Origin of the sequence: Mammaliicoccus sp. FSL K6-3158, from assembly GCF_038005105.1 — a bacterium.
Lineage (GTDB): Bacteria > Bacillota > Bacilli > Staphylococcales > Staphylococcaceae > Mammaliicoccus > Mammaliicoccus sciuri.
Genome location: NZ_JBBOSL010000001.1, coordinates 576,714 through 634,384, shown reverse-complemented (window position 1 = coordinate 634,384; position 57,671 = coordinate 576,714). Strand labels below are relative to the sequence as shown.

At 32.3% G+C, this 57,671-nt stretch carries 60 protein-coding genes (1 of these 60 only partly in view); 14 read left to right on the top strand and 46 right to left on the bottom strand.

Going from position 1 to position 57,671, the window contains the following annotated elements:
• Window positions 1-177 precede the first annotated feature (177 nt).
• Window positions 178-1,323: a beta-aspartyl-peptidase gene (gene iadA, locus MHH94_RS02965; protein ID WP_078354979.1), complete on the top strand. Its 1,146-nt coding sequence runs from the start codon at window positions 178-180 to the stop codon at window positions 1,321-1,323.
• A gap of 171 nt (window positions 1,324-1,494) precedes the next feature.
• On the opposite strand, the gene MHH94_RS02960 is transcribed toward iadA, so the two are convergent.
• Complete coding sequence (locus tag MHH94_RS02960) at window positions 1,495-1,866, bottom strand: winged helix-turn-helix transcriptional regulator (protein WP_058591209.1); 372 nt, start codon at window positions 1,864-1,866, stop codon at window positions 1,495-1,497.
• A gap of 119 nt (window positions 1,867-1,985) precedes the next feature.
• On the opposite strand from MHH94_RS02960, the gene MHH94_RS02955 reads away from it, so the two are divergent.
• The gene (locus tag MHH94_RS02955; RefSeq protein ID WP_078354980.1) at window positions 1,986-3,176 is read left to right on the top strand and encodes an MFS transporter; all 1,191 of its coding nucleotides are present in this window, start codon (window positions 1,986-1,988) and stop codon (window positions 3,174-3,176) included.
• Between the two features lie 71 nt (window positions 3,177-3,247).
• On the opposite strand, the gene MHH94_RS02950 is transcribed toward MHH94_RS02955, so the two are convergent.
• Complete coding sequence (locus tag MHH94_RS02950; RefSeq protein WP_078354981.1) at window positions 3,248-3,964, bottom strand: tyrosine-protein phosphatase; 717 nt, start codon at window positions 3,962-3,964, stop codon at window positions 3,248-3,250.
• Between the two features lie 184 nt (window positions 3,965-4,148).
• Here MHH94_RS02950 and MHH94_RS02945 point away from each other — a divergent pair, with 184 nt between their 5' ends.
• Both MHH94_RS02945 and MHH94_RS02940 read left to right on the top strand, forming a co-directional pair.
• Window positions 4,149-4,751: a nitroreductase family protein gene (locus MHH94_RS02945; RefSeq protein WP_048541221.1), complete on the top strand. Its 603-nt coding sequence runs from the start codon at window positions 4,149-4,151 to the stop codon at window positions 4,749-4,751.
• A gap of 84 nt (window positions 4,752-4,835) precedes the next feature.
• Window positions 4,836-5,018, top strand: coding sequence for a hypothetical protein (locus tag MHH94_RS02940; RefSeq protein ID WP_025906889.1), 183 nt, complete (start codon window positions 4,836-4,838; stop codon window positions 5,016-5,018).
• Window positions 5,019-5,661: 643 nt separating this feature from the next.
• Here MHH94_RS02940 and MHH94_RS02935 read toward each other — a convergent pair.
• The 8 genes from MHH94_RS02935 to MHH94_RS02900 form a co-directional block, all read right to left on the bottom strand.
• Entirely contained in the window at window positions 5,662-6,228 is a 567-nt protein-coding gene (locus MHH94_RS02935) for a GNAT family N-acetyltransferase (RefSeq protein ID WP_048541226.1), read from the bottom strand.
• A gap of 13 nt (window positions 6,229-6,241) precedes the next feature.
• The gene (locus MHH94_RS02930) at window positions 6,242-7,111 is read right to left on the bottom strand and encodes an ROK family protein (protein WP_048541228.1); all 870 of its coding nucleotides are present in this window, start codon (window positions 7,109-7,111) and stop codon (window positions 6,242-6,244) included.
• Window positions 7,112-7,180: 69 nt separating this feature from the next.
• Entirely contained in the window at window positions 7,181-8,125 is a 945-nt protein-coding gene (gene corA / locus MHH94_RS02925; RefSeq protein ID WP_048541229.1) for a magnesium/cobalt transporter CorA, read from the bottom strand.
• An 85-nt stretch (window positions 8,126-8,210) separates the two neighbouring features.
• Window positions 8,211-9,053, bottom strand: a complete 843-nt coding sequence (gene purU / locus MHH94_RS02920; protein ID WP_048541231.1) for a formyltetrahydrofolate deformylase — start codon at window positions 9,051-9,053, stop codon at window positions 8,211-8,213.
• Between the two features lie 118 nt (window positions 9,054-9,171).
• Entirely contained in the window at window positions 9,172-10,032 is an 861-nt protein-coding gene (locus tag MHH94_RS02915) for an SDR family NAD(P)-dependent oxidoreductase (protein WP_048541233.1), read from the bottom strand.
• A gap of 17 nt (window positions 10,033-10,049) precedes the next feature.
• A complete protein-coding gene (locus MHH94_RS02910) occupies window positions 10,050-10,367 on the bottom strand; it encodes a PTS lactose/cellobiose transporter subunit IIA (RefSeq protein ID WP_058591213.1) in 318 nt (105 codons plus the stop codon).
• Window positions 10,368-10,376: 9 nt separating this feature from the next.
• Window positions 10,377-10,679: a PTS sugar transporter subunit IIB gene (locus tag MHH94_RS02905; RefSeq protein ID WP_037589973.1), complete on the bottom strand. Its 303-nt coding sequence runs from the start codon at window positions 10,677-10,679 to the stop codon at window positions 10,377-10,379.
• A 1-nt stretch (window position 10,680) separates the two neighbouring features.
• The gene (locus MHH94_RS02900; protein WP_078354984.1) at window positions 10,681-11,778 is read right to left on the bottom strand and encodes a DUF871 domain-containing protein; all 1,098 of its coding nucleotides are present in this window, start codon (window positions 11,776-11,778) and stop codon (window positions 10,681-10,683) included.
• 112 nt (window positions 11,779-11,890) lie between these two features.
• Between MHH94_RS02900 and MHH94_RS02895 the strand changes: the two genes are divergently transcribed.
• Window positions 11,891-13,189 (top strand): PTS sugar transporter subunit IIC, encoded by a 1,299-nt coding sequence (locus tag MHH94_RS02895; protein WP_106417435.1) that lies wholly within the window; start codon window positions 11,891-11,893, stop codon window positions 13,187-13,189.
• A gap of 483 nt (window positions 13,190-13,672) precedes the next feature.
• Here the strand turns inward: MHH94_RS02895 and MHH94_RS02890 are convergent, their stop codons facing one another.
• Window positions 13,673-14,155: a DUF456 domain-containing protein gene (locus MHH94_RS02890; protein ID WP_049319952.1), complete on the bottom strand. Its 483-nt coding sequence runs from the start codon at window positions 14,153-14,155 to the stop codon at window positions 13,673-13,675.
• 11 nt (window positions 14,156-14,166) lie between these two features.
• Window positions 14,167-15,378 (bottom strand): sugar efflux transporter, encoded by a 1,212-nt coding sequence (locus MHH94_RS02885; protein WP_048541241.1) that lies wholly within the window; start codon window positions 15,376-15,378, stop codon window positions 14,167-14,169.
• 134 nt (window positions 15,379-15,512) lie between these two features.
• Between MHH94_RS02885 and MHH94_RS02880 the strand changes: the two genes are divergently transcribed.
• Window positions 15,513-16,160, top strand: a complete 648-nt coding sequence (locus MHH94_RS02880) for an MOSC domain-containing protein (protein WP_106417434.1) — start codon at window positions 15,513-15,515, stop codon at window positions 16,158-16,160.
• Window positions 16,161-16,214: 54 nt separating this feature from the next.
• Here MHH94_RS02880 and MHH94_RS02875 read toward each other — a convergent pair whose 3' ends face one another.
• Window positions 16,215-17,090, bottom strand: coding sequence for a LysR family transcriptional regulator (locus MHH94_RS02875; RefSeq protein WP_049319949.1), 876 nt, complete (start codon window positions 17,088-17,090; stop codon window positions 16,215-16,217).
• A gap of 162 nt (window positions 17,091-17,252) precedes the next feature.
• On the opposite strand from MHH94_RS02875, the gene MHH94_RS02870 reads away from it, so the two are divergent.
• On the top strand, window positions 17,253-18,074 hold the full coding sequence (locus MHH94_RS02870) for an undecaprenyl-diphosphate phosphatase (protein WP_048541246.1): 822 nt from the start codon (window positions 17,253-17,255) through the stop codon (window positions 18,072-18,074).
• Between the two features lie 76 nt (window positions 18,075-18,150).
• Here MHH94_RS02870 and MHH94_RS02865 read toward each other — a convergent pair whose 3' ends face one another.
• From MHH94_RS02865 to MHH94_RS02855, 3 genes are all read right to left on the bottom strand, one after another.
• Window positions 18,151-18,690 (bottom strand): DUF402 domain-containing protein, encoded by a 540-nt coding sequence (locus MHH94_RS02865; RefSeq protein ID WP_106417433.1) that lies wholly within the window; start codon window positions 18,688-18,690, stop codon window positions 18,151-18,153.
• A 203-nt stretch (window positions 18,691-18,893) separates the two neighbouring features.
• Window positions 18,894-20,786: a DHA2 family efflux MFS transporter permease subunit gene (locus MHH94_RS02860; RefSeq protein ID WP_048541248.1), complete on the bottom strand. Its 1,893-nt coding sequence runs from the start codon at window positions 20,784-20,786 to the stop codon at window positions 18,894-18,896.
• A gap of 12 nt (window positions 20,787-20,798) precedes the next feature.
• Entirely contained in the window at window positions 20,799-21,446 is a 648-nt protein-coding gene (locus tag MHH94_RS02855; protein WP_025907364.1) for an HlyD family secretion protein, read from the bottom strand.
• A gap of 209 nt (window positions 21,447-21,655) precedes the next feature.
• Here MHH94_RS02855 and MHH94_RS02850 point away from each other — a divergent pair, with 209 nt between their 5' ends.
• The gene (locus tag MHH94_RS02850) at window positions 21,656-22,207 is read left to right on the top strand and encodes a TetR/AcrR family transcriptional regulator (RefSeq protein ID WP_048541250.1); all 552 of its coding nucleotides are present in this window, start codon (window positions 21,656-21,658) and stop codon (window positions 22,205-22,207) included.
• A 148-nt stretch (window positions 22,208-22,355) separates the two neighbouring features.
• On the opposite strand, the gene MHH94_RS02845 is transcribed toward MHH94_RS02850, so the two are convergent.
• A complete protein-coding gene (locus MHH94_RS02845; RefSeq protein ID WP_084755737.1) occupies window positions 22,356-23,870 on the bottom strand; it encodes a phospholipase D-like domain-containing protein in 1,515 nt (504 codons plus the stop codon).
• 127 nt (window positions 23,871-23,997) lie between these two features.
• Here MHH94_RS02845 and MHH94_RS02840 point away from each other — a divergent pair, with 127 nt between their 5' ends.
• On the top strand, window positions 23,998-25,107 hold the full coding sequence (locus MHH94_RS02840; RefSeq protein ID WP_078354989.1) for a 5-methyltetrahydropteroyltriglutamate--homocysteine S-methyltransferase: 1,110 nt from the start codon (window positions 23,998-24,000) through the stop codon (window positions 25,105-25,107).
• A 56-nt stretch (window positions 25,108-25,163) separates the two neighbouring features.
• On the opposite strand, the gene MHH94_RS02835 is transcribed toward MHH94_RS02840, so the two are convergent.
• The 3 genes from MHH94_RS02835 to MHH94_RS02825 all read right to left on the bottom strand — a co-directional run bounded on the left by MHH94_RS02835 (window position 25,164) and on the right by MHH94_RS02825 (window position 27,139).
• A complete protein-coding gene (locus MHH94_RS02835; protein ID WP_048541254.1) occupies window positions 25,164-25,643 on the bottom strand; it encodes a cupin domain-containing protein in 480 nt (159 codons plus the stop codon).
• Window positions 25,644-25,655: 12 nt separating this feature from the next.
• Entirely contained in the window at window positions 25,656-26,369 is a 714-nt protein-coding gene (locus tag MHH94_RS02830; RefSeq protein WP_088592190.1) for a YebC/PmpR family DNA-binding transcriptional regulator, read from the bottom strand.
• A 122-nt stretch (window positions 26,370-26,491) separates the two neighbouring features.
• Window positions 26,492-27,139, bottom strand: a complete 648-nt coding sequence (locus tag MHH94_RS02825; RefSeq protein WP_106417733.1) for a Bax inhibitor-1/YccA family protein — start codon at window positions 27,137-27,139, stop codon at window positions 26,492-26,494.
• A 316-nt stretch (window positions 27,140-27,455) separates the two neighbouring features.
• Between MHH94_RS02825 and MHH94_RS02820 the strand changes: the two genes are divergently transcribed.
• Window positions 27,456-28,268 (top strand): LysM peptidoglycan-binding domain-containing protein, encoded by an 813-nt coding sequence (locus MHH94_RS02820; RefSeq protein ID WP_106417734.1) that lies wholly within the window; start codon window positions 27,456-27,458, stop codon window positions 28,266-28,268.
• A 341-nt stretch (window positions 28,269-28,609) separates the two neighbouring features.
• Here MHH94_RS02820 and MHH94_RS02815 read toward each other — a convergent pair whose 3' ends face one another.
• The 7 genes from MHH94_RS02815 to MHH94_RS02785 all read right to left on the bottom strand — a co-directional run bounded on the left by MHH94_RS02815 (window position 28,610) and on the right by MHH94_RS02785 (window position 35,866).
• Window positions 28,610-29,608, bottom strand: a complete 999-nt coding sequence (locus MHH94_RS02815) for an inorganic phosphate transporter (protein WP_048541261.1) — start codon at window positions 29,606-29,608, stop codon at window positions 28,610-28,612.
• Between the two features lie 13 nt (window positions 29,609-29,621).
• Window positions 29,622-30,239: a DUF47 domain-containing protein gene (locus tag MHH94_RS02810; protein WP_037590003.1), complete on the bottom strand. Its 618-nt coding sequence runs from the start codon at window positions 30,237-30,239 to the stop codon at window positions 29,622-29,624.
• A gap of 209 nt (window positions 30,240-30,448) precedes the next feature.
• Complete coding sequence (locus tag MHH94_RS02805; RefSeq protein WP_058592374.1) at window positions 30,449-32,383, bottom strand: FtsX-like permease family protein; 1,935 nt, start codon at window positions 32,381-32,383, stop codon at window positions 30,449-30,451.
• Window positions 32,373-33,134 (bottom strand): ABC transporter ATP-binding protein, encoded by a 762-nt coding sequence (locus MHH94_RS02800; protein ID WP_048541263.1) that lies wholly within the window; start codon window positions 33,132-33,134, stop codon window positions 32,373-32,375. Before MHH94_RS02800 ends, MHH94_RS02805 begins: the two co-directional genes overlap by 11 nt.
• Before the next feature lie 49 nt (window positions 33,135-33,183).
• Window positions 33,184-34,245 (bottom strand): sensor histidine kinase, encoded by a 1,062-nt coding sequence (locus MHH94_RS02795; RefSeq protein ID WP_106417735.1) that lies wholly within the window; start codon window positions 34,243-34,245, stop codon window positions 33,184-33,186.
• 1 nt (window position 34,246) lies between these two features.
• Complete coding sequence (locus MHH94_RS02790; RefSeq protein WP_048541267.1) at window positions 34,247-34,930, bottom strand: response regulator transcription factor; 684 nt, start codon at window positions 34,928-34,930, stop codon at window positions 34,247-34,249.
• A 9-nt stretch (window positions 34,931-34,939) separates the two neighbouring features.
• Window positions 34,940-35,866 (bottom strand): NAD-dependent epimerase/dehydratase family protein, encoded by a 927-nt coding sequence (locus tag MHH94_RS02785; protein ID WP_058592375.1) that lies wholly within the window; start codon window positions 35,864-35,866, stop codon window positions 34,940-34,942.
• Window positions 35,867-35,984: 118 nt separating this feature from the next.
• Between MHH94_RS02785 and MHH94_RS02780 the strand changes: the two genes are divergently transcribed.
• The gene (locus tag MHH94_RS02780; protein ID WP_048541269.1) at window positions 35,985-36,488 is read left to right on the top strand and encodes a GNAT family N-acetyltransferase; all 504 of its coding nucleotides are present in this window, start codon (window positions 35,985-35,987) and stop codon (window positions 36,486-36,488) included.
• Between the two features lie 44 nt (window positions 36,489-36,532).
• Here the strand turns inward: MHH94_RS02780 and MHH94_RS02775 are convergent, their stop codons facing one another.
• The 5 genes from MHH94_RS02775 to MHH94_RS02755 form a co-directional block, all read right to left on the bottom strand.
• On the bottom strand, window positions 36,533-37,567 hold the full coding sequence (locus MHH94_RS02775) for an alpha/beta hydrolase (RefSeq protein WP_048541270.1): 1,035 nt from the start codon (window positions 37,565-37,567) through the stop codon (window positions 36,533-36,535).
• 47 nt (window positions 37,568-37,614) lie between these two features.
• Window positions 37,615-38,679, bottom strand: coding sequence for a YkvI family membrane protein (locus tag MHH94_RS02770; RefSeq protein ID WP_078354990.1), 1,065 nt, complete (start codon window positions 38,677-38,679; stop codon window positions 37,615-37,617).
• A gap of 114 nt (window positions 38,680-38,793) precedes the next feature.
• On the bottom strand, window positions 38,794-40,224 hold the full coding sequence (locus MHH94_RS02765; RefSeq protein ID WP_058592377.1) for an MDR family MFS transporter: 1,431 nt from the start codon (window positions 40,222-40,224) through the stop codon (window positions 38,794-38,796).
• 73 nt (window positions 40,225-40,297) lie between these two features.
• Window positions 40,298-40,795, bottom strand: a complete 498-nt coding sequence (locus MHH94_RS02760) for a hypothetical protein (protein WP_037590018.1) — start codon at window positions 40,793-40,795, stop codon at window positions 40,298-40,300.
• Window positions 40,796-40,912: 117 nt separating this feature from the next.
• A complete protein-coding gene (locus tag MHH94_RS02755) occupies window positions 40,913-41,227 on the bottom strand; it encodes a CHY zinc finger protein (protein ID WP_084755727.1) in 315 nt (104 codons plus the stop codon).
• 137 nt (window positions 41,228-41,364) lie between these two features.
• Between MHH94_RS02755 and MHH94_RS02750 the strand changes: the two genes are divergently transcribed.
• Together MHH94_RS02750 and MHH94_RS02745 are read left to right on the top strand one after the other, a co-directional pair.
• Window positions 41,365-41,664 carry an ArsR/SmtB family transcription factor gene (locus tag MHH94_RS02750; RefSeq protein WP_025907403.1) on the top strand — a complete coding sequence of 100 codons (300 nt, stop codon included), beginning with the start codon at window positions 41,365-41,367 and terminating at the stop codon, window positions 41,662-41,664.
• A gap of 19 nt (window positions 41,665-41,683) precedes the next feature.
• Window positions 41,684-42,628, top strand: a complete 945-nt coding sequence (locus MHH94_RS02745; RefSeq protein WP_058592379.1) for a cation diffusion facilitator family transporter — start codon at window positions 41,684-41,686, stop codon at window positions 42,626-42,628.
• Window positions 42,629-43,037: 409 nt separating this feature from the next.
• Here MHH94_RS02745 and MHH94_RS02740 read toward each other — a convergent pair whose 3' ends face one another.
• The 4 genes from MHH94_RS02740 to MHH94_RS02725 all read right to left on the bottom strand — a co-directional run bounded on the left by MHH94_RS02740 (window position 43,038) and on the right by MHH94_RS02725 (window position 45,960).
• Complete coding sequence (locus MHH94_RS02740; protein ID WP_232157278.1) at window positions 43,038-43,919, bottom strand: nuclease-related domain-containing protein; 882 nt, start codon at window positions 43,917-43,919, stop codon at window positions 43,038-43,040.
• Window positions 43,920-44,011: 92 nt separating this feature from the next.
• Window positions 44,012-44,746, bottom strand: coding sequence for a metallophosphoesterase family protein (locus MHH94_RS02735; protein ID WP_106417893.1), 735 nt, complete (start codon window positions 44,744-44,746; stop codon window positions 44,012-44,014).
• 18 nt (window positions 44,747-44,764) lie between these two features.
• Complete coding sequence (locus MHH94_RS02730; RefSeq protein WP_048541281.1) at window positions 44,765-45,412, bottom strand: SDR family oxidoreductase; 648 nt, start codon at window positions 45,410-45,412, stop codon at window positions 44,765-44,767.
• Between the two features lie 14 nt (window positions 45,413-45,426).
• Complete coding sequence (locus MHH94_RS02725; protein WP_106417892.1) at window positions 45,427-45,960, bottom strand: CHAP domain-containing protein; 534 nt, start codon at window positions 45,958-45,960, stop codon at window positions 45,427-45,429.
• A 179-nt stretch (window positions 45,961-46,139) separates the two neighbouring features.
• Here MHH94_RS02725 and MHH94_RS02720 point away from each other — a divergent pair, with 179 nt between their 5' ends.
• A complete protein-coding gene (locus MHH94_RS02720) occupies window positions 46,140-47,099 on the top strand; it encodes a hypothetical protein (protein ID WP_058592383.1) in 960 nt (319 codons plus the stop codon).
• Window positions 47,100-47,149: 50 nt separating this feature from the next.
• Here MHH94_RS02720 and MHH94_RS02715 read toward each other — a convergent pair whose 3' ends face one another.
• The 10 genes from MHH94_RS02715 to glmM form a co-directional block, all read right to left on the bottom strand.
• Window positions 47,150-47,806 carry a haloacid dehalogenase type II gene (locus tag MHH94_RS02715; protein WP_048541283.1) on the bottom strand — a complete coding sequence of 219 codons (657 nt, stop codon included), beginning with the start codon at window positions 47,804-47,806 and terminating at the stop codon, window positions 47,150-47,152.
• Window positions 47,807-47,949: 143 nt separating this feature from the next.
• Window positions 47,950-48,804: a Cof-type HAD-IIB family hydrolase gene (locus MHH94_RS02710; protein WP_106417836.1), complete on the bottom strand. Its 855-nt coding sequence runs from the start codon at window positions 48,802-48,804 to the stop codon at window positions 47,950-47,952.
• Window positions 48,805-48,880: 76 nt separating this feature from the next.
• Complete coding sequence (locus tag MHH94_RS02705; RefSeq protein ID WP_058592386.1) at window positions 48,881-49,660, bottom strand: ABC transporter ATP-binding protein; 780 nt, start codon at window positions 49,658-49,660, stop codon at window positions 48,881-48,883.
• Between the two features lie 104 nt (window positions 49,661-49,764).
• Window positions 49,765-50,550: a VOC family protein gene (locus tag MHH94_RS02700; protein WP_084755688.1), complete on the bottom strand. Its 786-nt coding sequence runs from the start codon at window positions 50,548-50,550 to the stop codon at window positions 49,765-49,767.
• Window positions 50,551-50,682: 132 nt separating this feature from the next.
• Complete coding sequence (locus MHH94_RS02695; protein ID WP_058592393.1) at window positions 50,683-51,132, bottom strand: GNAT family N-acetyltransferase; 450 nt, start codon at window positions 51,130-51,132, stop codon at window positions 50,683-50,685.
• Window positions 51,133-51,154: 22 nt separating this feature from the next.
• Complete coding sequence (locus MHH94_RS02690; RefSeq protein ID WP_084755686.1) at window positions 51,155-51,763, bottom strand: DedA family protein; 609 nt, start codon at window positions 51,761-51,763, stop codon at window positions 51,155-51,157.
• Between the two features lie 243 nt (window positions 51,764-52,006).
• The gene (locus tag MHH94_RS02685) at window positions 52,007-54,391 is read right to left on the bottom strand and encodes a heavy metal translocating P-type ATPase (protein WP_106417835.1); all 2,385 of its coding nucleotides are present in this window, start codon (window positions 54,389-54,391) and stop codon (window positions 52,007-52,009) included.
• Window positions 54,392-54,404: 13 nt separating this feature from the next.
• Window positions 54,405-54,707: a metal-sensing transcriptional repressor gene (locus tag MHH94_RS02680; protein ID WP_058592389.1), complete on the bottom strand. Its 303-nt coding sequence runs from the start codon at window positions 54,705-54,707 to the stop codon at window positions 54,405-54,407.
• A gap of 281 nt (window positions 54,708-54,988) precedes the next feature.
• Window positions 54,989-56,791 carry a glutamine--fructose-6-phosphate transaminase (isomerizing) gene (gene glmS / locus MHH94_RS02675; RefSeq protein WP_048541298.1) on the bottom strand — a complete coding sequence of 601 codons (1,803 nt, stop codon included), beginning with the start codon at window positions 56,789-56,791 and terminating at the stop codon, window positions 54,989-54,991.
• 471 nt (window positions 56,792-57,262) lie between these two features.
• Window positions 57,263-57,671, bottom strand: the final stretch of a protein-coding gene (gene glmM / locus MHH94_RS02670) for a phosphoglucosamine mutase (protein ID WP_058592390.1). 944 nt of this gene lie beyond the right edge of the window; the window shows 409 of its 1,353 coding nt (coding positions 945-1,353); its start codon lies beyond the right edge, outside the window; the stop codon is at window positions 57,263-57,265.

The following is a 57,671-nucleotide window of genomic DNA, read 5'->3' as shown; positions in this document are numbered from 1 at the left end:
TACAACTTAATTATATATAATATGAAGTATAAAGTCATTATAAAAAGTGTAATTTTATATTACGTTTATATTACATATAGAATATCGACATATATTAATTTAGTTTGCTACATTTTGATTTCACGATATACTTGCTCTAAAATATATAGATAAAGAAAGCTTTAAAGGAGGATGCTGATGTTTACAATTATTAAAAATGGTGATTTATATTCACCAAACTATATGGGTCAGCAATCGATACTTATTCAAGGGCGATCTATTATTAAAATCGGAGATATAGATATTGAATTAATAAAGCAACTGGATCCAAACTTAAAGATCATCGATGCTACAGGATATACGGTTATGCCAGGGATTATAGACCCACATATTCACTTGCTCGGAGGTGGAGGTGAAGCGAGTTATGTGACAAGAACGCCAGAAGTTCAATTAACGCATTTAATATCAAATGGTATTACAAGCGTAGTTGGATTGATCGGTACAGATGGTATTTCTCGAACGCTAACGAGTTTATATGCAAAAGCTCAAGCATTAGAAGCTGAAGGTGTCTCTACATATATGTACACAGGTAATTATCACCTACCCGTTACTACAATTACAAACTCCATCAAAGAAGATTTATTTTTAATTGATAAAGTGATTGGCACTGGCGAGATAGCTATAAATGATTTCAGATCATCAATTCCAACAACTGAAGAGCTCTCAAGAATTGTGGCGGATACAACAGTTGGCGGTATGCTAAGTGGAAAAGCTGGTGTAACACATTTTCATATAGGTACAGGTAAACATAAATTGAAACAAATTCATGACCTAATCGAGCATTATGATGTTAAACCGAACAAACTATATGTTACACATTTTGATAAAGGTATAGATTTGTTAGAAGAAGGTATTTCATTAAGTCATAAAGGTGTGTATGTTGATTTAACAGCAAGTACAAATACCCTAGAATACGTCAATTATTACCGAGCACATGGAGGCGACATTTCGAAATTAACCGTTTCTTCAGATGGACATGGTAGTTTACCTAAATTCGATGAACACAATCAACTTGTAGGTTATGATGTTGCAAAATGCAGTACGCTAACTGACCAATTATTTAATTTATTGGTACAAGACTCGAACTGGGAAGAAGTAATTGCTTTATTTACTTCAAATGTCGTAAACGTATTAACACTACATCATAAAGGTCATATCGAAGAACATTATGATGCAGATATATTAATAATTGATGTGAAAAAGAAACGAATAAAAGATGTATTTGCAAAAGGAAAACATATGCTTTCAGATTATAAAATGATTAGAAAAGGTATGTTTGAATAAGATACAAAACAAGCAGGGACAATTTTGTCCCTGCTTGTTTACACTTCTTCCAAGTTTTGTAACTATGGGCGCTCTTAGTTACACTTCCACCGACTTTTGTTACTATGGGCGCTCTTAGTTACACTTCCACCGACTTTTGTTACTAACAGCTGCCTTATTTACACTTCCTACTTAAACACCATCTATAAATTCTATGGAATCAAGCTCTATTTGCTCGCCATCTTCTTTACGCTTTTTAATATGGAATTCTCCCCATTTACATAAGTGCTCTAGTAATTCATTTAATGTACTACCATATTCTGATATCTCGTATTCAACTTTTGGTGGTACTTGTTGATATACAATTCGATTAATAATGCCATCTTTTTCTAACTCTCTTAATTGTTGCGTTAACATTTTCTGTGTAATATGCGGAATAGCTTTTTTAAGTTCAGATGTTCGCATTGTCCCATGCTTTAAATGACACAGTATAACTGGCTTCCATTTACCGCCAATGACATCTATCGTTGCTTCTACACCAATATTATATTCCGTAACTTCCATCATGATTCCTCCCTAAGGCACTTTTTAGTACCTATATGACTTTAAAGTGCGTACTTCCTATTTATCTTATTACGTTTTAAAATATCACATATCTTATAATAAAGGAAGGAATTTAAAAATTGAAAAACAAATTTTCGAATCAACTCGCACTTATATCACTTGCTATCTCAGCTTTTGCTATTGGTTCTACGGAATTTATTAGCGTTGGGTTACTCCCATTAATTAAAGACGCCTTTGATGTGACGATTCCATTAGCAGGACTTACTGTATCTTTATATGCAATTGGTGTTACAGTTGGCGCACCTATCTTAACGCCTTTAACAAACAATATGAAAAGAAAGACTGTTTTGATACTCATTATGGTTGTGTTTATTATTGCTAATGTATTTGCAGGACTTGCAACATCATTTAGTTTATTACTAGCTATGAGAGTCCTCAGTGCTTTCTCACATGGTGTATTCATGTCTATTGCAACAACTATTGCAGCTGACTTAGTCCCTGCGCATAAACGTTCAAGTGCCATCGCCATGATGTTTACTGGATTAACAGTTGCAACGATTACAGGTGTACCATTTGGAACTTGGGTCGGTCAAAACTTCGGTTACGAAATGTCATTCTATACGATTGCTTTAATAGGACTCATTAGTTTAATCGCAAATATATCATTCGTTCCAAAAAATTTAACAGAATATGAGCAAGCACCTATTATTAAACAACTTGCTGTCTTTAAGAACAAACCACTTATGTCTATTTATTTAATTACAGCGCTTGGCTACGGTGGTACATTTGTTGTTTACACATATATGACTGAAATTTTAACGAATATTTTAGGGTTTGAAACAAATAGTATTGTTATTATTTTAATATTGTATGGTGTAATGGTTGCAATTGGTAATACATTAGGTGGAAAATTAACAAACCATGCGCCAACAAAATCATTAACGATTATTTTTCTATTACAAGCATTAACGTTATTACTTGTTGGATTTACGATGCATTTTCATGTCGTTGGTCTTATCAGTATATTATTAATGGGACTATTCGCATTTATGAATGTACCCGGCTTACAACTTATTGTCGTACTTTTTGCTGAACGTAATAGTAAAGAAACTGTCAATTTCGCTTCAAGTTTAAACATATCTGCATTTAACATAGGTATTACACTTGGATCTGTTATTGGTGGATTTATATTAAATCATTTAACATTATCTAGTACACCTTATTTCGCATTCATCATGGTGCTTGTAGCAAGTATCTTAATGTTTGTCGTCAACAAGCATGAAACAACTGAACCTTTACAAACAACTTAGTAATAATAAAAAAGCGAGAAATGTATGAGATATCAACTGGTACCTCATGCTTTTCTCGCTTTTTAAATACTTCATATTTCTTCATTTTTTAATATTTTTCGGGCATTCTCTTTCAATCGTATGACAGTCTCAATACCTTTTGTACGTTCTAAAAATTCATAAGCTTCTTTAATATGAAAGTTTCTATTAGATGTATTATGAGCATCGCTTCCGACAATATGAATCGCATCTTGTTCTAATAAATAATCAGCTACTCTTTTAGCATCTTCACCATATTTATGAACTAAAGAGCCTGCTGTAACTTGACATAATGCGCTTCTATCAATTAAATCAAATAAAATTTGCGGATCATCTTGAATAGGAATGATACGTTCTGGATGAGCTAATATCGGACGGTATCCTGCATTAAATAACTTTTCAAATGTTTGTTCAGCGAATTCTGGTATCGAGAAAAATGGAAACTCAATTAACACATATCTTGAACCTTCAGTAATAGGTAACAATTCACCAGATTCTAATCCTTCAAGTTCCTCACCAAACATATGAATCTCTTGGCTAGGATAAACTTTAATATCAATATGATGATCATTTAATATAGATTGTACTTCTTCAGTTCTACTTTTAACGATATCGGCATTATTTCTAAATCGATGTTTTATATAATGAGGTGTTGCAACTATATCTGTTATACCTATTTTCTCAGCTTCTCTTGCAAGTTCTAGCATACTTTCCTCATCTAATGGACCATCGTCTAATCCATATAATAAATGATTATGAATATCTATCATGTGCACCTCTCCTTTTGTCACGTATCTATAATCATACAACTTTATTCCCTTATTACTTATATTGTAACAAATAACTGTTTGTAAGCAGTATTAAAATGACTGATTTTTGTAAATAAGCAGAAAAGTTGTTTTTAAGACTATTTTATATGAACATAAAAATATCGACATATAAGGAGTGGGGAAAATGGAATTAGCAAAAGCATTAGAAAGAAGACGCTCTGTTAAATCTTATGAGCCATACGATTTAGATAGAGAAACAATTTATAATTTATTAGATCAAGCTGCATTATCACCTTCAGCTTGGAACTTACAACAATGGAAAGTAATCGTTGTTGATACAGATGAAGCAAAAGAAAAATTATATAACGCGGCTAATAAACAAATTAAAATAAAAGAATCTAGCGCGACATTTATTATTTTAGGTGACTTAAATGCACATGAAACAATTGGTGATATCGCAGATGATTGGATAGACCATAAACATATACCAGCTGATAAGAAATCAGGATTAATACAAAGTGTCCACCAATTCTTTGAAAGTGATTCAAACAGAAGAGACGAAGCAATACGTGGTGCTTCATTATTTGCGATGAGTTTAATGTTAGTCAGTGAAGATGCTGGACTTGCAACTTGCCCAATGATAGGCTTTGACAAACAAGCAGTAATTGATGCATTTAATATTGAAGATAACTTAGTACCAGCAATGCTTATCTCAATTGGTAAAGGTGAAATGAATAATGACAGAGCTTCACGTATACCAGCATCAGCATTTGCGAAATTCGAATAACGAATGTTCTAAATTTGTAAAAAACTCACCTCAATCATGTATGAAAAAGTATTATAATAAAAATAACAAAGTGAGGTGTTTAAAATGAACAAACGTTATCAAAAAGTTCTAGTACTTTACTTAATTTCAACGTTCGTGCCATATGCATTATTCAGTAGAAAAAATGATAGCACGTTAACTAAAACTTGGTTACCAAGTTCATTAGTAGGATACGGTATCTTTGCATATGGACTCAAAGTTTTAACAAAAATGAAAAAAGCAGCTTAAACATAAGCTGCTTTCCGATTATGAGCAACCTGAACTTATGTAAGTTCAGGTTGTTTTTTGTTTGGGGTGGATGGTGGTATGAATGGTGCGAAAGCCTTGGCTTTACTTGGTACTTAAGCCATGACTTGGACAATCTCTTGGCTTTACTCGGTACTTAAGCCAAGACTTAAACGATTTCTTGGCTTTATTCGGTACTTAAGCCATGACTTACACAATCTCTTGGCTTTACTCGGTACTTAAGCCAAGACTTGGTCGATTTCTTGGCTTTATTCGGTACTTAAGCCAAGACTTACACAATCTCTTGGCTTTATTCGGTACTTAAGCCAAGACTTACACAATCTCTTGGCTTTATTCGGTACTTAAGCCATGACTTACACAATCTCTTGGCTTTACTCGGTACTTAAGCCATGACTTACACAATCTCTTGGCTTTATTCGGTACTTAAGCCAAGACTTACACGATTTCTTGGCTTTACTCGGTACTTAAGCCATGACTTACACGATTTCTTGGCTTTATTCGGTACTTAAGCCATGACTTACACGATTTCTTGGCTTTACTTGGTACTTAAGCCATGACTTACACAATCTCTTGGCTTTATTCGGTACTTAAGACAAGACTCAATTCTTTAACCTACACCACACCACTACTTCTCACGATTTACCATTTCTGCATATTCTGCATCCGTTATGGCATAAATGACATCGTCTACTATTTTTTCTTTATGAATTCTATTTTTAGGCATGACCCCTATTTTCTTCATGCCGAGTCTTTTCATCACTTCGCCTGATTTAGGATTAATTGTACTGTGCATTGCTTTTACTTGATTAAGTCCTAATGTTTCAAATGATAGTGATAGCAATGCTAATCCCGCTTCTGTCATATAGCCATTACCTGTAAATTTTAAGTTAAGGGCATAACCGAGTTCTCCGCGTTTATGTTCTTGTTCAACTCTTAAATCGATTGTACCTATTAATTTATTTTCGGATTTTAATTCAATTCCATACTTTCCTAATGGTGCGTTCATATAATATCGAGCAATCACATTTTTAGTTTCTTCTATAGATGAGTGTGTTGGAAATACATGTGTTGTATTCTCAATATCAGATGCATATTCGAATAATGACTCAATATCATTCAAATTAATAGGTCTTAAAATAAGTCTTTCTGTTTCTAATATTTGATTTTCTGCTAATTCGACTAATACATTCATACTTAACACCTACTTATGATTGATATTCGTTCAAAGCCAATGCTAAACAACCGATTATACCTTGGTCATCATTTAAACTTGGTGTAACAATATATGTTTCAACTGGTGGCACTGCAATATAATTGTTATTTAATAGTTCAAATTGCTCATGCACTTTTTTTAATAAATGTGTTTGATGCATTACACCACCACCAAAAATGATTTTTTCAGGAGATAACATTAATGCCGTATTAAGTGCTGCTTGAGCAATGTAATAAGCAACGATGTCCCAATCTTTATCATTTTCATGAATTTCTTTTGCAGAAATACCTGCTCTTTTTTCGATTGCTGGTCCTGACGCTAAACCTTCTAAACAATTACCGTGATATGGACAATTACCTTCAAAGTCTTGATCATCTTTATGAATTTTAATAGACATATGTCCCATTTCAGGATGACTTAATCCTTGTACAATTTTCCCTTTAACGATTGCACCGCCGCCGATACCTGTACCTACTGTATAGTAAACCGCTGAGTCAATATTTTTAGCGATTCCTTTTTGATACTCTCCATATAAAGAGGCATTTACATCTGTCGTAAATGCTACAGGTACATCGAAATGCTCTTGAACTGCACCTATAAAATCAAAATTCTGCCACGCAATTTTTGGTGTCGAAGTGATATATCCATATGTATCAGAATCTTTATTGATATCTATCGGTCCAAATGATCCTATACCTATACTACTAATTTGATATTGTTTAAAAAATTCTATAACTTTAGGTAATGTTTCTGATGGCTCAGTTGTTGGTATAGAGATGCGTTCTATTACATTTAAATCTTCATCACCAACTGCACATACAAATTTCGTTCCACCCGCTTCAATCGCTCCTAGAAGTTTCACTTATCTCACACTCTTTCCCATTTTATTTATTTTCATAAGTTATATTCAGAATCATAACGAAATTATTCATTAGAACCATCTCTTCTTCTTGAAGACGATTAACATAATAATTGCTATAACAGCCATAATAATAAGGACAATATAATAGCCTGAATGCCATTCGAGTTCAGGCATATTTGTAAAGTTCATCCCATAAATACCTGCAATTAATGTTAATGGCATAAACACAACAGAATAAATAGTTAATATTTTCATTATATTGTTCATCTTGAATGAATTCAAAGAAATATAATTATCTCGAATATCACTTGTCATTTCACGTGATGAATCTACCATTTCCATTTGTTTCATAAGATGGTCATTAATATGCGTAATATATAGAAATTGTTGTTCATTAAGATGCAACACTTTACCTTCACGCATTCTATATACTAAATCCTTCATTGGTTGAACAGTTCTTTTAATAATTAGCAACTCTTGTCTTAAATCAAATGTGTCATCAATTAACGTCTTTGTTGTAATATCTAAATTATGACGATCTTCGAAATTAAACACCTTGTCTTCAATGTCGTAAATAAACGGAAAATAGTTGTCTACAATATCATCTAGAATATTTAATAATATATCTTTAGGTTCATTTATTTCGATCGTTTCATTAAATAGTTTTCTTTTGATCGTATCGATTTCTTCATAACGTTCTCTATGGAATGTCACGATAAAATCATCACCAATAAAGATATCCACTTCTTCAGACTCTAAAGTCTTTAAATCTAATGCATGGAATACAATAAATTGATAATCGTCATATTGTTTAAACTTCGGTCTTTGTTGAACTTGTGTTGCATCTTCTACTGATAAAGGGTGAAAATCAAAATAATCAACTAATATTTCGGACTCTTCTTTAGTTGGTTCATTTAAATCAACCCATATCCATTTTTTCTCTTCTGAAATATCTTTAGGTGAATTCGTTTCCTTTATTTCATCCTTTAAATTGACATAATAAGTTTTAATCATCTTTTTCACACCATTTTCACTTTACTTTATTTCATATTATACAACTAAAAAAGCAGTGAGCAAATATACTCACTACTAAAAAAAGTTATGAAAATACGACTGTCTTATTACCATTTACGATAACTTTATGTTCACAATGCCATTGCACCGCTCTTGCTAATACTTGAGATTCAACATGTCTACCTGTATGCTTCATATCTTGTGCAGTATATCTATGATTAACTCTTACAACATCCTGCTCAATAATTGGTCCTGCATCTAAGTCTTCCGTAACATAATGACTTGTAGCCCCTATTAATTTAACACCTCTTGTATAGGCTTGTTTATAAGGGTTGGCACCAATAAATGACGGCAAGAATGAATGGTGAATGTTAATAATTTTCAAGTGATGTCTTTCAACAAATACTGGTGATAATATTTGCATGTATTTCGCAAGTACAAGTAAATCGACATTGTAACTTTCACAAATTCTTGTAATTTCATCTTCACTTTCACGCTTAGTTTCTTTAGTTACGCTGACATGATGAAAAGGAATACCCATATCCTCAACAAATTTGCGATTATTCTCGTGATTACTAATGACACAACTGATTTCAATCGGAAATTCTTGTCTATTCGCACGTAACATAATTTCACTTAACGCATGGTCTTCTTTAGACACAAGTAACGCTGTTTTCACTTTTTCTTCAGCATCAAAAATTTGAAAATTAATCTTTCTATTTGTTAGTTCATTCTCTAAAAGCGATTTAACTTCATCGTTTTTATCAAATTCTATACGTAAATATAAATGGTTTTCTTCTTCTTGAATGTCTGTATAGTGATCTAAATGAAATATATTTGAATTTGTATCTTTTATAATAGTGGATATTAATGACGTAATGCCAATTTCATCTTTACAATCAGCCAATAATATATAATGCTTACTCATGTGCCTCATCCTTTGATTAATTTTGGAAATATTCTTACAATATCAACTATTATAAAATTTAATTTAAAAGAAAACAATAAATTACATCATCAGTTTCAGATGTAAACGTATTCATATATTATTTTTCCCAATACATAAATTGGTCTAGTTGTAATGATGCTAACGTTTCACGAATTAATCTTTTGCGGTCATAGTAATTAAGTCCATGTGATTTGAGTTTTGTAATCTTTCCTTCTTGAACGTATTCACCTTTATACAAATTTTTATCCTTCGATACTTTAATCGTCGACTTAGCGCCTTCTTTAGGAGATATAAATAATGGATCAAATATTTTATAAACTAAGTTCCCAAATGTTTGATTATATTTTGTTTTTCCTAAATTAGTTGAAACAGCACCTGGATGTACTGCCGTAACATGTAAGCCATCTTTTGAAAATTTTTCATGTAATTCTTGCATAAAATATAAAGTCGCAAGCTTAGATCTTCCATAAGACTTAATCGGATTAAACCTTAAAGGATATTTAAAGTTTCGTCTTCCAAGATGTGCAAATAAATATGCGCCAGATGATACGATAATAATTTGTTTGTCATGACTATTCATAATTGAACCAAATAATATATGCGTTAGCATAAAGTGTCCTAAATAGTTCGTACCAAACATTAATTCGTAACCATCTACTGTTTTTTGTCTTGTTAATGACATGACGCCTGCATTATTGATAAGACAGTCGACAAAAGGATATCGTTCTAAAACAAGTGTCGCAGCTTTCATAACATTTGCTAAATCTGATAAATTACACTTAATGACATCTACTGTTATATGTTGATGTTCCGCTTCTAAAAGCTTTTTTAAGTCATTGCCTTTATCAACATTTCTACATAACAAAATAATAATGTCATAATCGTGTGCTAATTCAATAACGGTTGATTTTCCTATTCCTGAAGTTGGTCCAGTGATTGCTAGAATTCTATTCGACATTGTTTATCTCCTTATTTTTATTGCTTTTTCACATAATGTTGATGTACATAAATCAGTTCTTTAGCCATTTCTTTAATGACTTCAGTAGAAATAAGTTGATCTTCAGCATGGGACAATAACAAATTTAAAGGAACATGCTCACCTGAAGCTTCTGATTGAATCAGGTCCTTATGCACTTTATGTCCTTCAACTAAAAATTGATTACCTTCAGAAACTAAGTTCTCAGATGTTTCAAAATTGCCTTCTTTTGCTTCTTGAATTGCTTGCATATAATTACTTTTTGCCATTCCTACATTTGTAATAATTTGAAAAGCAATTTGTTCATATTTTTCCATATTCTCACCTTATTCCATTAAGCTTTCGGCATGTTTCAATACACCTTCTCCATCCATCATGCCATATTGTTGCATATCAATAACGTCTACTGGTACTTTACCATTTGCTACTTTTTCTACTTGTGCTTTTTGAAATCTTACTTGTGGTCCTAGTAGAATAACATCTACTTCATCAACTTTTGTTTCTGCTTCTGATAAAGCTAACGCCTCAACTTCATAATCTTTACCTTCTTTATTTGCAGTATCTTGCATTTTTTTAACTAACATACTTGTAGACATACCCGCTGAGCAAACTAATAATATTTTTTTCATGTTAATCTTTCTCCTTTATATTAAATTTAAAATGTGCCCAAGGTTTTAAATAGTTGAGCAGTGGTAAATCATGTGGCTCAATTCTGCCAATCACATTGACTTTCCCAGTATTGAGCATTGGCTTTAATGCAATTTGTAATTCACCTTTATATTGACCATATTCTTCATTGTCTATTAATATGTCGCCTCGTTTAATAGCAACTGTATGATGTGCTGGAAATGGTTCATTTTTATATTTCACACGACTTTGTGTTGAACGAATCATATACTCACTGACATCACCTCTATAAAAATGTGGCTCTTCGATTGCAATTTTCTTCTCTAAGTCAGAAATTTCATCAAATAATTTTGCATCAAATGTAATCGGTTCATCTTTCAAATGACTCAAAATCTCTAATTCCGCTTCAGACGGGTAACAATTGCTGATAATGACATCATCTATCAACCCTGTAGCCCATAAATGTTGCGCTTGAGTCGTTACTGGTAAACCTCTATGATCTTCTAAAGTAGGCAAACCTTCAGTAACAGGCCATGGTCCAAAGTCACCTACTTTACTTGAAACAAATGCTGCTGTTCTTAAACCATATTTTTTGAATTTTTTACTACCTTCTAAAAAGAATGCTTCTGATATTCCTGCATATCGATGCGGATAAAAATTATGACATCCAACTAAACAAGCGCGATTCGGCTCAAAATCCATCACATTATCAATATAATGATTCATCACACTCATATTCAGTTCAATCTTAATGCCATAAGGATTATAGGTCATGTCACTTGTTTCTTTCGCTCCTACACCTTCATCAAGTCTAATACCGTCTACACCTAACTCATTGAAAAAAGATAAATCATTTGGTTCAATGCCTAGTACTTTAAATGTGCGAGGTGCCACATCTATAAAAATTTCAAAGTTTAAATTTTTAGCATAACGAATTGTTTTTTCAATTATAGGTAACAATGTCGCTTTATTTTCATCAGTAAGTTGCAATAAATTTGTAAATATTCTCGTATAACCGTACTGATGAGCTTTTTCGATATATTGAACATCTTCATCTTCATTTGATTTTCCTGGATATAAAGAAATTCCTAACCGTTTCATCAAACTTCACTTCCATTCGCAATATATTTCTTTTTTTATAATTTTGAATAATTTATCTATTTAGTTTATACTATAACAAAATTGAAGCGCTTACAAATGAAGGGGGATTTTTATGAATAACTTTGCTACATGGATAGAAGGCAAACTTTCAGGTCCAATGACAAAGCTTTCTAACCAGCGTCATTTACTCGCCATTCGTGACGGGGTCATTTCAGCACTTCCATTTATTATATTCGGCTCATTTTTCCTAATATTTGCGACACCACCGTTGCCTGAATCTTGGGCAATTACTCAGTGGGCAACAGAACATGCTGAGCAAATTTTAATTCCATATAGAATGACGATGTTTATCATGAGTTTGTATATTGTGTTTGGTATAGGTTACAATCTCGCCAAATCCTATGACTTAGATCCATTGTCAGCAGCACAACTTTCCACTGCTGCATTCTTATTAACAATCGCACCAACTATGGATAAAAAATTAGGTTTCGTATTACCAATGACCAATTTAGGCGGTCATGGTCTATTTGTTGCAATGTTTGTTGCAATCTTCTCAGTAGAAATATATCGATTATGTAAAAATAAAAATATTACGATCAAGATGCCACCTCAAGTACCGCCATCAGTAAGTCGCTCATTTGAATCTTTAATCCCAGTAGTTTTTGTACTCGGTGCAATGAGTATCATTACAGTAGTGTTCCAACTTGATTTACATACACTCGTTGATAAAATCGTAGGTCCACTCGTCTTTGCAGGAGATACATTACCTGGTGTACTAGTACCTGTATTCTTAACAACTTTCTTCTGGGCATTTGGTATTCATGGTATGTCGATTGTCGGGACAATCGAACGTCCTTTATGGGAAGTTTATTTAGCTAAAAATGCCGAAGCACATGCTGCTGGAGAACCATTACCACATATAGCACCAGAAACATTTTTCCAATGGTTTGTTTGGATAGGCGGCGCAGGTGCTACATTAGGACTTGTCATTTGTATATTATTATTTGCAAAATCTCAGTTCTTGAAGAAATTCGGTAAAGCCGTATCAATACCATCATTATTTAATATTAATGAACCAGTAATTTTTGGATTGCCAATCGTATTAAACCCAATCATGGTTATTCCATTTATTATCATTCCGTTAGTATTAACCATTATAACCTACTTAGCAACATTGTTAGGACTCGTAAATGCCACAAGCGTAATGGCACCTTGGACATTACCAGCTCCAATCGGTGCATACTTAGCAACAGGTGGCGATTGGCGAGCAATCGTACTCGTACTATTTAATATCGCCGTATCAGTCATAATATATTTCCCATTCTTCAAAATGTACGACCGTAAAATGGTCTTAGAAGAAAGCGGCGAATCAAAAGAACAAATCGAACAAGATATGAAAGAAGGCAAATAGTAGGAAAAGAGGAATCCTCAGGGACACAGTTTCATATGTCCCTGAGGGTTTTTATTGTGATATGTGGGAAATGTCACGCCTTAATTTAGGTATTAAGACGAAATGTGCGGAATCTCTTGGCTTAAGTTGGATATTAAGCCATGACTTGGACGATCTCTTGGCTTAAGCTAGACGTTAAGCCATGACTTCGGCTATCTCTTGGCTTAAGTTAGACGTTAAGCCAAGACTTGGACGATCTCTTGGCTTAAGTCAGTAGTTAAGCAAAGACATGGATGAGTTCTCGTGTGCTTACTTCTCCTTTAACTCACATCTTTCCACATCCATATTCAACAACACTCTGCACCATACCCAATACACCTTCGCCCCCATAGGTCCATACTCAACAAACCTCCACACACAAAAACAAACCCTTACCCCCATATTCCTCATTCCACAAAAAAGCCTGATACAGCTATTGAACTGTACCAGGCCATCCCTACTATATTAAATAATAATATCAATAAAGAACCATATGATCATGACTACCATAATCAATGCTTTTGCTATTGAGCTTGTTAAGAATCCAAGTAATGATCCTACACTTGCATTTGTTGCAGCTGCGATATCACCTTTTTGAATAATTTCTGTTACAAATACTAATACAAATGGAACGATTATGATTCCAAATGGAGGAAATACGAAACAACCGATGATGACACCGACTGCTGCCATTGTCTCTCCTAATTTAGAACCACCAAATTTCTTAACGAAATAACTATTCATAATAATATCTGACAAGATCATAAATATTGTAAATACAATCATTACTACCCAAAATATCCAAGACAATTTGCTTGAATCAATTGCAAAGTGATAAATGAAGTACCCTATCCATATAAATAATACGGATGGAATAATAGGTTTCACTAATCCTATAAATGCAATTACAAACATTAAAATAATTAATATCCAACTTATTGCTGTCATTTTGATATCTCCTAACTTACTTTAGTTTCGTTATGTGTCGTATGTTCTACTGTGAATATAAGTAATACAAATGCTACTGCTATTGATAAACTTGAAACAAAGAATACATTGCCTAGTCCAACTATATCACTCATAATACCACCTAATAAATTTCCACCTAACTGCCCGATGACCATTGCATTGGCAAACAATGTCGATGCGTATCCAGGAAATTCTGGTAAAATATCTTGAAAATAACTAATACCTAAGCCTAGTAAAATAGCTAAGAAAAATGCTAACGCTAGTTGTCCTATTAACATTGCTACGAAACTATCAAACACCCCGATGCTAAAGTAATAACCGAATCCAAAAATAGAACCAACCATTAATAATGTTTTTGTTTTGAACTTACTTGCAATAATACCAAGTATAATCATAAACGGAACTTCTAATCCCGCACATAAACTTGCTAAATATCCGACATGTGATTCATTATCTTTAAGATATTCTGTTACATATAATGGCATATTCAGCGTATACATCCACTGACCAACATGTAACAAAATGAATGCTAAGAATGGTATTAATAATGTCGGTTCTTTCATTAAGTTTGGTGCTTTCTTTTCTGTAAAATTACCGATAGCATTTTTAATAACTTTTTTCGGTTCTTTATAAAATATAATTAATAATACTAAAACTGTTAAAAATAGTGCCACCGTTCCACCAAACAATCCATCATATCCAAAGGTACTTAACAATACTGTACCAATTAAAGGACCAAATAAAAATCCTAATGAAAATGTAGAACGTAGAACTGTATTAGCAAATATACTTCTATCTTTATAAGCTGATTCATTAATTGATTCACGTGCTGAGGCATACATTTGAGGCATTGCTGGTGCAGCTAAACCTTGGAACATTGCGTAAAGTGCAATAAACACCCAAATTGTATGTATGTAGAAATAAATGGAGAAACATAATGCACCCATAATAAGAGCGGTAATGATAAGATATTTACGATTAATTTTGCCACTATCTGAAAATCTAGCAACAATAGAGTTCACTGTAAATGAAGCTCCTGCTGCAAGCGCCATTAACAACCCATATTGTCCTTTCGTCATGCCTAAATGTTGCGTCGCATACAACACTAGAAATGGAACAGTAATCGCAACTGCCATACCAAGTAAACCCATATTTGCAGTAAAGAGTTTATAATTTTTTATTTGAAATAATTTCAAAAACATGAATTCACAACTTCCTATATTTTATTATATGCTTGTACTTTAAAGCTTATCCTCTGCTACGTCAATGCTTTATTGCTATAATTCACATTAACCGGTAAAATCATTATTAAATATTGAAAAAAGGAGTCATTCTAGTGAATTACAAAGTAGATTATATATCAGTCGGAAAAATTGCTAACATCACATTTAGGGATCAAAAATCTAAAAAAACTGCCATTTTCAAAGAACCTTTTAAAGATAAAATGTACTTAACACATACAGGCTTTGTTGAAGACGAACAGCAATACAAAGGACACGGCGGACCTGAAAAAGCACTCTGTTTTTACAGCAAAGATAACTACGCATATTGGGATGACATTATTGATTTGTTACCAAAATATGCAATTTTCGGCGAGAATATAACCGTTTCAGGTTTAACAGAAGAAGATTTAAACATTGGTGACACTTACGAACTTGGTGAAGCGATCATTCAAGTTTCATGTCCAAGACAACCTTGCGCTACAATCGCACAACGATATGGCATTAAAGATTTAGTTAAACGCATGGCTGATAGTTATAGAACAGGCTGTTACTTCAGAGTATTAAAAGAAGGATACGTTTCACAGAATGACAATATGAGATTAATTGAGCAAACTGAGCCTAAACTATCGATTTATGAATTGAATGAAACACGATTTAATGATAGTAAAAATCTACAACGTATCGACAATATTTTAAATCACGAAGCGATTAATGATGAAACCCGCGAAATATTTACTAAGTTAAGAAAGCGTCTGTCATAGAAATCAATATAACAAAAGCAGAAAAGCAATCCATACAGATTGCTTTTCTGCTTTTTATTTTTTTCCTATCTCAAGTTGATTAATATAGTTCTTTAAGACTTCTATGAATGATTTCACTTGTGGTAATTGTAATACGTTATGTTCATAACATATATATGTAGATCTTGTCAGTGGTTTACGCATGACATTTAATTTCTTGATTTCAAATTTATCTGTATCGATATCACCTATAACGAGTTCAGGTAAGACTGTTACACCTACACCATTTAATAATAATGCTTTACATGTAGCGATTTGATCGACTTTAATCAGTGCATGGTATTCTTGTTGTAAGTAATCTGTATACCATTCTTCTATTTGTTTTAAGTAAATAGGTTCTGCTTGAAACTCGATCATTGGTAAAAGGTGTAGATCTTGTTTTCTATTTTTAGGATATATAAAGTAATGCTGCTCATTAAGTAGGAGATCATTTTGAACATTCATAACTTCGTTGCCTCTTACGACCATGATGTGAAAGTCATTCTGATATTGTTTAATGTGTTCACTTGAACCAATTTGTAATTGTATATCCACATTAGGATATAAGTGCGTGTATTCTCCTAATACTTGTGGGAGAATGGTCTGTCCAATTAATGAAGATACCCCTATTGAAATGCTACCATTTACTTCGCCTATTTTAGAACTGATTTTATCTAATAATAAACGTTCTTCTTTTAACATTTTTCGAGCGTGCTCAATGACTAGTGAACCTTCATTTGTTGTAATAAGTTGCTTCTTTGTTCTTATAAAAATATCTATACCGAAAAAGTTTTCAATTGTTTTTAACCTTTGACTTACTGCCGGCTGAGATATATATAGAATGTCTGCTGCCTTCCTTAATGTCTTTACGTCTTCTAATGTTACCAGTAACTTATAATCGTCTACTTTCAATTGACACACACTCCTTACTTTCATTATATTATAACACGATTTGCCTACACGACCACGCCTACAACTTTAGACCGAAATATAAATTTTTTTATTTCATAAATTGAAAGTCGATTCATAATTCGTTATAGTTGACCATGTACATTAAATAGGAAGGATCATATCATGCTTATTATAGAAATTATTAAATATGTTTTTCTTGGGTTACTTCAAGGTATAACTGAACCAATTCCGGTTTCTTCAAGTGGACACCTTGTGATGGCACAAGAATTTTTAGGATTACATACGGACGGTTTAACATTTGAAATTGTTGTGAATACCGCTTCATTAATTGCCGTGCTTATCTTATTTAGAAAAGATATTATCACGCTTATTGTTGATACACTTAAATATATTAAAGGTGACCGTACCGAATCTATTAAGAAAAATTTCCAACTTGCTATGTACTTAGTCATTGCAACGATTCCTGCAGGTGTTCTAGGTATTATCTTTAAAGATATTATTGGAGATACTAAAAGTGTGATTATGGTAGGTATCATGCTTATCGTCACTGGTATCGCATTGTGGTTTATTAAGAATAAACGTGGACAAAAGCTTGAAAAAGATTTGTCACTTAAAGATGCTATTATCGTAGGTCTATTTCAAGCAGTTGCCTTAATACCTGGACTAAGTCGAAGTGGTGCAACGATTGTTGGTGCATTAGGTGTAGGTATGAACCAAAAAACAGCATTTAAATTCTCATTCTTACTATATATCCCGGTAAGTTTAGGTACAGCTTTACTTGGTATTAAAGATATTGTTGAAACACCACCCGATACATCATTGATGATTTCATATGTATTTGCATTTATTGCATCTCTTGTAGCAAGTTATTTCTCTCTAAAATGGTTACAAGGCATTATGGAACGTGGTCAATTAGGTATCTTTAGTAAATATTGTTTCATCGTAGGACCATTAGCAATTATACTAGCGCTAATCTTCTTATAATAAAAAAACGAGGAATTCCAACTTTAAAGGGATTCCTCGTTTTTATATAGAAATATGCCATAACATTGTGGTTAAATCACTTCGCATTCATAATTTCGTGAAAACAATATCTGATTTTCTTTTCAATTCCTTTGAAATCCGTCTCTAATTTAAACATAATTTCATGAGCTGTAACATATGCCTTATGGAATTGGGCTTTGGATATTTTCTTCTCTTTAAGCATTCTTTCTAAATCATCTTCATCAACAAGTTCATATTCACCCGACTTCGGTATCACTAAAACATCAAGACATAAATCTAATGTTCTAGCATTTCCAAGTTGTGTGATATTCCTCAAATTCACATCAAAATAGTATTGTACTGGTTTATTTTGTTTATCGTACATTACAGTAATACTATATGGCTTCTTTTCAGGTAAGATTTGCATCCACTTATATCCATTATCCGCAACTGTAATTTCCCTGCCGACCACATTTACTTGTAAGGGCTCTTTTACTTGTACCATTGTTACTAATCCTACAAGCCCATGAAAATGATTGGTGTCCAATACAACTTCTTTATATTCGCGATTAAGGAGACGTCGCCAATGACGTTTGTCAATATACTTAACTTTCATAAGTTACCAACTCCTTTTTTACATTATATAAAAAACCATGTCTAATTCAAAGCATTCAATATAGAATTTCATAAATTAAATTACTATTCTAAAAAAACACTACAAGAAACAGTGCTGTTTCTTGTAGTGTTTAAACAATTAAACATTAATATATAATTTAAAAATACAAAATGAATTTATATTTTTATATCTAGGAGTCGTTACTATTCTTTTGATAAATAATGAGATTTACCTTTTAAGAATAAACTTAAAATTAAAGCAATCACACTGAATAAAGTTGCAATCCAGAATGCATCGTTAATACCTTGAACTGTAGCCAGTTTGTTGAAGAATGTAAATAGTGCAGTTGTACCTGCTTCTTCTCCACCAACAGATTCTGATAAAGCTTTAATTTGTTCTTGTATCATAGGATTTGTTGAATCCATATTATCTGACATATTTGCCAAATGTGTTGTCGTATTTTGAGTCATAACTGTAACTAGAATGGCTGTACCGATTGACCCTGCTAATTGCCTTACAGTATTACTAATTGCATTACCATGCGGAATTAATCGTTGTGGTAATGAATTCATTCCTGCTGTCATAATTGGCATCATGATGAAACTCATACCAAATGAACGGACAATATAAATAACAAGTATTGTTGTATATGGTGTATCCATATTTAACTGTGTCAATTCCCAAGTAGCAAATGTCATAATTGTTAAACCAATTAAAGCGAGTGGTTTAATACCAAATGAATCTAACATTTTACCAGCTATAGGACCCATGAAGCCCATTATAAGTGAACCTGGTAATAGTAATAACCCTGAATCTAGTGGTGTGAAACCACGTAAGTTCTGTAGGTAGATTGGTAATAAAATCATACCACCGAATAAACTCATTGTTACGATAACGTTAATGATTGTAGTCAATGTAAAGCCTGAATATTTTAATGCTGACATATCAAGCATTGGATTTTTCATTCTGACTTCACGAATAACAAATAATGCTGTAAAGATTACACCGATAATCAATGATAATGAAACTGTTAAAGAAGTCCATCCATCGTTACCCGCTTCACTAAATCCATAAAGCAATAATCCAAATCCTAAAGTACTAAAGATAATACCTTGAACGTCTGGTTTTGGATTAGATGTTTTTTGATAGATTCTAAACCAGAAGAAACTAATAAATATTGCCACTAAACCAATCGCAAACATACCATAGAACATGATGTTCCAATGATAATTTTGGACAATCCAACCTGATAATGTTGGTCCAATTGCTGGCGCTAGAATAAACGCAATACCTAAAGTACCCATTGCCGCACCACGTTTTTCTGGTGGGAATATTGTCATAAATACATTTGAACCTAATGGCATTAACACACCTGCACCAACTGCTTGGATAACACGGCCTGTCATCATCATTGGGAAGTTAAATGATAGCGCACATATAATTGATCCAATCGTAAACAGCGTCATTGCTATAAGAAATAGTCTTCTGTATGAATATTTACTTATTAGAAATGCACTGATTGGTATTAGAATACCATTCACTAACATAAATCCTGTCATTAACCACTGTCCTGTAGACGCTGAAATACTAAACTCATTGTTAATAACCGGTAAAGCAACATTTAATAATGTTTGGTTTAAAATAGCTATAAACATACCAAACATCATCGCAACTAAAATTTTGTTTCTTGAAATACCTTTGCCATATACGAAATTGACATGATGTTTTTTAATTTGTTCATTAATTGGTTCGTCTTCGTTTAATTCCATACCACGATCAGATAATTCAGTATGCTCATGTGATTCATCTGAATCTTTATCCTGACCTTCAGAAGACATATTGTTTGAAGTCGTTTCATTCATCTCCGAGTCAGATGACTTACGTTCAGCTTCCATTTTCTCAATATTTGAACGTACTATTTGATGATCAACATCATCATCTTTTGATTTCAATTGTGTTTCTTTATTCTCTGTTGTTTCATCAGTTACTTGCTTAGAAACTGATTTACTTTTTTTGCGTTTTAAAACAAATGCATTAATTCCAATCCATAATAGGATTGCTACAATTATATAAGCCACCGTAAAGGTTGATGTCATAATACACCCTCCTTAATTCTTGTGGATTCGAACTTCAACATTCATTCCTGGAACAACATTTGTTGATGGCTTAGAATCAAATGTGATTTTCACTGGAACAACTTGTGTCACCTTTGTATAGTTTCCATTACTATTTGATGAAGGCATCAATGAGAAACTTGATGCAGTTGCTAATCCAACTTGAGACACTTTACCTTTAACACTAGCTTCTTGTCCGTCGATATACACGTCAACAGCTTGTCCTTTTTCAACATCTTCTACATCTGTATCGTCAATGTTTGCTGTTACATATAAATCATCAAAGTTATATGCATATGCAATTGGTGATCCAGCTTGAACTAAACTGTTTTCTGTTGCAGAAGTTTTTACGATTGTACTTTTAGATGGTGCTTTAATGTCCATTTCTTGAGACTGTCCATCTTCACCTTTACCAGCTACTTCTCCGATTTTGTCGCCTTTGTCATAAGTTTTACCTTCTTTAGCGTCGAAGCTTGTTAAGTTACCTGATACTGGGCTAGCAATTTTGATTTGCTCACCGTCAACTTTTGCATTTTCTGTTTTTACATAATCTGTTGCTTCACTATAATAATGGAATCCTACTAGACCGATAGCCACTAAAATTACTATAGTGATAACATTTACAAGCACTATTTTTTTCATTACTTTATTTCCTCCAAATTTCAATGATTTATTCATTATACGGCTCTAGAATGATGATTTAAACCAACAAATTAAATAAGTTTGTCGGGTTAAGATGGCGGAAAAATCAGATAATTATTCATAATATCTACATATTTAAATGGTATATGAATGTATCTTTGAACGGCTTTTTGTTAAAATATTAGGTATGTATTTATTCGAGGTGACCTATGAAAAAACATGCGAGACAACTAATCATAAGTAATATGGTTTACTTATTAGAACATTATCATTTTGATGAAATCACAATAAAAATGTTATGTGCAGAATGTGGTATCAATCGTTCAACATTTTACGCACATTTTAAAGATAAATATGAAACGTATGAAGAAATTAAACAGTTTCATATGACGAACTATGAAACATTAATGGATAATATAGAGCGATCTATTCTTGAAACCCCTGATAAAAGAAGAAAGTATGTTAAACAGTACTTTACGAATGTCTTTTACTACATATCAAGACATCAGAGATTTTTCACAAGCGTCTTCGTTGTCCATCCAGAAAAAGAACTCATCATCAGTTTTATCAAACTTATTAAATTAAGATTTGAAAAATTGATTACACAAATAGGTACACTTCAAGACGTCAATTTCTTCCTAGACTATACAGTCGGTGGTCAAATCGCTACCATTTATAGTTGGCTAAAAAACGGCTGTGTAGAGAAACCAGAAAAAATGGCAGATATTATGTATCGGAACATTATTAAGATTAATAGATAATGGTGCAATCTCTCTGTCTTCGTGCGTTATACCCTTATTTTGTGCCTTAGCGCACGATATCTCCGAGTCTTCGTGCGTTATACCCTGCTCTTCCTACTTATCAAAAAAAGACATTCACCTTAACGATGAATGTCTTTTTTATATACTGTTAAAAGCTTGATAAACCTGTACTTTCTTGAATTCTATATAATACTTTTTTCCAAAGTGCTTCGTCTTTGAATTCATCGTATTGTGCAGTCATATCGTGTTCACTATTATTCCAAGATTGTTTAAAGTTATTGGATAATTTTTTAAAGGCTGCATCATTTTGTTTACCTTTAATGATGATATCTGATTCTAAATTATAATCTCCAATGTTTCTTTTTGTTAAATTGGATGAGCCTAATATCATTGTGGCACGATTGTTTTCATTTTGCTCAAACAACATATATTTAGAGTGATATTGTTCGCCATTTGATCGAGCCCATCGTAATTTAATGCTTCCTTTTGAGCGATTGATTAATTCACTTGCAACCGGCTTATTTGGTACGCCTGGCTTTTCTTTACCAAATGCTTCTTTATTAATATCAAGTATCAGTTTGATATCTATATTTCTTTTAGAAGCTTTAATCAACTCATCAATCACATCTCTGTCTGAAAGATAAAACATACCTATTGAAATATGGTCTTTAGATTGTGCTTTTTTAATATTTTGAATGACTTGATTTTTAATTTTACCTTCAGTTGCTAATTGCACACTATACTTCGCGTTATCATTCCAGCTATTGTTTTTAATTTTGAAATCACTTGGTGAGTATCGACCACCACTCATATTCGCAACTGCAATTTCTGATTTAATAATTGCATTTTGAATTGGACCTGATACTCTAACTCCAACATTTTGATGATAACCACTTGGATCATGTGGATTACTAGATAAGATCATGCCATGTTTTTCTGTAACTAAAGTCTTTCTATGATTTGCTTTCATATTTAAAATATTTAAATAACCTCTAACCGTAACGTCTGGTGCTTCAGGGCTTAATGGATTACTTAACTTACCATTTTCATTATTACCAAACCATTGGAAAAATGTTCGATACATACCTGAATAAATCGGGTTAGAATCTCTTAATTCATTAAGATTTGTATAATAGACGTCTATATTATTGGCTTTTAAATTCTTAATATTATCAGGCGTGTATGAACCGTAGAATGAATTAATCGGATCTGTGATCACAATAATTCTCATATCTGGGTTTTCTTTTTTCTTATCAATTAAAGATTGCGTAAGACGTTTAGATATTTTTGGATAAGTCTTATCTCCCGTTTGATAATGATTAAATAAGAACATATCCATAATAATAAAATCATCCGCTTCTTTAATCGTCTCATTTACTTTATCAAATATTTCTTGATTGTATTGCATCTTATTCCCGTTTTTATAAGTGACATCTGTTAATAGTTCCACATGGTCTGTCATAGTTTCTGAGCTCAATTTTGAAACGCCATGTGGTAAAGGTTTAAACACATGATAAATACTCATAGCTATCACAATTCCAATAATCAATAAAAGGAATCCATAAATATATTTCTTTTTATTTTTACGCTTTGACTTATCATTTTTCTTTTTTCTTTTTACAGACTGACTTTTCTTTTTGATATTTTTCTTTTTATTAGCCAAGTGTTTAATCCCCTCCTTTTTATTTATTATATCAAAACTAAATTGACATCGATGTATTACTTTGGTATTTTTAATTAATATTGAATTTTTCAGAATTTTTAGAGTATATATACAGGAGTGAAGTAAATTGACAGAACAATTAAGACCTTTCCGTGCCGACCATGTAGGTAGTTTACTAAGAACTGAGCCTTTAAAGAAAGCTCGTCAACAATTTTCAGAAGGTACGATTACACAAGAAGATTTAACGAAAGTAGAAGATCAAGAAATTAATAAAATTATTGAAAAACAATTAGAAGTCGGATTGAAAAGTATTACAGACGGTGAATTCAGACGGTCATATTGGCATTTTGATTTCTTAGAAAATTTAACAGGCGTAGAAGATTATGAACCAGAAATTGGTTTAACATTTAACGGCGTAGAAACTAAAAAACATGACGTAAGAGTTGTTGGAAAAGTTCAATACAACCCAGATCATCCTCACTTCGCTCATTTTGATTATTTACATAAGCAAGTAAACGGAAGAGCTGTAAGTAAAGTATCAATACCAAGTCCAAATCAGTTATTCCATCCAAACATATTAAACCATGACATCTACCCGGATATTTATGAATATGCAAAAGATGTTTCAGAAGCGTATCGCCAATCAATCCTTAAATTCTATGAATTAGGTTGTCGCTATTTACAAATTGATGATGTATATTGGGCTGGATTAGCAGCAACAAAACAATTAATTAAAAATAGAGAGCGTTCTGAAGAAGAAAAAGCAGAAGCTATCAAACTAGCAGCAAAAGTTGTCAATGATGCATTAGCTGATTTACCAGAAGATTTATTGATTACAACTCATATTTGTCGTGGTAACTATCAATCATCATGGGCAATTACAGGTGGTTATGAACCAATTGCGAAAGAACTATTCACTGAAAAGCTACAAGGCTTCTTCTTAGAATATGATGACAATCGTTCAGGAGACTTTGAACCATTAAGACACTTTGATAGAAACGATGCATATATTGTATTAGGTTTATTCACATCAAAAACTGGTGAACTTGAAGACAAACAAAATATACTTGATCGTTTAAACGAAGCAACAAAATACGTTTCGAAAGATCAATTATGCTTAAGCCCTCAATGTGGTTTCGCTTCGACAGAAGAAGGAAACATCTTATCTGAAGATGATCAATGGCGTAAATTATCTTATGTTATCGAAACTGCTAAAGAAGTATACGGAGAACTATAATTCCACAAAGAAATCCCAATCCGACACATTCGGATTGGGAATTTTTTATATAAGCTTTAAATTGTTTCGAAAGCGTATTTTTCAATTACTTCTTGATGCTGTGGATACTGTTCAATCAATTGAGCCTGTGTAAACAGTTCGAATTTTTCAAACTGGAATCCTGGTGCGCACATACAACCTACAAGTGCATAGTCATTGTCACCTTCAACAGTTGAAGCAAATATAACGCCTTTTGGTACGAGCGCTTGTAATACATCTCCCTCTTCAATATTTGGGCCGACTTTCACTTTTTCATAATGACCATCCGGATAAATCATATGCACAGTCAATGTTTGTCCTGCATGATAATACCATACCTCATCAGATTCTATTCTATGAAAATGCGAAATATTATTTTTTTCTAATAGAAAATAAATACTTGTATATAACGCATTGCCATCATTTAAAGCATGTTCAGATTTAATCGTTTCATGATAGAAACCACCTTCAGGATGTGGTATTAAATTGAGCACGTTTATCCATTTCTCTTTATTCATCTAAACACTCCATTACAAGTCAACATTGTGGAATACTTGTTGTACGTCTTCTAAATCCTCAATTGCATCGACTAATTTTTCAAACATTTGTAAATCTTCTTCTGATAATGTTACTTCTGATTGAGCTAACATTGAAAGTTCAGCAACATCAAAATCTTCTACGCCATTTGCTTTAAGCACATTTTGAACTTGTGCAAATTGATCTGGTTCTGCGTATACAATTGTTAAATCTTCTTCTTCGATAACATCTCTCACATCTAAATCTTCTTCTAATAATAGTTCGAAAACTTCATCAGCAGATTTCCCTTTAAACGCGAATACAGCAGTATGATTGAACATGTATGCAACTGAGCCTGATACACCCATATTACCACCATTTTTACCGAACGCTGCACGTACATCACTTGCTGTACGGTTTACGTTATTTGTTAATGCATCAACAATTAGCATTGAACCACTTGGACCGAAACCTTCATATCTTAACTCATCAAAGTTTTCTTCTGATCCGCCTTTAGCTTTTTCAATTGCTCTATCTATAATATGTTTAGGAACAGAATAAGTTTTAGCTTTTTCTAATACAAATTTAAGATTTTGGTTTGATTCTGGATCAGGTTCACCTGATTTAGCAGCTACATATATTTCTCTACCAAATTTAGCATAGATTCTACTTGTATTTTTGTCTTTTTGGGCTTTTTTATCCTTAATATTATTCCATTTACGTCCCATATTTCCATCTCTCTTTCAAGTGAGTTATTTAACATACCTATTATACAATAATGATTACATCTGGCAAAGTTTACAAATCAAAAAATGTCTGAGACACGATAATTGCCTCAGACTTGTTATGTTTAATCTTTTAAAATACTTGCGAGTCTTAAAATGTGCATGATGATGTTGAGTAAATTAATAAACAAATTAAAGCCCATCTCTCTTGGAGAGAAGTTCCCTAATTTCATACGGTTAAAATCATACACAGTATAAAGTAGAAACAGTCCAATACCTATTACAGATAATACTGTATGGAAAATAGGATTATGGATGAATATACCTAATAAACTTGCGAAGATTAATGCGATTAATGTTACAAATAAATATTTTCCTAAACCTGACGCGTCATCAATCATAAAGTAACCGAGTATACCAAAAGCAGCAAACGCGCCAATTGCTAATGCAATATTGCCATAAAAGGCTTGTGTACCTAATGCGCCTAAATAATACATAAAGGCCGTATATGAAATTACACCGATAAAGAATGCATATATATTTGAAATTAGGCCGCCAAATTTTCTAGACGATTTTACAAATAACGAAATCATAATGAGTACAAATAACCCAATTGTAATTGGTAAGTGTAATGCAGGTGGTACGAATTGACCTACATATGTGCCAACTCCAAAGATTATCCAATAATATAAGAAGTATAGCCATGTTTTTCTAATGGCGGAACCATCAGTATCTGTTTGTTGATAAGATGCATATTGGTTATCATAATTCATCTTTAATCATTCCTTTTTATAACGTAATACCAACATTTTACATGCTATTTCTCTATATATCAAACGTCATGTCTTCGATAAATTGTAACATTCATCATACATACATAAATTACCATATTCCATATAGAAGCGTTCACAACGGTTTTAGCGAACTTCAATCAATGTAAAAAAGCAAAAAATAATTATTGTGTTTTTATTACAAAGTGATTACATCTCGTACATACAATATTATTTTTGTTACCATTACGTGTATAGAAGAAAGTTAATTTTAGTATTCTGTTTTTATATATTATATATACCTAAGGAGGATAAGCCTTTGAAAAAATTTGCATTCGCAGTAACAGCTGTTTCTGGTGTTGCAGCTATAGTAGCTCATAACGACGCCGAAGCTTCAACTCAACATACTGTAAAAAATGGTGAATCTTTATGGATGATTGCAGACCAATACGGTGTATCTGTAAATCAACTGAAATCAAGTAACAATATTTCAGGAAATATGATTTTCCCAGGACAAGTCATTACTGTAAACGGTAGTAGTTCAACAGGAGGAAGCGGTTCACAAGAAACGTCAGCATCTTCAGGCTCTACTTACACAGTTAAAAGCGGTGACTCATTAGCAGTAATCGCACAACAAAACGGTGTTACAGTTGACCAATTAATGAAATCAAATAATTTACAAGGTTATATTATCTATCCTGGTCAAACTTTAAAAATTGCTGGTGGAAGCGGTAGTGACACTTCAACTGCTCCTTCAAATAACACACAACCTACTCAAACAGGTGGCAATCAATCATTCAATGACCAAAACTTATATGACTGGGGTCAATGTACATATTATGTATTTGATCGCAGAACACAAGCTGGTAGTTCAATCAGCACATACTGGGGAGATGCTAAATATTGGGCAGGCGCAGCACAAGCTGACGGTTTCCGAGTAGACGGCACACCTGAAGTAGGTTCAATTATGCAATCTACAGCAGGACAATATGGTCACGTATCATATGTAGAATCTATTAACGCAGACGGAAGTCTATTAATTTCAGAAATGAACTATAATACGCCTCCAGGAGTTAAAGATTACAGAACAATCCCAGCATCACAAGTATATAACTATTCATATATTCATTAATAAAAAAACCAGTTCAGAAGATGAACTGGTTTTTTCTATACAGAAAACTAGATTGTGGTTGTTAGAGTTCGCTAACTTCCATTATTCGGAATTGTGGTAGTTAGATGAGCACTCATTTAGAGACATTTCTCAGAATTCTGTCCCTAACGACACCTCTTACGGACATTTCTCGGAATTCTGTCCCTAACAACGCCTCTTACGGACATTTCTCGGAATTCTGTCCCTAACTCAGAACAACTCCCCACAAAAAATTCATCTATCAATTAATTACGCCTATCCTTCTCAATTTTTCCATACAAAAAAACATCCAAACTTAACGAGTTGGATGTTTTGATGATTTATTATACGAATAAAGCACAAATATGATAAATAATGAAAGAAAGGATAATTGATACTGGTAAAGTTATAATCCAAGTAATAATCATTCTTTGTGCTGTTGTCCATTTAACACCTTTAACACGTTGTGACGAACCTACACCTAAAATAGATGAAGATACGACGTGTGTAGTTGATACAGGTAAGTGAATGAATGTAGCACCAAAAATAACGAATGCTGATGATAAATCAGCTGCTACACCGTTAGCTGGACGGATTTTCATAATGTTTCCACCAACTGTTTTGATAATTTTCCACCCACCTACTGCAGTTCCAAGACCCATTGCAGTAGCACAACTTATTTTAACCCATAATTCAATATCTGTTGTAGATTGCATATTAGCTGAAATAAGTGCCATTGTAATGATACCCATTGCTTTCTGAGCATCATTTGTACCGTGTGAGAATGCTTGTAAAGCTGCTGTACCAATTTGGATAAATCTAAAATTTCTATTAGTTCTTGTTAAATTATTATTTTTAAATACGACTTTGAAAATAGAATATACAATAAAACCAACTATAAACGCTAAAATTGGTGATGCAATTAAAGCTAATATAATTTTTGAAAATCCTTGGTAATGTAATATTCCAAATCCTGCAGAAGCAATAGCTGCACCTGCAATTGACCCTATTAATGCATGTGAAGATGAGCTTGGAATCCCGAAATACCAAGTAATAAGGTTCCACGCTATAGCAGAAATCAATGCTGCTAAAATAACGATTGAACCATTTTCTAATTTAAACGGATCGACAATATCTTTAGCAATTGTTTGTGCTACACCAGTTGCCATTAATGCCCCAACAAAGTTCATAACCGCTGCTAAAATAATTGCATGTCGTGGTTTAAGTGCTTTTGTAGATACTGCTGTAGCGATTGCATTGGCTGTATCATGGAAACCATTAATAAAGTCAAAAAGTAACGCACACACAACAATAGCTACGGTAATAATGAGTAAACTATCCATTTTTTAAAACTCCTTAGCTATTTTTCATAATAATTTGTTCTAATTTGTTTGCTACTAATTGACATTTATCTGCTACATCTTCAAGAGATTCATAAATATCTTTAATTTTTATTAATGTTACTGGATCTGTTTCACTATTGAAAATATATTTAATAGATTGTCTTAAAATACCATCACAATTCGTTTCATATTCTTTAATATTGATAGAATGTACACGAATGTGTGAGAATTTCTTCTCAGCTACTAAAGTCACGGCTATTTCAATTTCTTTAATTGCTGCTTGTATATTTTTCACGAATTCTGCCATGTATTCATCTGAATAACTGATAGAGTACATTTCAAACATTGCTGAAGTTTCTTCCATTTCATCTAATACATCATCTAATGCATCACATAATTCTAAAATATCTTCTCTTTCAATAGGTGTAATGAAAGTTTGATTTAAATCAGTAATCATTTGGTGCATAAGATCATCACCATTAGACTCATAGGCTTTAATTTTATCTGAATAAGCTTTTAAGTCGAAATCTGAATCAAAATCCATTTCTCCAAATTCAACTGATGCGCGACTTAAATTCTCAGCTATAGCTTCTAACTGAATACCAAACTTATCCTTTTTCTTATTAAACATTAGTAATCCTCCCAAAATTTACATCATAATTTATGTAATTACTCTTTCATTGTACTCTTTCAAAATGAATTCGACCACAGTTTATTAATTTATTTTTGAAAATTTAACTTGTCTGTAAACTTTACGTAAACACAAAGTTCACATTGGTATTTTATAACACAAAAAAAGGCTAATGACAAGCACTAGCCTTTATTTTAAATATTTAATTTTTAAAGTACTCTTTGAATCACGCGTTTAGAGTGGATATATGCTAAGAAGGCAAACAGAATATAAATTAATGAATAAAGTGACATCACAATAAGCACTGGTGTATAGAACGATTGTCCCATAAAGAACCAAGCTGATTTAGCCGCGAAATATCCATGACATAATCCAATGATTAATGGTAACGCAAAGTTAAAGCCAATTTTTAGTGCGATACCTTTGGACATATCTTTAGATGTATAACCTAACTTTCTTAAGATAATATAGTTTGATGTTTCATCTTCTGTTTCGTCAATTTGTTTAATGTAAATGATACATCCTGTAGAAAGTAAGAATGCAATACCTAAGAAACCAAGAATGAATAGCATAACACCGAGGCCACTTTTAGAATCATTGTAAATCTCGTAATAAGACATTGAAGAATCCGTTTCACTTTTCACCTTACTAAAGATTTTTTCTGCTTTCTTAACATCTTTATCATTTGTTAAGTTCACACCATATTGCTGATTCAAATCATCATTTTTAGGTTCATGCTTTTTCATTTGATCAAATGTGTGATCTGATACAACATAAACAGGTGCATTATAAGTTATTATTGTAGCCAAATACGATTCTTTGCTAATAGATTTCATTTTAAGATGATGTGTTTGATTGTCCATTTTGTAAGACATTTTTCCTTCATCATTAACAGTAATGACTTTATCAAGAATATCACTGTATCCTACGATTGCTACTTCATCATCTTTCAATTTTAAATCTTTAAATTCAGATGCTTTAGCAACTGTTGAAGGTGAATTAGGAGCTTTACCAGTTGTTTCATCAGCATTCTTCAGCACTTTTCTATCATCAATGATATAACGCGTGACGCCATAATTACGCTCTTTATATTGGATATGTTCAGCATCTAAGGCTTTTTTAAATTGTTGATTAGCCTCTTTATTTACAAAAATATAATCGTCTGGTGCCGTGCTTCGAGCTGTTTCTTCGGCATTGTAATATTGTACGTAACTTAACGCTAGTAGACCAACTGACATAGCTGACACTATTGCGATAATTGTCAGCGATAAAGCATTTGTTTTCATTTTGTGCATAATAGATGAAGTTGAAACAACATCTGTTACGCTCAACATACCTTTTTTATATTTACGAATAGTATTAAATATCAGTGAAATTGAACATCTGAAGAGCAAGTATGCACCCACTATTGTTAAGAATAAAATTGTAAGCATCCTTATATATAACGTTGTCATCCCAGCACTACTGAGATTATCGAACATGACACTTGATAAATAGTAACCACTTATAATCATTACGATACCAATTGCACCAAAAATTAATTCATATAGTTTAATTTTCTTAATTTTAGTATCTGTAGCATTATATTCATGCATAAGTGCTAAAATTGTTTTTCTCTTAATAAATATTGCATTTTGAAAAGCGATAATGATATAAATCGCGATCATAAGTACAATAGTTTGAATGAATGCTTCTATGCTAAAATTCAAATGCGCTTCTTGTTGGATGCCGATGATTTTATATAAAATCATCAATAATATTTTAGATGAGAAAAATCCTAAAATAGATCCAATCACAGCTGTTAATGTGAATAATACAAAGTTTTCTAAAGCAAATATTTTAAAGACTTCACGCTTAGTCATACCAATTAATTGGTACAACCCAATTTCTCTAGATCTTCTCTTTATAAAGAGTTTGTTGGCATAAAGTAGAAATATAACGATGATAATTGTCAGTATTGTTACACCTACTTTAATAGCAGCGCCAACTCTTATACCAGATTGAACACTATTTAAATCTTCAGAGTATCTTAACGTAACAAATCCGAAAAAGAGCATGACACTCATTGTTATTGAAAAGACATACATACTATAATGTCGAATGTTGCGTCTTAAATTCTTAATAACAATTTGATTAAAGCTCATTTACAACACCACCTAACACACTTTGTGTTTTGATGATTTCTTTGTAAAATGTCTCTCTATCATCGTCTCCTTTATAAAGTTCAGAGTAGATTTTACCATCTTTTAAAAATATGACTCTATTTGAATAACTTGCTGCTGATGAATCATGTGTAACCATTACAATTGTTGATTGTGTTGTCTGATTCATTTGATTTAATTTGTTCAGTAAATCTGATGCAGATTTAGAATCTAATGCACCTGTAGGCTCATCAGCAAATATAATTGATGGCTGTGCTATAAATGCCCTTGCTGCTGAAGTTCTCTGCTTTTGACCACCAGAGATTTCACTAGGATATTTATTTTGTATATCTAAAATACCTAAAGCTTTACTAATTTCTTCAAATCTAATTTGAGCTTCTTTTTTAGAAACTTTTTGAATCGTTAATGGTAACATAATATTTTCTTGCACGGTAAGCGTATTAAGCAAATTATATTCTTGGAATATAAATCCGAGCTCTTTTTTTCTGAAATTAGACATTTGTCTATTATTCATGTTTTGTAGTTGATGACCATTTATTTCAATTTGCCCTGTTGTCGCATAATCAATGGAACTTAATACATTTAAAAGTGTCGTTTTTCCTGAACCAGATGGGCCCATAATACTAATGAATTCACCTTTTTCAACAGTCATATCTATTTGCTTCAACACTTCTTGTTGATTTTTTTTAGAACCATAAACTTTAACGAGTTGTTCAGTTTTTAATATACTCATATTCAAAACTCCTTTGAAATTTGTTTATGATTCCATAATATAGCCTTTTTTACGATTCTTCCTTTGATTCATCGTACATTTTTAAGTTTGATGTGACATTATTGTCACTTGCCTGTTCTATTGTTGTTAAATCATTTGGTTGAGGAAAAATAAGCAATACAGTCGTACCTTCTCCATGAGTAGATTTAACATTGACTTTAATACTTAGTCCTTCAGTAATCTCTTTAACTAAATAAAGACCCATTCCTGTGGCTGTTGACTCACGTCTATTAGTCGTCGAAGTAAAGCCCCTTTCAAAAATACGTGGTAAATCTCTCGCTTTAATACCTCGCCCAAAATCTTGAATTTTCAAGTATGTTTGACCATGCTGCTCATAAGTTGAAATGATAATATCTTTATTCTCAGTATATTTCAGAGCATTACTTATCAGCTGTCTAATGACAGTACGACACCATTTTTCATCTGTATATACTTTTTCATCTTCAATTTGAATGTCATACCCTATGCCTTTTGCCATGCTGATATTACGTGCATGTTGAATTTCTTTAATAACCATCTCTTTTAAATCATAATGTCCAAAATAAAAATCATTACTTTTAGAGCTTAAACGTCTAATATAAAGTTGCTGATCCAGTAAGTAGTCGATTCTGCTCCACTCATATAATAAATTCTTTTTTAGAGCTTGTTCTTCGATTTGATCTAATAATAATTTCATTGCCGTGATGGGCGTTTTGACTTCATGTATCCAATCTAATAAATCATTTTTAGTCGCTTGTATTTCTTTATTTTGATTGTGAATAGTACGTCTCGTATGCTCATCATAAAGTTGAATATAATCAAAAACAATCTTTTCATATGTTGATTGATTCAATTCTTTATGTTCAATTTCTTTAATCGGCATATCATTTTTTAATGCGCTATAAAATCTTGTTTCTCGCGTGTAAATCAACCATATAAACACGATAAAAATAATCAAATTTATACCAATTAAGTATAAAGCGCTTTTAAAAGAAAAGGCTACATCTAACCAACTCGTCAACAGTATGGTAGCTTGCATAATTATAAACAGTAATATCCAAATCCATCTTTCTTTCAGAAACGACTTGATCATTTTATCCCTCCGGCTCGTGCGCTATATAGCCTTTACCTACTTTAGTTTCAATTAAATCATTGAATCCAATTTCAGTAAGTTTCTTTCTTAATCGATTAACATTAACGGTTAATGTATTGTCACTCACAAATTGTTCATCATCCCATAAAGCAGTGATAATCTTATCTCTACTCACGATTTCATTTTTATGATTCAACAGAATTTCTAAAATAAACATTTCATTTTTAGTTAACGAAATTTCAATGTTATTCTTTTCAATAATATGTTTACCGTAATCCACTCGCGCTTTATGCCATAATTTGATTCTAGGCTCATCTTTATTATATTGATAAACTCTTCTATAAATTGCTTGTAGTTTAGCAACTAACACTTCCGTGTGAAATGGTTTCTGTATAAAGTCATCAGCACCCAGTTCCATACTCATGACTTGGTCCATCGGATGATCCCTTGAAGATAAAAATACAATCGGTATGTTAGACTGTTTTCTTATCGCACGACACCAATAGAATCCATCATATTGAGGTAACTGTATATCTATAATGACCATGTCTGGTTGCAATATTTTATATTCTTCAAACACGGCACCAAAATCATTTATGCCATGTACTGACCAATCCCATTTTTCTAGTTGTTGCTTCATAGCATTAAATAAAGTTTCATCATCTTCAATTATTAGTAATTCCATACTATCCCTCTACTTTGTATATTTTTTAACTTCTCCTGCTATACTGCGTAGTTGAAAATCTTTAATTCTACAATCAACTTCGAATCCCTTCATCGTTACATTATGAATAGGTGCTTGTGATAAATAATATATACTCCACGGTAATCTTGGTACGTAATTAAATAAATGAACTATAAATTCATTTTTTAACCTTAACTTTCTAAATTCTAACATGCCATTATCTTCATACAAATCTACAGTAAGTGAACCGCCAATAACTTTGAACTGTATAATATCTTCATCAATATTTGGATGTACTCTTTTTAATTTTAATAATGGTTTACTGCGATGTTGAAAATAAACATAATAAATATCTCCAATTAATTCTGTTCTTACTAACGTTCCACTAGTCTCTTGTAACCACTGGAAATAGTATTTCACAACATCCTCTAAATCCCATTTATATGGAATAGGCATTCTATCAACGCTTCTAACGTCATCAATTTTAGACTTCTGTAATTCTATCGATACAGCTGGTCGCTTAATAGATTGTTCTGTCACTTGAACTTCAATACCGGTTGAACTTAATATTTCCATCGTTTCTATATCAAAAGGCGAACCTTTAATGTATATAATTTTTTTAACATTATTTACTTTACATGCTTTCGCCATATTATGACTCGCAATGATGTTTAAATTACGGGCAGTACTTTGTGTTAACTTTGCTGATTTCTTGTTTGGATCTAAATAATAAATTGCAATATCTATATTTTTCAATGCTTCAATCATATCTTTAAGTACAAAAATATCACATTTTCTCCAAGTAACTTCATCATCTATCATCATATCTGATTCATACTTTGTAATCGTATAAAGATTTCCGATATCTTTTAACGTACTGATTAAATGCTTGCCTATATACCCTGATCCACCTGAGATGAGTACATTCGCTTTCATTTTAAGCACTCCTTTATATTCGGACTTTACATATGTGTTATACTGTTTATAAATTATTGTTTAATTAACATAAATATACCACTGTTTGTAATTTATAAATAGAAATAGGAGACATTTTATGAAAGAAATCATACGCGAAATTCGAATAAATGATGTTGAAGACTTTAATAAATTGTTAGATAGCGTGATTAACCAATCCGAATATTTACTATTTAATCCAGGTGAGCATCAAATATCTATACAGAACCAAACTTTATTTCTAGAAGAAATGATTACGACAAGTAACTCTACAATCATTGTTGCGGAATTAAATGACACATTAATTGGTTATGTAACTATTCAAGGTGGCAAAACGAATCGAAATCGTCATGCTGCTAAAATTGCAATGGGTCTACTCCCGACATTTAGAAATAAAGGAATTGGATATAAACTATTACAAGAAACTGAAGCTTGGGCAGTAAGAAGACAACTGCATAGACTAGAATTAACAGTCGTTACGGAGAATGAACCTGCATACCGATTATATGAGAAATTTGGTTTTAAAGTAGAAGGAAAGAAAGAACAAACATTGTATTTTAATGATAAATATTACGATGAATTTATGATGGCAAAATTATTATAAAAAAGGCAAACTCATCACGTATTTCGCGTAGTTTGCCTTTTTTATTATTCATCTTTTTTAATCACTGTTTCAGAATCTTGGTTTGCATTATTTTCATATGGTGACTGTTTCGTATTAGCCCCTAGAAACATCATGACATTATTGTAATTTTTCTTAGATTCCTTCAAGTTCATATGGAATTGGTATTGATGACGTAAACCGTGTGTACCATCAAAGAATGTTGTAGTCGTTTGAACACCTTGCTTTTTAAGGACTTCATCAAATTCTCTATTTTGTGGATCAAATGGGTCAGCATCTCCAACCGTTAAAAATGTAGGTGGATAATCTTTTGTCACTTGATCAACGGTAGATAGTTGATTAATTCTCGCAAAGTTCTGTTCCCATTCCTTAGTACCCGTATAACTCGTCATAAATAAATCAATTCTAGGAAATTCTGTAGCTCTCACCGTTTGCATATTATATAACCCACCAAAAAGAATGGCAGCTTTTAAATAGTCTTTTTTAATACTTGGCTTCATACGCATTTGTTGTTGCAATTTATCATTTGTTTGTAAAGCCACATATTGACTGGCAATTTGAGCACCTGCAGAATCTCCGCCATATACGATTTGTCTATAATCGATATTAAATTTATTTCTATGTTTTAATGTATATTTAGTAGCTTGATCTAATTGCTGTATTGGTGTCGGATATTGGTAATCAGGTGCTAAAGCATAATTAACATTTACGATGATATATCCTTTTTCAGCAATTTGTGCTAAGTATGGATTCTTATGTCTTTTGTCTCCCGCAATAAAACCACCACCATGCGTCCAAAAAATAACTGGCAATTTCTCACCTTTTTTCATTTTTGAAGGCATAATAATATCCATTTGACTATTTGGTGCACTGTGTCCATAAGATACATCACGTATCAATTTTACTTTCTTATTGTTTAGTAACAATTGATTGGCTCTTTGAGCTTGTAATTGTGCTTCCCTTTGTTTATGTTCCTGATATTTGTTATAACCGTAAAACCCACTTACAACAACGATGATCGCTACAATCAAAATAAACAATCGTCGTTTTTTCCTTTTCATATGTTCACTTCCTCATGTAAGAAGATAGTTTAACATATTCAATTATTTTATGCGATATGTTTTTTGTTATCTCTTTTACGACTAATATATTTAACAACAATTGCAGCACAAATCACTAAACCTATAACACCCATAGCTGGATATAATTTATCAATAAGTGATGAGAAACCTACAAAGCTTAAGCCATAAGCGAGAACCATAGATATCGTCAATAATACAACGTATTTTTTAGAAAACGGTACAGTAAATCTTGCCGTAAATGAGTACATAAGTCCTAAAATCGTGTTGTACATAACCATAAGCATAATCACTGATAATGCAAGCCCAATAACAGGTGAAATTGTTCTAGCGAGTTCTAACGTTGGTATCTCAATATCTTTAATATTAGGATATTCAACTAATAATCCAGCATTGATAAGTGCTAATAATATTAAATATATAATACCACCAATAATGCCACCTAAGCCTGAAATACGTCGCTTATCAGCATCTCCACCAATGGCAATTAATGTACTAAATCCTACTGAGAAGGCTAAACCACCATAAATAAATCCTTGAACAATTCCCCAGAAAAGACTTGGTGATTCAACCGTATCGTTAATTTCAGATATGCCTACTTGGCCATTCACAAAGAAGTAACCTGCTATTATTAAAATAACAATGATTAAAAACGGTGTTACGACACCTAGTGCTTTTACAATTTTATCGAAGTCTAATAAAAGCGTGATATATATAACAATACACATAATTAAAGCACCTAACCAAGTTGGCACCCCAAAACTTTCATTAAATGCTGATCCTGCGCCAGCTATCATCGTTACTGATATACCAAATAAGAAAAATATTAATACATAATCTATAACGATACCTGCTTTACCAAATAAATAGTTAATTGTTGAGCTATGATCATCTGCATCGAGTGCCGTACCAATTTTAGCTACTTGTCTACCAAAAAACGCCAACATTATACCAGATATAATAACTCCTATATACCCGTATAAACCATAGTGGGTAAAGAATTTCATTACCTCTTGCCCTGTCGAGAACCCTGCACCAACAACGACCCCAACATAAGCAAACCCTATTTTTGTTGCTTCTTTCAAATTTGACACAAACTTTCCTCCTCATAATTTTGTTCAACATAATGATGTATACCCACTATTCATGAAAGTATTCCAAAAAATTAAGAGCAAGACTATAAAAGTCCTGCTCTTTTTCATATATATTTATGAATTATCTTTAATTGATTGACTATAATTTGCTCTTGTAACTGTAAAACCAACAATAACTGCTAGTGCAAGTAAAATGATACCAAACCAGTATGACTGATGAATACCTTGTGTCATAGCATGATTAATTTGATCAACTGTTGGTTTCTTGATACCTTCTAATGCTGCTCTTTGTCCACCGTTCATAATACTTACAAAAATCGCAATACCTAATGCGCCACCAATTGGCTGTAACATATTGGATACAGCTGTACCGTGTGGATACATTTCTTTTGGTAAAGCGTTTAATGCGTTTGTATTAGCTGGCATCAATACTGCAGAAATACTAATCATTAATATAATATATACAATAACAAATATCCAAACCGAAATACCTGGATGAATTGTTGAATAAAATATTGATACACATAACAATATGATTAAACCTGGTACAACAAGTTTTCTAGGACCAATTTTATCAAATATGGCACCCATAAAAGGTGACAAGAAACCATTTAATAAAGCGCCTGGTAATAAGATCAGTCCAGCAACTTTAGCACTGAAACCCATAGGACCTTGCAAATACATTGGCATTACAATTTCAGAAGCAAACATTGTCATAATAACGACTACGAAAATGATAACGCCTTTAGTATAATTGTGATATTTAAACACTTTTAAATCTAATAAAGGTTCTTCTAATTTAAGTTGTCTAAAGACAAATAGTATCATTGTAATGATACCGATGATGAGTGTGATATATATTGAAGGACTTGAGAATCCGCCTTCTGTACTACTCACAGAAGAAACACTATATATAATTGTCGCAATACCAATTGTTGATAAAATGATTGAAAAGACATCAATTTTTGGTCTTGTAACTTCTCCAACATTTTGTAAATATCTATATGCGAATATAAACGTAAATAGCATGAATGGGATAACGATTAAAAATAACCATCTCCACCCTAAATAATCAACAATAACACCTGATAATGTTGGACCTAATGCAGGTGCAAACATAATGACTAATCCGAATTGCCCCATAATTTTCCCGCGTTCATTTTCATTATAAAGCATGAGCATTGCATTCATGACAGTTGGAATCATAAGCCCCGTTCCAGCTGCTTGAATCATTCTTCCTACTAATAACATTGGGAAATTAATAGCTAACCCCGCAGTTAAAGTCCCGATAGAAAATATTGTTACTAACCCTAAAAATAACCGTCTCGTTGTAAACCATTGATTTACGACTGCAGACAATGGTGTTAGTACACCCATTACTAACATGAAACCAGTTGCCATCCATTGGACAGTTGGTGCATCAACATCAAATACTGACATTAATTCTTTTAATGCAATATTTAAGAGTGTTTCATTTAAAATCATGAAAAATGTACCAACTAAAAAGACAATCATAATTATTTTTCTTTTAAACTGATTCTCCATTTTTTTCTCCTAAATTTTATTTTGTAACTTGTCTATGATGACATAAAAAAGAAACCTAGTCAAAAGACTAGGTTTATGCATTTTGAGATTTGGATAGTTGTGAAAAATCTACCACTACTTGGTCCATCCTCTTCGCTGTTTCTTTCATAATATTTCTAGCAACTTTATTTTCTGGGTCTATCTTAAGTATTTGCTTACTTATATCAAAAGCTTGTTTGTCAGAAAGTAAAGGTTCCGGTATAGCATGTAAAAGAAGCATTTGTAATAAACTCTTAACTTCTTTATGATCTGTTAAAATCATCGATCTTTCAGCATGATAATAAGCTGAATGAAATGCGCCATCATGTTCACTATATGGATAAACGTGTAACAAGAACGCTAAGTCATGAAGTTCACTTGTTTCTTCCTTCTTAATACAGTCTAATATAAATGTATAAAACATCGTACTTTCTTCTTCGTGAGCTGCTGAAATAAAGTGTTCTTCAAATTCTAAGAAATCCACTTCGGACATCAATCTATATGCAGTATCAAATTCGCCACTTAATATATGACCTTTAATCAAATCCTTCATTCAATGTCCTCCTTTTCTCTCTATGCAACATTCACATTCTTTTCAATGTTAAAATTTTAAAGTCAAAAATATTATAACATGTTTTGTAATAAATTACCTTTAAAAAAGAAAACCAACTTAAATTTTAAAATATAAATGGTGATGATACTTGCATCGGTGATTAAATCGAGCATCACAATTTGGGCATACTTCTTTTAACATATAATCATTGATAGAAATTGTTTCTTTACAAACCCCACAAAGTATCGCATGTACATTAAATTCAGATTGATCCCATCTTTTAATGTCATGCTTTTCACATTCATTATGGCACTTGTAACAAGGATAGAATTTATCACAACATTTAAATTTAATAGCGATGATATCAAGTGGCGTATGATAATGTTCACATCTAGATTCATTATCTACAGTTAAGCCATGTATTTTCACCATAGTATCCTCCAAAAAATTTACTTTAAGTGAACATCTCATAATTATAGCTATTTTGTCAATTTATAATGATTTGACATAAACGATAAATTTTAATAAAATTAACATATGAACATATATTCATATGTTAGGAGAATAATATGACTACAAATACTATTTTAGATGACGAAACATTATTACTTGTATCACAAACTTTTAAAGCATTAAGCGATCCGACTCGCGTAAAGATATTACATTTATTATGTACCGGTCGACATTCTGTAGGTTGTATAGCTGAAACACTTTCGCTAAGTCAATCTTCCGTGTCGCACCAATTAAGATTTTTAAAGAATCTTAGGCTTGTTAAATTTGAACGTGAAGGTAAAAGTATTTACTACTCAATAGATGATGATCACGTTATCTTATTATTAAAACAAGCCATCGAGCATGCCAAACATTAACAATTTAGGAGGTGTTTTTATGGGACATGAACATCATGGACATGACCACAACCATGTTCATACAAATAATAAAAAGATACTACTCATTTCATTTATTATCATTGCCGTATTTATGATAGTTGAAGTGATTGGTGGATATATTACAAATAGTTTAGCTTTACTATCAGATGCTGGACATATGCTTAGTGACGCCATTTCACTCTTTATTGCATTAATGGCATTTAAATTTGGTGAGCGCGTAGCCAATAAGAATAAGACATATGGCTATAAGAGATTTGAAATTTTAGCAGCTTTAATCAATGGTGTCTTATTGATTGGTATTAGTATATATATCTTTTATGAAGCCATTTCAAGATTTATAGATCCACCAGAAGTCGCTTCAACTGGCATGTTAATCATAAGTACAATCGGTTTACTTGTAAATATATTCATTGCTTGGTTAATGTTTAAAGGTTCTGATACGAAAGACAACTTAAATATGCGTGGTGCATTCATTCATGTACTCGGAGATTTATTAGGATCAGTTGGCGCAATCGTAGCAGCACTCATTATGATTACATTCGGTTGGAAATTAGCTGACCCGATAGCAAGTGTTATTGTGGCACTATTAATTATTAGAAGCGGATATGGTGTTACGAAATCTGCATTGAATGTACTAATGGAAGGAACACCATCAAATATCGATGTTCATGAAATATCTGAAACAATCACTTCACACCCAGATATTATTGAAGTACATGATTTGCATATATGGTCCATTACAAGTGACTTAACAGCATTAAGTTGTCACGCAGTCGTAGATAAAGATAAGACTGTACAGGAATGCGATAATATAATAGAAGAAATCAATCATAAACTTATTCATAAATCTATACATCACGCAACAATCCAATTAGAAACACCAGATCATCAACATGACAGTTCCCTACTCTGTTGCATGGAACAAACAGAACACGTACATTAAAAAAGCTAGAACATTTAGGTAAATATACCTAATTTGTTCTAGTTTTTTTACTTTATATAATTTGGTATAGGAATCTCTCTCAGTCTTCGTGCGATACACCTTGATTTTTTACCCTAGCGCACAATATCTCTTAGTCTTCGTGCGATACACTTTGATTTTGTACCTTAGCGCACGATATCTTTCAGTCTTCGTGCGATACACCCGGGTTTTGTATCTTAGCGCACGATATCTTTCAGTCTTCGTGCGATACACCTTGATTTTGTACCTTAGCGCACGATATCTTTCAGTCTTCGTGCGATACACCCGGGTTTTGTACCTTAGCGCACGATATCTCACGGTCTTCGTGCGCTATACCTGGATTCAGTACCCCATCACACTATTCAAACTCAAATTTATGATATGCATTAACTTACTTATAATATACTTTAGTATTTCCTTGTGTAATCATTTTAAAATGTCCTTTCATAATATATGAAAGTGTATTTCTATGTACACCATTACACCACTTCCTGGCTTCTTTCATATTGAATGGTGCTCCTTTCAAATACATTAATTCGTCTAAAGTATTTAAAATAAGTTCTTTTCTAGGTATCTCATTAAAACAGTTAGTGCAAGTGATTATTTTCTTTTTATTTTTCAGTGGTGTATCTATTATATTGTTACATTGTGTACATCTTACACCAGGTTTTAATTTGTTAAATTCATAATTCAGATATTGATGATAATCATCTTCAAAAGGTGTATGGAGATTTTGTAATGTGGTTTTTATTATAGAATTATTTGGAGAGTTATTATTGTTAAGGAGATGTCTTACTTTATTTAACTGGTTTGGTAAAATAATTGTTTCTTCATCTATTTTGCCTTTCATACTAAAATTTCCGTTAATAAATATTATATAGCTTTTTATTGTTCTTTCTATATCTAATTTATCAAGTACTTTATTTAGGATATAGTCATTTCTATCTAATTGAGCTAACGGATATTTAATTACAAACCCGTTATCACAAATCAAATTACCATTATTAAATTCATATTTACCAAAATAATTTTTGATTTCGAATTGATATATAATCTTATCAGTGATAACTATAAAATCAAATTGATAATTTTGAGTACTTTGAAGTTGTAAATCATATATAAACTCTAATTGATCAATAGAGTTTAATATTTCCAAAAACTTCCTTTCACCTTCTTTTCCTTTTTTATATGTTTCATACTTTTGAATATCTTGAGGACTTATATATGTTTTACCTATAAGAGATCCAATCACTGAATAATAGTTCTTTTTCAATGGTTCACCTTCTTTATAAGTTTATTCATTTCCATTTTAATCCATCTCAGTAAAAAAATCAGCCACAACATCAATGTAGTGGCTGATTTCTTCTATATAAATGATTCAAATATTAATTGTTTACCTGGCACTTTCTTATCATCGAATCCTTCTAAGAATGGTTGATTATCATAAGGTACTTTGACTCTTTCTACGTTTATGGCACCATCTTTAACTTCTACTATGCCATACACTGCGTATGCATCGTTATTTAATCCTACTGATCCTGGATTAAAATATATTGTTTCTATATCATCAAAGTGATGTAACACGTGATTATGTCCGAATGTGACAAAATCTGCATCTACTCCGTTAAATAATCCGTGTACATGTTCTAACGAAGGATCTACAATTGGTTCAAATGGATCTTCACTAATATGCTTATCCATATTTTCTTCGAGTATTCGATAATGTGTGAAATAAAATTTTAAACCGTCTATTTCTTTTGTAACTTCACGTTTAAGTTCATTTAAAAAGGTATAATATTTGCTGTCTAAATGTTCTACTATCCATTGATGATGTTCATAGAACTTACTTTTCAAACTTTCAGGATATGGCTCGTTGTTAACGACTGACATAATCGCTTCGTCGTGATTACCAGCAATGTATGTCATATCTTTTCTACTTGTTACGGTTTCAAGAACTTCGTTAGTACAATGGCCAACACCAATATTATCACCTAAGTTATAAATGTGATCTATATCCGTTCGATTATCGATATCTGAAAGTACCGCGTTTAATGCATCGATATTTCCGTGTATATCTGTTAAAATTGCGAATTTAACCATCATAATACTCCTTTATGATTATTGATTAAATTGATCAACTGCTTCTTTAATTTCAACATCTCCTGAAACGACTTGGAATTCTTGACCAATTTTCTCATCATTGTTTAATACTTCAACCAAGACAGTCGCTACATCTTTACGAGGTATTTTTCCACGTTCTACTTCTTCTGCTAAAGTAACTGTTCCAATAGCATCATCATTTGTTAGCGCACCAGGATGAACGATTGTATATGGTATATTAGCGTTTCTTAAATGTTCATCTGCATAGTGTTTAGCTATTGTATAAGGTTTTAAATCTCCTTCAAAAGCTGATCTTCTCGTATCAAATGAAGATACGAGTACAAAATGTTTCGTACCTGCTATTTTACTTGCTTCAATTGATTTAACTGCTCCGTCTAAATCAATAATAATTGTTTGGTCCGCACCAGTATGTCCACCTGAACCTGCTGTAAACACAACTTTATCTGAATCTTTTATTTTTTCAGAAATGTCATTGATGTCGTCATATTCAAGATCTAGTGGTGCTGTTGTTGCTCCTAAGTCTTCAAAGAAACTTGCTTGACTGTTTTTTCTAATACCTGCAACAACTTCATTGCCTTCTGCTACTAAATCTTCAACTAAATGTCTTCCTATTTGTCCATTAGCGCCTATTACGAAAATCTTCATTATAAAACACTCCTCTAAATTTTTTCATGTATAAAACGATAGTTGTGTAATCTATCTGGTGTGATTAACCTTGAAGTCACTTCATATGGCTTTTTATAGTTCATATCAGAAACAACAATTGAACCATCATTTTTTACTTCTTCAACTATTGCGACGTGTCCTAGTTCACCATAATCTGTTTGTAAGATTGAGCCTTCACTAGGTTTTCCGTTCACTTTATAACCTTCTTCTTTGGCACGGTCATCCCAATGTTTAGCGTCACCCCAAGATGAACTAATTTTTTTATCAATTTTCAATCTTTCTTCAAATACATAAAATGTACATTGACCTTCTTGATAAAAATTACCAAGCGAACGGTCATCTGTTTTATCATTCTTTTTAATTTGTTCTGTGCGCATTGCTACTTCTTTTTCTTTCATCTGCTTCTTTACATCTTCAACATAATGATTAAAAAAATCGAATCCACCTTGGCTTTTAAACAGCAATACCATCGTTATGATAGCGACCCATGTTGCAAGGTATATAATGAAGCGGAATAACTTTTTCATAGCTCACTCCTATAACTAATATACCTCAAATATATGAGTTATAACGTAGGATATCAAATAAAGTGCTTATAGCTCTTTACAAAAAATTCGCAAATGCAAGAAAGTTTTTGACAATTAAATGACATTTTCATAGTTTTTTATGGTACCCTAATGATACAAAAAGACAAGAGGTGAATCATATGTTCAAGTTCCAATTGGATTACTTTAGAAATGGACAGGGATTCCATTTAAAAACTATTCTATTTTCTATTTTAGCATCAATCGTTATGATTCTTATAATGTTAATACCGGGTGTATTATTCTTAATCGGTGGTGTCTCACTCGCTTCATCACAAGACTTTTCAGGTGAACCTTCTGGTGGAGGACTAGCGATATTCTTTGTCACTATGGTACTCGGCTTTTTATTAACACTTGGTTTATATATCTTTGTTTTAATTCCTTTAGCTTATGGCATGATTAAATACTACAAAGATACAGACTTAGGTATTGGGCCAAACTTTAGTGATTTATTTATGTTCTTACGAAAAGGAAACTATGTTAAAACATTAAAACTTACAATCATTATAGGTGTGATTAGTGTTGCAATGTATATAGCGATTTATATTGTCGTATTAGTTGTTGAACTAATATTCTTTGCGATATTTGGAACATCTATGGCTATTATGCAACCAAGCGGTTCAAGTGAAGCTTTTGGTGCAATGTCTATATCATTTGTAATCATCATGTTATTTATGATTTTAGTTCTATTCGCAGTGTTTATTCCATTATATTATTTAGTAATATTTATTATGAACACAGTACTTGTTCATATTGATCAAAGATCATTACCCACTTTAACTAAATTCTCAATTGGTTGGAACATTACAAGTAAAGGTCCTAATAATGCTTGGAAATTGTTATTCAGCAACTTACTTTATGTTGTTGTTGCATATATTGTTTTAGCTATTGTTGGTATCATTGTTGCAGTTGTCGTTTCATTTATGCCAGCAGTATTACAAGTTATATTCGCGGTACTTGGATATATTGTGTACTTTATCTTTATGTTTATTGTTTCATACTTCATATACGGAAGTGTTATGAACTTCTATCATAAAAATAAAAATGCACTTTACCCTCCAAATAACAGTAATCCTAATTGATAACATATAAAGCGCTCAATCTAGATGCAATAGATTGAGCGCCTTATTTATTATATTAAATCTTTAATACTATATAAGGATTGTAATTCAAAGTCGGGTTTAACCTCTATATATTCAAAATCACTAAAATTACGATTAACCCATGCCGTTTGAAATCCAAACTTTTGTGCACCAACAATATCCCATTTATTTGATGATACAAATAGTACTTCATCTTTATTATATGGAATATTTTCTTCTAGCAATGCGTATCCATTAGAATCTGGTTTATACACGCCAAACTCTTCAAGAGACAAGATAAACTTAAAGTAACTCGTGATATTTGAATAATCTAGTACTTGTTCTATCATGTTTTTATTGCCATTACTAAATATTATTTGATCGACTTCTGATAATTCTTTTAATGTATGTGCGACATCTGGAAATGGCGTTAATTGATTATATGCTGCCATACATTCGTTAATTTCTTTCAATGAGTAATCAAAATCATTTCTACTGAGCACATATTCAAGTGAATCACGAATCACTTTACTAAATGGTTTATATTCATCCACTAATTGTCTCACATGTGTATATTCAATTAATTTATATCGCCATGCTTTAGCAATCCTATCTCCATTTCCCGGGAATAACTTTTCACATTTTTCTCTTACACTATCTATATCAACAAGTGTTCCATATAAATCATATACAACTGTTTTAATCATTTCATCACCCCTTTAAAACATCACTCATTATATTATATCCAAATGTATATAAAACAATCACACAAAATATATTGCTGACAATATTTTTAGTTTATACAATAAAACCATGTCACCGCAAATCGGACATGGTTTCATAACTTGATTTATTTAATTAAAAACTTTTGACTTAAAAAGTCAGCGACACCATTTTCTACATTTGTACGTCTCGTAACTTCACTACCTAACGCTTTAATATGATCAGGTGCATTTTTCATAACAATTGGATTGTCTACAAACTCGAGCATTTGTCTATCGTTATCACTATCACCAATCGCAAATGTTTCAGTATCTTCTGCAATTCCTAAATAGTCTAAAGTCGATTGAATAGCTGTCGCTTTGTTAACACCTATAGGCATTGTTTCTAAATTACAAGTTGTTGAATGAGATATTGAAATATCTAATTCTTCTTTCATTGGTACGATAAGCTCTTCCCATTTTTTAATTTCTGATTCGTATTTTTTGAAGAAATAAAATTTAGAATAAGCATCTTCAGGTATTTCATCAACCCAATTGATTTTTTCACTTAAAGCTTCTTGTCGTGATTTCCATTCGTTACGTTCTACATCACCTAATTCATCTGTTTGGATTTCAGAAAGTAATAACGTTTTATCACGTTTTAAGGCGATACGATTTTTATAATATGGAAATAACTCATAATAAATTTGATGTTGTTCTGCTAAATCAACAAGTTTACGCACTGTTTCCATAGGCAGTTGGTGTTTAAATATTTCTTTTCCATTAATATATCCTACTGCTCCATTTGAAGATAAGATACCATCAACTTCAAAGTTCTCTGGTACTAAATATGGAATTTCATCATATGCTCTTCCTGTCGCAATAAATACTTTAATGCCTTTTTGTCTAACTTCTTGAATAACATCATTTGTATGATTCGTGACTCTGTTGTCTTCATTTAAAATTGTCCCGTCCATATCTAAAAAAACTGCTTGATTCGTCATGTTGAATCCTCCATATCATTTATCAATATCTATTATTTCATGCTCACAGCGTAAAGGCAATTTTTTTAAATACATGTTACTTTTTAGATAAAATTGGTCTATTATTTTTAAACTCAACATCTACATCAATTCCAAATAAGTTACTCATATTATCACTGTTTAATAGCGCTTGAATATTACCTAATTTGAATACTTCACCATTTTTCAATAAAAGTATGTTTTTAAAGATCGGTAAGACTTCTTCTAAATGATGTGTCACATAAATAATGGTTGGTCCATCACTATCTTGTCCGATATACTCAATTCTTTCTAACAGATCTTCACGCGCTACAAAGTCTAATCCATTTGTTGGTTCATCAAGAATAAGCAACCTCGGTTCAGACATTAATGCTCTACCTATTAATACGCGCGTTTGTTCACCTTGTGATAGCGTTTCAAACCTTCTATTTATATAATGTGTAATACCTAGTGTTTCACAAATATGTTTCGCTTTTTCTTTAATTTCTTCAGTAGGTTCTTCATAAACACCAATTGACGCATAAGCACCACTAATGACTGTTGTAAAAGCATTGTCCTGTTGTCTCATTTTCTTAAATAAAGATGACGAAACATAACCTATTTGTCTTCTAATGCCATCTGCTGAATAACCTGGTCTTCCTTGTTTCATATCTAGTATTTCAAATTCCCCAGATGATGGAGCAGTATACGCGTTAATAATATCGAGAATAGTAGATTTACCTGCACCATTTAGTCCGTATAACACCCAATGTTCTCCATCTACTATTTCCCAAGAAATATCTTTTAATATGTATTTGCCTTCTCTAATCCAATTAATATGTTTCAAATCAAGAAGCATACTTACATCCCCTTTAATATAAGAATTTAGAATATTCACTTATTGTACATGAAACATCTCTTATATTAAAGGTGATTGGATAGGAAGGCTAAATTTTATCATGCTTATTCTGGATTAATATCGAATCTTAATCCATCTGGCGAAATCAATACTTCAGATGCTCTATTCGGTATTTGCATATCGATATTAGCAAGTCCGTAACTATGATCTAAATCTTCACGTTTTTTATTAGATTGCCATGTATTAATCGCAATATGGTGATGATAATCTTTCGTTGACATAAATAATGCATTAGGGAAATTACCTACAACAATTTTTAATCCTAATGTATCAGTATAGAAATCTTTGCTTTCATTGATGTTGCTTGTTTTTAAATGTAAGTGGCCAATCTTAGCACCTTCAGGCATACCATTCCAACCTTCAGTTGAAACATGTTGGACTAATGCTTCTGCGTCTACTTCAAGTGTATCCATATTAACGTTTCCATCATTCCATACCCAAGTTTCTGGATCTCTATCTCTATAAATTTCTAGACCATTTCCTTCTGGATCATTTAAATACAATGCTTCTGACACGATATGATCCCCAGCGCCAAGTCTTACATTTAATCTTGAAGCATGTAATAAAAAGTCAGCTAAATCGGCAGTTGTTGGTAATAATATTGCTAGATGGAATAATCCAGCTTCTCTCATACTTGGTTCTCTACCATCCACTAATAAATTTAATGTAATAGTATGACCTGAGTTACCAATTTCAAATACAGTTTGCTTATCATCTTTACTTTTTATATTTAGACCTAAAATACTGTCATAAAATACAGTCATTTTTTCTAAATCTTTAACATTTAATGTAATGCCTTTTACTAAATTTGCATCTTTACCATGAAACATAACTTGCACCTCTTCTTATTTATTAATAAACAATAGTATACTTTATATACTATAAAAAGTATACTAGTTTGTTTCAAAAAGCAAAAAACCTATACGACACAATTTAAAATTGAATCCGTATAGGTCCTTTTATTACAATTCCATTTCTAATCTCACCATATCTTTGCATTGTATATCATTCTCAAAGATAGGTTCTTCGTAATACTTAACAAAATAATCAATATCTATTGATTTCATTCTAAATCCAGCTTGTTGATAAAGTTTCAACTGCCCTATACCTGAGTTACCTGTTCCTACAGTTATTGTATGACAATGTAAATTTCTCGCTTCATTAATCATATGGTCAATTAATAATTTCCCTATACCTTGATTTTGAAAATGTGGATCAACTGCTAAATTAACTAATTCATATGTATTGGGTCTCGTTAATAACCCAACTGCAATTCCGATATCTTGATGATCTTGTTGATAAACATATACTTGTCCTCTAGTAGCATAATCATTAACAGCATGTTGATTTTCATCTGCTAAAGCTAATAATTCATAATGCCTATCATTTAACTGCTCACATAAAGCTATCATTGTATCACCTTCATTGTTTAAGTTATGAAACTTTCTTCTTTCTAATAAACCAAATGATAAATACAATTATACCAATTGCAATGACTGCATACATAAAGTGAGAATAAACATCCATATAATTGACGATTTGATGCCAATTATCTCCTACTTTAGCGCCTACCAGTACTAATACTAAATTCCAAATCAATGTACCGATTATCGTTAATACTAAAAATAACCATTGATTCATACCGCTCATACCAGCTGGAACGGATATTAAACTTCGAATAAGTGGAATAAATCTACAGAAGAATACAGTCCATGGTCCATATTTATCGAACCAAGCATCTGCTTTTCTTACATCTTCTTTCGTTAACCTAAGATATTTTCCCCATTTCTCGATAATTCTTTCGATTCTTTCAACATTTAGAATACGACCAATCCAATATAATATGACAGCACCGCCTACAGAACCTATTGTAGATGCAACGACTACACCTAAGACTGTTAGATCTGACTTAGTGGTCATGAAACCTCCAAATGTTAAGATAACCTCTGATGGTATGGGTGGGAAAACATTTTCCAATAATATCAATAAGGCTATACCAAAATAGCCAAATTGTTCCATTACACTTGTAATCCAACTCTCCATTGATTTGCTCCTTTAAGTTGATATCTTTCTCTTTTTATTGCTTTGTAAATATAAACATTCGATAATAATAAATAAAACATAATGATGAAACTTAATTATATAATATATGTTGCTGAATAAGTGTAAGACTTAAGTATGAACATGACAATTTATATTTATATGAATTGTCATTACTTTTTATTTTACAATAAAATGATTCATAAAAAAATTCACACCCATTTATATATGAGTGTGAATGAGTATTTATAATTTAACTTTTTTTAATCTTAATGCATTTGTGACGACACTTACAGAGCTTAATGCCATCGCAGCACCTGCAACCCAAGGTGCTAGGATACCTACTGCAGCAATTGGTATGCCTGCCGTATTATAGCCGAATGCCCAGAATAAGTTTTGTTTAATATTTTTAATTGTTGCATGACTTATTTTAATCGCTTTAGGAATAAGTAATAATTCTCCACCAAGAATTGTTACATCTGCCGCTTCAATCGCAACTTCCGTACCAGTTCCAATTGCGATACCAATATCTGATATTGCTAACGCTGGCGCATCATTAACACCATCACCGACCATTGCAACCTTTTTACCAGTACTTTGAATATCTTTAATTTTATCGGCTTTTTCATTTGGTAATACTTCAGAAATGACTTTTTGAATACCTACTTGACTTGCGATAGCCTGAGCTGTTCTTTCGTTGTCACCTGTAAGCATCACGACTTCTAATCCTTCCTCTTGAAGCATTTTAATCGCTTCTGGTGCACTGTCTTTAATCGTATCCGCAACTGCGACTATACCTTTAAATGTACGATCCACAGCAACTAACATAGCTGTTTTACCTTCTAATTCTAAATTGGACATGTCTTGTTCAAAATCTTTCGTTTCGATACTATGTCTTGCCATTAATTTTCGATTACCCACTAATATTTCTTTATTCTGAATAGTAGCTTGAATACCGTATCCAGGTATTGCATCAAAGTCGTCTACATCATTTAATGCGACTTCTTGTTCTGTAGCATATGCAACAATAGCTTCAGCAAGTGGGTGTTCTGATCCTTTTTCTGCACTTGCTAAAAGACTGAGTGTTTCTAAGTCGCCAGTATAATCCGTAACTTCAGGTTTACCTTTTGTAATTGTACCAGTCTTGTCTAGCACAATTGTATTTAATTGGTGTGTACGTTCTAAATGTTCGCCACCTTTAAATAATATGCCATTCTCGGCAGCTTTACCCGTACCAACCATAATGGATGTTGGCGTAGCTAATCCAAGCGCACATGGGCAAGCAATGACAATCACAGCAATTGCTGCTACTAATGCACGTTCAAACTGACCTGGATCCACTAATGTTATCCATACAATAAATGTTAAGATTGATATCCCAACAACAATCGGAACAAAATAACCAGAAATAACATCCGCTAATCTTTGGATAGGGGCTTTAGATCCTTGCGCTTCTTCTACAATTTTAACGATAGAAGCCAGTGCCGTATCTTTACCTACTTTTGTTGCTTTAATATGAATTAAACCATTCTTATTAATCGTTGAACCAATGACTTCTTCATTTATCGTTTTTTCAACAGGAATAGATTCACCGGTAATCATAGATTCATCTATTGATGTACGTCCTTTTTCAATAATACCGTCCACCGGTATCTTTTCACCTGGTTTGATATTCAATATATCACCGACAACGACATCATCAATAGGTATCATGATCTCTTTATCATCCCGAATAACTCTTGCTTCTTTAGCTTGTAAATTTAATAAAGATGATAAAGAATTCGTTGTTTGACTTTTAGCGCGTTTTTCTAAATATTTACCAAACAAGATTAACGTAATTAACACTGCACTTGTTTCGAAATATAAATGCGGCATATAAGATGGATTACCAATTGTTTTGATAGCTTCATATAAACTATAAAAATATGCTGCACTTGTTCCTAATGCCACTAAAACATCCATATTAGCGCCACCATTTTTCAAGTTCTTATAAGCACCAACATAGAACTGCCAGCCAATTATAAATTGAACAGGTGTTGCTAATATAAATTGAAACCAAGGATTCATTAAGATATCAGGCATAGGCAAATTAAATAAATGCACAAACATCGTTAATAAAAGTGGTAATGATAAAATAGCAGAAATAATAAGTTTAGTTTTCATTTTCTGTACTTCTTGTTCTTTATGCGTTGTTTTATTTTGAACATCACTTTTAGTAGCAGCGTCATATCCTAAATTTTTAATTTTATTAATGATACTTTTAACATCTATTATTTCAGGATTGTATTCAACATTAGCTTGTTCAGTCGTTAAATTAACTGTTGCTTGTGTAATGCCTTCTTGTCGATTGAGTACTTTCTCGATACGATTAGAACATGCTGCACATGTCATACCATAAACATCTAATTCAGCCTTTTCAGTTAAGACACCGTATCCGAGATTTTCAATTTTATTTGTTACATCGGATAAATTTGTAGCGTCATTATTGAAAGTGATGGATGCTTTCTCAGTCGATAAATTCACTTGAGCATCAACGCCATCCATTCTGTTTAACACTTTTTCAATACGATTGGAACAAGCTGCACATGTCATACCCGTTACACCAACAGTAACATGTTTAGATTCACTCATTTCGTTTACCTCCTTACTTAGAAAATTGTTTAAGTACACTCATCAATTCATCAATCATTTCTTCACCTTCACCATTTTGAATAGCATCCGTCACACAATGTTTAACATGTCTTTCCGTTACCGCAAGTCCAACATTTTTCAAAGCAGACTGTATCGCACTAATTTGTACTAATATATCCACACAATATCTATCTTCTTCAACCATACTTTGAATACCACGCACTTGACCCTCAATACGTTTAAGTCTATTGATCACTTTATCTTTTTCCTCTTTCGTTCTAGGTGTTACAGTATGTTCATGTAAATATTCACTCATACAATCACGTCCTCTCTTTATTTAATAATATACCCCCCTATAGTATATTTATCAATATAAAAGCTCAAAAAATTTGTAATGAGATGTTGAATAACGGCAGTTTATTATTATGGGCCTCCTTAGTTACACTTCCCCAGACTTTTGTTACTATGGGCTGCCTTAGTTACATTTCCTCGGACTTTTGTTACTACAAGTCATCATACACGCCTAACCGTATATAATATATTCAAAATTTACATAAAAAAACACCTGAGCTACTTGCTCAGGTGTTTAATATCATTCTATTCAACTGTAACTGATTTAGCTAAGTTACGTGGTTTATCTACGTCACAACCTCTGTGTAATGCAGCGTAGTAAGAGATTAATTGTAATGTGATTACTGATACAAGTGGTGATAACATTTCATGAACGTGTGGTATTACATACGTATCATGATCGTGTTCTAAACCTTCCATAGAGATAATACATGGATTAGCACCACGTGCTACAACTTCTTTAACGTTACCACGAATCGATAAGTTAACTTTTTCTTGTGTAGCTAATGCAATGATTGGTGTACCTTCTTCAATTAATGCAATTGTACCGTGTTTTAATTCTCCTCCAGCAAATCCTTCTGCTTGGATATAAGAAATTTCTTTAAGTTTCAATGCACCTTCAAGACCTACATAGTAATCCATTGTACGTCCAATAAAGAATGCGTTACGTGTTGTTTCTAAGAAATCTTTAGCAATTTGTTCCATTTTAGGCGCATCGTCAACAATTGCAGTGATTGCAGTTGTTACTTTCGCTAATTCAGGAATAATATCTACGCCAGTATTTTTGTTATGTGCATTCGCAACTACTTGAGAAAGAATTGCTAATACAGCGATTTGTGCTGTGTATGCTTTTGTTGATGCAACAGCGATTTCAGGTCCAGCATGTAAAATTAATGTATGATCTGCTTCACGAGATAAAGTTGATCCTGGTACATTTGTAATTGTTAATGCTTTGTGACCTAAACGTTTAGCTTCTACTAATACTGCACGGCTATCTGCTGTTTCACCTGATTGTGAAATAAAGATGAATAATGGTTTTTCAGATAATAAAGGCATGTTGTAAACGAACTCTGAAGCTACATGTACTTCGGTAGGAACGCCTGCCCATTTTTCAATGTATTCTTTACCTACTAAACCAGCATGGTAACTTGTACCACATGCAACGATATAAATTCTATCTGCTTGTGCAACATCTTCAATAATTTCTTTATCGATTTTAAGGTTACCCTCTTCATCTTGGTAGTTTTGAATAATGTTACGCATAACACCTGGTTGTTCGTGAATTTCTTTTAACATGTAGTGATCATAAGTACCTTTTTCAACGTCTGAAGCATCGATTTCAGCTTTATAGCTATCTCTTTCAATTACGTTACCTTCTTGGTCTTTAATGATCACTTCATCGCGTTTTACGATAACAATTTCGTTGTCGACTAATTCTTTATAAGTATCTGTTACAGCTAACATAGCAATTGCATCTGAAGCAATTACATTAAATCCATCACCGATACCAACTAATAATGGTGATTTATTTTTAGCTACGTAGATTGTGTCAGCATCTTGTTCATCTAATAAACCTAATGCATATGAACCATGTAATAATGATAATACTTTATTGAAAGCATCTTCTGTAGTTAATCCTTCGTTTGAGAAGTGTTCAATTAATTCAACAATAACTTCAGTATCAGTATCTGATTTAAAAGTGATACCTGATAAGAATTCATTTTTAAGTTGTTCATAGTTTTCAATGACACCATTGTGTACTAATGTGAAACGACCAGATGTTGATTGGTGAGGGTGAGCGTTCTCATAGTTTGGCACACCGTGAGTTGCCCAACGTGTATGTCCAATACCAATATTTCCATCAAAGTCATCAGAAGCTGCTTTACGTAATTCAGCAATTCTTCCTTTTTCTTTAAATACTTTAATTTCTTCTTCGTTTCTTACAGCAATACCAGCTGAATCATAACCTCTATATTCTAATTTTTCTAATCCTCTAAGTAATAATTCTTTAGCATTTGCTGTACCTATATATCCTACTATTCCACACATAATCAAAATTCCTCCAATTTTAAATAAGCGGTCAGACTTTAAAATTTTAGTCTAGTCGCTTTCAATACTCTGTTCAATTTATGGCTATTTCAATGTCTTTGGACATACAGTCACCTATATGCTTTAAACATTGAACTTCGAATGGGCCACATCCGGGATAGCATCCGCCGATAATTCGATAACTATCCTCCTCGTCAACAAAGTTCATAACACTCATTCAGCATGTATCTGATTATACGTGCCTCTTCAATCGTGTATACTCTTTGTTCAGGCGCTATAAGTTTCCTTATTTCGATAAACCTCACAATCCTCCTTAAGCAAGCTCTCTTCATTCTACAATGAAATTGTAAGTTGTGCAATTATAATACTATATTTAGTGCAATTTTCTCATAAAAATATAATAATAACAGTTGTAATAAATAAAACAAAAAATCTGAGACATACAAAAGTTGTCTCAGATTAATAATATATTTATTCAATTCCCATTTCTTGTTCTACTACTTCTGCAATACTGTTAACAAATCTTTCAGCATCTTCTTCTGTTTTAGCTTCAACCATTACACGAACAAGTGGTTCAGTACCTGATGGTCTTACTAATATGCGACCTTCGCCATTCATTTCAACTTCAACTTTAGTCATGATTTCAGAAACTTTAGCATTTTCTTCAACACCATATTTATCAGAAACTCTTACGTTTACTAATTTTTGTGGATATTTTTTCATTTTGCTTGTTAAGTCACTTAAACTTTTACCTGATCTTTTAACGATACTTGCAAGATGCGCACCCGTCAGTAAACCATCACCAGTTGTATTATAATCCATCATAACGATATGACCTGATTGCTCTCCACCTAGGCTGTAAGAACCGCGTCGCATTTCT

Bases quoted from the DNA above. Each gene is read 5' to 3' on its own strand.
- iadA (WP_078354979.1), top strand. From the start codon at position 178: ATGTTTACAATTATTAAAAATGGTGATTTATATTCACCAAACTATATG.
- MHH94_RS02960 (WP_058591209.1), bottom strand. From the start codon at position 1,866: ATGGAAGTTACGGAATATAATATTGGTGTAGAAGCAACGATAGATGTC.
- MHH94_RS02950 (WP_078354981.1), bottom strand. From the start codon at position 3,964: ATGATAGATATTCATAATCATTTATTATATGGATTAGACGATGGTCCA.
- MHH94_RS02945 (WP_048541221.1), top strand. From the start codon at position 4,149: ATGGAATTAGCAAAAGCATTAGAAAGAAGACGCTCTGTTAAATCTTAT.
- MHH94_RS02940 (WP_025906889.1), top strand. From the start codon at position 4,836: ATGAACAAACGTTATCAAAAAGTTCTAGTACTTTACTTAATTTCAACG.
- MHH94_RS02935 (WP_048541226.1), bottom strand. From the start codon at position 6,228: ATGAATGTATTAGTCGAATTAGCAGAAAATCAAATATTAGAAACAGAA.
- corA (WP_048541229.1), bottom strand. From the start codon at position 8,125: ATGATTAAAACTTATTATGTCAATTTAAAGGATGAAATAAAGGAAACG.
- purU (WP_048541231.1), bottom strand. From the start codon at position 9,053: ATGAGTAAGCATTATATATTATTGGCTGATTGTAAAGATGAAATTGGC.
- MHH94_RS02915 (WP_048541233.1), bottom strand. From the start codon at position 10,032: ATGTCGAATAGAATTCTAGCAATCACTGGACCAACTTCAGGAATAGGA.
- MHH94_RS02910 (WP_058591213.1), bottom strand. From the start codon at position 10,367: ATGGAAAAATATGAACAAATTGCTTTTCAAATTATTACAAATGTAGGA.
- MHH94_RS02905 (WP_037589973.1), bottom strand. From the start codon at position 10,679: ATGAAAAAAATATTATTAGTTTGCTCAGCGGGTATGTCTACAAGTATG.
- MHH94_RS02900 (WP_078354984.1), bottom strand. From the start codon at position 11,778: ATGAAACGGTTAGGAATTTCTTTATATCCAGGAAAATCAAATGAAGAT.
- MHH94_RS02895 (WP_106417435.1), top strand. From the start codon at position 11,891: ATGAATAACTTTGCTACATGGATAGAAGGCAAACTTTCAGGTCCAATG.
- MHH94_RS02890 (WP_049319952.1), bottom strand. From the start codon at position 14,155: ATGACAGCAATAAGTTGGATATTAATTATTTTAATGTTTGTAATTGCA.
- MHH94_RS02885 (WP_048541241.1), bottom strand. From the start codon at position 15,378: ATGTTTTTGAAATTATTTCAAATAAAAAATTATAAACTCTTTACTGCA.
- MHH94_RS02870 (WP_048541246.1), top strand. From the start codon at position 17,253: ATGCTTATTATAGAAATTATTAAATATGTTTTTCTTGGGTTACTTCAA.
- MHH94_RS02865 (WP_106417433.1), bottom strand. From the start codon at position 18,690: ATGAAAGTTAAGTATATTGACAAACGTCATTGGCGACGTCTCCTTAAT.
- MHH94_RS02860 (WP_048541248.1), bottom strand. From the start codon at position 20,786: ATGACATCAACCTTTACGGTGGCTTATATAATTGTAGCAATCCTATTA.
- MHH94_RS02855 (WP_025907364.1), bottom strand. From the start codon at position 21,446: ATGAAAAAAATAGTGCTTGTAAATGTTATCACTATAGTAATTTTAGTG.
- MHH94_RS02850 (WP_048541250.1), top strand. From the start codon at position 21,656: ATGAAAAAACATGCGAGACAACTAATCATAAGTAATATGGTTTACTTA.
- MHH94_RS02835 (WP_048541254.1), bottom strand. From the start codon at position 25,643: ATGAATAAAGAGAAATGGATAAACGTGCTCAATTTAATACCACATCCT.
- MHH94_RS02830 (WP_088592190.1), bottom strand. From the start codon at position 26,369: ATGGGACGTAAATGGAATAATATTAAGGATAAAAAAGCCCAAAAAGAC.
- MHH94_RS02825 (WP_106417733.1), bottom strand. From the start codon at position 27,139: ATGAATTATGATAACCAATATGCATCTTATCAACAAACAGATACTGAT.
- MHH94_RS02815 (WP_048541261.1), bottom strand. From the start codon at position 29,608: ATGGATAGTTTACTCATTATTACCGTAGCTATTGTTGTGTGTGCGTTA.
- MHH94_RS02810 (WP_037590003.1), bottom strand. From the start codon at position 30,239: ATGTTTAATAAGAAAAAGGATAAGTTTGGTATTCAGTTAGAAGCTATA.
- MHH94_RS02805 (WP_058592374.1), bottom strand. From the start codon at position 32,383: ATGAGCTTTAATCAAATTGTTATTAAGAATTTAAGACGCAACATTCGA.
- MHH94_RS02800 (WP_048541263.1), bottom strand. From the start codon at position 33,134: ATGAGTATATTAAAAACTGAACAACTCGTTAAAGTTTATGGTTCTAAA.
- MHH94_RS02795 (WP_106417735.1), bottom strand. From the start codon at position 34,245: ATGATCAAGTCGTTTCTGAAAGAAAGATGGATTTGGATATTACTGTTT.
- MHH94_RS02790 (WP_048541267.1), bottom strand. From the start codon at position 34,930: ATGGAATTACTAATAATTGAAGATGATGAAACTTTATTTAATGCTATG.
- MHH94_RS02785 (WP_058592375.1), bottom strand. From the start codon at position 35,866: ATGAAAGCGAATGTACTCATCTCAGGTGGATCAGGGTATATAGGCAAG.
- MHH94_RS02780 (WP_048541269.1), top strand. From the start codon at position 35,985: ATGAAAGAAATCATACGCGAAATTCGAATAAATGATGTTGAAGACTTT.
- MHH94_RS02775 (WP_048541270.1), bottom strand. From the start codon at position 37,567: ATGAAAAGGAAAAAACGACGATTGTTTATTTTGATTGTAGCGATCATC.
- MHH94_RS02765 (WP_058592377.1), bottom strand. From the start codon at position 40,224: ATGGAGAATCAGTTTAAAAGAAAAATAATTATGATTGTCTTTTTAGTT.
- MHH94_RS02760 (WP_037590018.1), bottom strand. From the start codon at position 40,795: ATGAAGGATTTGATTAAAGGTCATATATTAAGTGGCGAATTTGATACT.
- MHH94_RS02755 (WP_084755727.1), bottom strand. From the start codon at position 41,227: ATGGTGAAAATACATGGCTTAACTGTAGATAATGAATCTAGATGTGAA.
- MHH94_RS02750 (WP_025907403.1), top strand. From the start codon at position 41,365: ATGACTACAAATACTATTTTAGATGACGAAACATTATTACTTGTATCA.
- MHH94_RS02745 (WP_058592379.1), top strand. From the start codon at position 41,684: ATGGGACATGAACATCATGGACATGACCACAACCATGTTCATACAAAT.
- MHH94_RS02735 (WP_106417893.1), bottom strand. From the start codon at position 44,746: ATGGTTAAATTCGCAATTTTAACAGATATACACGGAAATATCGATGCA.
- MHH94_RS02730 (WP_048541281.1), bottom strand. From the start codon at position 45,412: ATGAAGATTTTCGTAATAGGCGCTAATGGACAAATAGGAAGACATTTA.
- MHH94_RS02725 (WP_106417892.1), bottom strand. From the start codon at position 45,960: ATGAAAAAGTTATTCCGCTTCATTATATACCTTGCAACATGGGTCGCT.
- MHH94_RS02720 (WP_058592383.1), top strand. From the start codon at position 46,140: ATGTTCAAGTTCCAATTGGATTACTTTAGAAATGGACAGGGATTCCAT.
- MHH94_RS02715 (WP_048541283.1), bottom strand. From the start codon at position 47,806: ATGATTAAAACAGTTGTATATGATTTATATGGAACACTTGTTGATATA.
- MHH94_RS02710 (WP_106417836.1), bottom strand. From the start codon at position 48,804: ATGACGAATCAAGCAGTTTTTTTAGATATGGACGGGACAATTTTAAAT.
- MHH94_RS02705 (WP_058592386.1), bottom strand. From the start codon at position 49,660: ATGCTTCTTGATTTGAAACATATTAATTGGATTAGAGAAGGCAAATAC.
- MHH94_RS02700 (WP_084755688.1), bottom strand. From the start codon at position 50,550: ATGTTTCATGGTAAAGATGCAAATTTAGTAAAAGGCATTACATTAAAT.
- MHH94_RS02695 (WP_058592393.1), bottom strand. From the start codon at position 51,132: ATGATAGCTTTATGTGAGCAGTTAAATGATAGGCATTATGAATTATTA.
- MHH94_RS02690 (WP_084755686.1), bottom strand. From the start codon at position 51,763: ATGGAGAGTTGGATTACAAGTGTAATGGAACAATTTGGCTATTTTGGT.
- MHH94_RS02685 (WP_106417835.1), bottom strand. From the start codon at position 54,391: ATGAGTGAATCTAAACATGTTACTGTTGGTGTAACGGGTATGACATGT.
- MHH94_RS02680 (WP_058592389.1), bottom strand. From the start codon at position 54,707: ATGAGTGAATATTTACATGAACATACTGTAACACCTAGAACGAAAGAG.
- glmS (WP_048541298.1), bottom strand. From the start codon at position 56,791: ATGTGTGGAATAGTAGGATATATAGGTACAGCAAATGCTAAAGAATTA.